The 57671-nt window shown below is 30.1% G+C and carries 49 protein-coding genes (1 of these 49 running past the window's edge); 15 read left to right on the plus strand and 34 right to left on the minus strand.

Annotated elements, in window-relative coordinates:
• Positions 1-308 precede the first annotated feature (308 nt).
• A complete protein-coding gene (locus tag MPF19_RS15230; protein ID WP_203393214.1) occupies positions 309-1178 on the plus strand; it encodes an AraC family transcriptional regulator in 870 nt (289 codons plus the stop codon).
• A 7-nt stretch (positions 1179-1185) separates the two neighbouring features.
• Here the strand turns inward: MPF19_RS15230 and MPF19_RS15235 are convergent, their stop codons facing one another.
• The 3 genes from MPF19_RS15235 to MPF19_RS15245 form a co-directional block, all read right to left on the minus strand.
• The gene (locus MPF19_RS15235; protein WP_249988967.1) at positions 1186-1845 is read right to left on the minus strand and encodes an HD domain-containing protein; all 660 of its coding nucleotides are present in this window, start codon (positions 1843-1845) and stop codon (positions 1186-1188) included.
• Position 1846: 1 nt separating this feature from the next.
• Complete coding sequence (locus MPF19_RS15240; protein WP_249988968.1) at positions 1847-2086, minus strand: hypothetical protein; 240 nt, start codon at positions 2084-2086, stop codon at positions 1847-1849.
• 94 nt (positions 2087-2180) lie between these two features.
• Positions 2181-2591, minus strand: coding sequence for a BrxA/BrxB family bacilliredoxin (locus tag MPF19_RS15245; protein ID WP_249988970.1), 411 nt, complete (start codon positions 2589-2591; stop codon positions 2181-2183).
• A 383-nt stretch (positions 2592-2974) separates the two neighbouring features.
• Between MPF19_RS15245 and MPF19_RS15250 the strand changes: the two genes are divergently transcribed.
• From MPF19_RS15250 to MPF19_RS15275, 6 genes are all read left to right on the plus strand, one after another.
• Positions 2975-3739, plus strand: a complete 765-nt coding sequence (locus MPF19_RS15250; protein WP_249988981.1) for a TerB family tellurite resistance protein — start codon at positions 2975-2977, stop codon at positions 3737-3739.
• Between the two features lie 181 nt (positions 3740-3920).
• Positions 3921-7328 carry an isoleucine--tRNA ligase gene (gene ileS, locus MPF19_RS15255; RefSeq protein WP_249988983.1) on the plus strand — a complete coding sequence of 1136 codons (3408 nt, stop codon included), beginning with the start codon at positions 3921-3923 and terminating at the stop codon, positions 7326-7328.
• Positions 7329-7333: 5 nt separating this feature from the next.
• On the plus strand, positions 7334-7711 hold the full coding sequence (locus MPF19_RS15260) for a TraR/DksA family transcriptional regulator (protein WP_203393206.1): 378 nt from the start codon (positions 7334-7336) through the stop codon (positions 7709-7711).
• A gap of 144 nt (positions 7712-7855) precedes the next feature.
• On the plus strand, positions 7856-8434 hold the full coding sequence (locus MPF19_RS15265) for a hypothetical protein (RefSeq protein WP_249988985.1): 579 nt from the start codon (positions 7856-7858) through the stop codon (positions 8432-8434).
• A gap of 43 nt (positions 8435-8477) precedes the next feature.
• The gene (locus MPF19_RS15270) at positions 8478-9083 is read left to right on the plus strand and encodes a lipoprotein signal peptidase (RefSeq protein ID WP_249988986.1); all 606 of its coding nucleotides are present in this window, start codon (positions 8478-8480) and stop codon (positions 9081-9083) included.
• 171 nt (positions 9084-9254) lie between these two features.
• Positions 9255-9794: a DUF4230 domain-containing protein gene (locus MPF19_RS15275; protein ID WP_249988993.1), complete on the plus strand. Its 540-nt coding sequence runs from the start codon at positions 9255-9257 to the stop codon at positions 9792-9794.
• On the opposite strand, the gene MPF19_RS15280 is transcribed toward MPF19_RS15275, so the two are convergent.
• The 12 genes from MPF19_RS15280 to MPF19_RS15335 form a co-directional block, all read right to left on the minus strand.
• On the minus strand, positions 9791-10552 hold the full coding sequence (locus MPF19_RS15280; RefSeq protein ID WP_218598143.1) for a phytanoyl-CoA dioxygenase family protein: 762 nt from the start codon (positions 10550-10552) through the stop codon (positions 9791-9793). The genes MPF19_RS15275 and MPF19_RS15280 overlap by 4 nt on opposite strands.
• 1 nt (position 10553) lies before the next feature.
• Entirely contained in the window at positions 10554-11168 is a 615-nt protein-coding gene (locus MPF19_RS15285) for a BUD32 family EKC/KEOPS complex subunit (protein WP_218598144.1), read from the minus strand.
• Entirely contained in the window at positions 11134-12009 is an 876-nt protein-coding gene (locus MPF19_RS15290; RefSeq protein ID WP_249988995.1) for a hypothetical protein, read from the minus strand. The genes MPF19_RS15285 and MPF19_RS15290 overlap by 35 nt, the downstream gene beginning before the upstream one ends.
• A gap of 2 nt (positions 12010-12011) precedes the next feature.
• Entirely contained in the window at positions 12012-12929 is a 918-nt protein-coding gene (locus MPF19_RS15295) for a DUF6895 family protein (protein ID WP_203393199.1), read from the minus strand.
• A gap of 50 nt (positions 12930-12979) precedes the next feature.
• Positions 12980-13150, minus strand: coding sequence for a hypothetical protein (locus MPF19_RS15300; RefSeq protein WP_203393198.1), 171 nt, complete (start codon positions 13148-13150; stop codon positions 12980-12982).
• 278 nt (positions 13151-13428) lie between these two features.
• Entirely contained in the window at positions 13429-13590 is a 162-nt protein-coding gene (locus tag MPF19_RS15305) for a hypothetical protein (RefSeq protein ID WP_203393197.1), read from the minus strand.
• Positions 13591-13614: 24 nt separating this feature from the next.
• Complete coding sequence (locus tag MPF19_RS15310) at positions 13615-17169, minus strand: beta strand repeat-containing protein (protein WP_249988997.1); 3555 nt, start codon at positions 17167-17169, stop codon at positions 13615-13617.
• 152 nt (positions 17170-17321) lie between these two features.
• The gene (locus MPF19_RS15315; protein WP_203393195.1) at positions 17322-17930 is read right to left on the minus strand and encodes a phage tail protein; all 609 of its coding nucleotides are present in this window, start codon (positions 17928-17930) and stop codon (positions 17322-17324) included.
• 163 nt (positions 17931-18093) lie between these two features.
• Positions 18094-18774 (minus strand): response regulator transcription factor, encoded by a 681-nt coding sequence (locus MPF19_RS15320; RefSeq protein WP_203393194.1) that lies wholly within the window; start codon positions 18772-18774, stop codon positions 18094-18096.
• The gene (locus tag MPF19_RS15325; RefSeq protein ID WP_203393193.1) at positions 18761-19576 is read right to left on the minus strand and encodes a sensor histidine kinase; all 816 of its coding nucleotides are present in this window, start codon (positions 19574-19576) and stop codon (positions 18761-18763) included. The genes MPF19_RS15320 and MPF19_RS15325 overlap by 14 nt, the downstream gene beginning before the upstream one ends.
• 103 nt (positions 19577-19679) lie before the next feature.
• Positions 19680-20333: a hypothetical protein gene (locus MPF19_RS15330; RefSeq protein WP_203393192.1), complete on the minus strand. Its 654-nt coding sequence runs from the start codon at positions 20331-20333 to the stop codon at positions 19680-19682.
• Positions 20334-20343: 10 nt separating this feature from the next.
• A complete protein-coding gene (locus MPF19_RS15335; protein ID WP_203393191.1) occupies positions 20344-20706 on the minus strand; it encodes a hypothetical protein in 363 nt (120 codons plus the stop codon).
• A gap of 173 nt (positions 20707-20879) precedes the next feature.
• Here MPF19_RS15335 and uvrC point away from each other — a divergent pair, with 173 nt between their 5' ends.
• Together uvrC and MPF19_RS15345 are read left to right on the plus strand one after the other, a co-directional pair.
• Complete coding sequence (gene uvrC / locus MPF19_RS15340; protein WP_203393190.1) at positions 20880-22676, plus strand: excinuclease ABC subunit UvrC; 1797 nt, start codon at positions 20880-20882, stop codon at positions 22674-22676.
• Positions 22673-24874 (plus strand): patatin-like phospholipase family protein, encoded by a 2202-nt coding sequence (locus MPF19_RS15345; RefSeq protein WP_249988999.1) that lies wholly within the window; start codon positions 22673-22675, stop codon positions 24872-24874. The genes uvrC and MPF19_RS15345 overlap by 4 nt, the downstream gene beginning before the upstream one ends.
• Before the next feature lie 213 nt (positions 24875-25087).
• Here the strand turns inward: MPF19_RS15345 and MPF19_RS15350 are convergent, their stop codons facing one another.
• Positions 25088-27343: an inorganic phosphate transporter gene (locus MPF19_RS15350; RefSeq protein WP_203393188.1), complete on the minus strand. Its 2256-nt coding sequence runs from the start codon at positions 27341-27343 to the stop codon at positions 25088-25090.
• A 74-nt stretch (positions 27344-27417) separates the two neighbouring features.
• Entirely contained in the window at positions 27418-28647 is a 1230-nt protein-coding gene (locus MPF19_RS15355; RefSeq protein WP_249989000.1) for a porin, read from the minus strand.
• A gap of 335 nt (positions 28648-28982) precedes the next feature.
• Between MPF19_RS15355 and MPF19_RS15360 the strand changes: the two genes are divergently transcribed.
• A complete protein-coding gene (locus MPF19_RS15360; RefSeq protein ID WP_249989002.1) occupies positions 28983-31784 on the plus strand; it encodes a TonB-dependent receptor in 2802 nt (933 codons plus the stop codon).
• 130 nt (positions 31785-31914) lie between these two features.
• Positions 31915-33879, plus strand: coding sequence for a beta-helix domain-containing protein (locus MPF19_RS15365; protein ID WP_249989004.1), 1965 nt, complete (start codon positions 31915-31917; stop codon positions 33877-33879).
• 614 nt (positions 33880-34493) lie between these two features.
• Here the strand turns inward: MPF19_RS15365 and MPF19_RS15370 are convergent.
• The 8 genes from MPF19_RS15370 to MPF19_RS15405 form a co-directional block, all read right to left on the minus strand.
• Positions 34494-34997: a DUF3575 domain-containing protein gene (locus MPF19_RS15370; RefSeq protein WP_249989005.1), complete on the minus strand. Its 504-nt coding sequence runs from the start codon at positions 34995-34997 to the stop codon at positions 34494-34496.
• A gap of 70 nt (positions 34998-35067) precedes the next feature.
• Entirely contained in the window at positions 35068-35631 is a 564-nt protein-coding gene (locus tag MPF19_RS15375) for a DUF3575 domain-containing protein (RefSeq protein WP_203393183.1), read from the minus strand.
• 112 nt (positions 35632-35743) lie between these two features.
• Positions 35744-36880, minus strand: coding sequence for an efflux RND transporter periplasmic adaptor subunit (locus MPF19_RS15380; protein WP_249989013.1), 1137 nt, complete (start codon positions 36878-36880; stop codon positions 35744-35746).
• Positions 36881-36919: 39 nt separating this feature from the next.
• Entirely contained in the window at positions 36920-41239 is a 4320-nt protein-coding gene (locus MPF19_RS15385; protein ID WP_249989020.1) for a CusA/CzcA family heavy metal efflux RND transporter, read from the minus strand.
• Between the two features lie 83 nt (positions 41240-41322).
• A complete protein-coding gene (locus tag MPF19_RS15390) occupies positions 41323-41709 on the minus strand; it encodes a hypothetical protein (RefSeq protein ID WP_203393180.1) in 387 nt (128 codons plus the stop codon).
• Positions 41710-42061: 352 nt separating this feature from the next.
• Positions 42062-45439, minus strand: coding sequence for a DUF8818 domain-containing protein (locus MPF19_RS15395; protein ID WP_249989022.1), 3378 nt, complete (start codon positions 45437-45439; stop codon positions 42062-42064).
• Positions 45440-45495: 56 nt separating this feature from the next.
• Complete coding sequence (locus MPF19_RS15400; RefSeq protein WP_203393178.1) at positions 45496-46017, minus strand: methylated-DNA--[protein]-cysteine S-methyltransferase; 522 nt, start codon at positions 46015-46017, stop codon at positions 45496-45498.
• Entirely contained in the window at positions 46018-46782 is a 765-nt protein-coding gene (locus MPF19_RS15405) for a TatD family hydrolase (protein WP_249989024.1), read from the minus strand.
• Between the two features lie 100 nt (positions 46783-46882).
• On the opposite strand from MPF19_RS15405, the gene MPF19_RS15410 reads away from it, so the two are divergent.
• Complete coding sequence (locus MPF19_RS15410; RefSeq protein WP_249989026.1) at positions 46883-48241, plus strand: DEAD/DEAH box helicase; 1359 nt, start codon at positions 46883-46885, stop codon at positions 48239-48241.
• Positions 48241-48606 carry a DUF8840 domain-containing protein gene (locus tag MPF19_RS15415; protein ID WP_166387593.1) on the plus strand — a complete coding sequence of 122 codons (366 nt, stop codon included), beginning with the start codon at positions 48241-48243 and terminating at the stop codon, positions 48604-48606. The genes MPF19_RS15410 and MPF19_RS15415 overlap by 1 nt, the downstream gene beginning before the upstream one ends.
• Positions 48607-48681: 75 nt before the next feature.
• Here MPF19_RS15415 and MPF19_RS15420 read toward each other — a convergent pair whose 3' ends face one another.
• From MPF19_RS15420 to MPF19_RS15430, 3 genes are all read right to left on the minus strand, one after another.
• Positions 48682-49569: a leucine-rich repeat domain-containing protein gene (locus MPF19_RS15420; protein WP_249989028.1), complete on the minus strand. Its 888-nt coding sequence runs from the start codon at positions 49567-49569 to the stop codon at positions 48682-48684.
• Positions 49570-49789: 220 nt separating this feature from the next.
• A complete protein-coding gene (locus tag MPF19_RS15425) occupies positions 49790-50509 on the minus strand; it encodes a 3-ketoacyl-ACP reductase (protein WP_203393174.1) in 720 nt (239 codons plus the stop codon).
• A gap of 82 nt (positions 50510-50591) precedes the next feature.
• Complete coding sequence (locus MPF19_RS15430; protein WP_203393173.1) at positions 50592-51440, minus strand: OmpA/MotB family protein; 849 nt, start codon at positions 51438-51440, stop codon at positions 50592-50594.
• Positions 51441-51582: 142 nt separating this feature from the next.
• Between MPF19_RS15430 and MPF19_RS15435 the strand changes: the two genes are divergently transcribed.
• Both MPF19_RS15435 and MPF19_RS15440 read left to right on the plus strand, forming a co-directional pair.
• Complete coding sequence (locus tag MPF19_RS15435) at positions 51583-52548, plus strand: FAD:protein FMN transferase (protein ID WP_249989030.1); 966 nt, start codon at positions 51583-51585, stop codon at positions 52546-52548.
• Positions 52549-52616: 68 nt separating this feature from the next.
• On the plus strand, positions 52617-53936 hold the full coding sequence (locus MPF19_RS15440; RefSeq protein WP_249989031.1) for a hypothetical protein: 1320 nt from the start codon (positions 52617-52619) through the stop codon (positions 53934-53936).
• On the opposite strand, the gene MPF19_RS15445 is transcribed toward MPF19_RS15440, so the two are convergent.
• The 6 genes in view from MPF19_RS15445 to gpmI are tightly spaced (at most 59 nt apart) and all read right to left on the minus strand, a layout consistent with a single transcriptional unit that may run on beyond the window.
• A complete protein-coding gene (locus tag MPF19_RS15445; RefSeq protein ID WP_203393171.1) occupies positions 53933-54703 on the minus strand; it encodes a class I SAM-dependent methyltransferase in 771 nt (256 codons plus the stop codon). The two genes, MPF19_RS15440 and MPF19_RS15445, sit on opposite strands and share 4 nt — an antisense overlap.
• A 28-nt stretch (positions 54704-54731) precedes the next feature.
• On the minus strand, positions 54732-55109 hold the full coding sequence (locus tag MPF19_RS15450) for a GxxExxY protein (protein WP_262501899.1): 378 nt from the start codon (positions 55107-55109) through the stop codon (positions 54732-54734).
• Positions 55110-55168: 59 nt separating this feature from the next.
• Complete coding sequence (map, locus tag MPF19_RS15455) at positions 55169-55972, minus strand: type I methionyl aminopeptidase (protein ID WP_203393170.1); 804 nt, start codon at positions 55970-55972, stop codon at positions 55169-55171.
• Positions 55973-56028: 56 nt separating this feature from the next.
• On the minus strand, positions 56029-56430 hold the full coding sequence (locus MPF19_RS15460; protein WP_249989033.1) for a BT0820 family HAD-type phosphatase: 402 nt from the start codon (positions 56428-56430) through the stop codon (positions 56029-56031).
• Positions 56431-56433: 3 nt separating this feature from the next.
• On the minus strand, positions 56434-56976 hold the full coding sequence (locus tag MPF19_RS15465) for a thioredoxin family protein (protein WP_249989035.1): 543 nt from the start codon (positions 56974-56976) through the stop codon (positions 56434-56436).
• 16 nt (positions 56977-56992) lie between these two features.
• Positions 56993-57671, minus strand: partial view of a 2,3-bisphosphoglycerate-independent phosphoglycerate mutase gene (gpmI, locus tag MPF19_RS15470; protein ID WP_249989037.1) — the 3' portion only. 839 nt of this gene lie beyond the right edge of the window; only the last 679 of its 1518 coding nucleotides appear in the window; its start codon lies beyond the right edge, outside the window; the stop codon is at positions 56993-56995.

The following is a 57671-nucleotide window of genomic DNA, read 5'->3' on the forward strand; positions in this document are numbered from 1 at the left end:
TCTCTTAGCTTCTTTAGAGTTGGTATTATCTTTGTCGTTTGCGTTAGTTATTAATGTTCCGAACATTAAAGCAACTAATATTATTTTCTTAATTTCCATTTTATTTGTCATTTATATGATTAATAACACTGCAAATTTATGGCAGAAGTTTTAGTCTAAAAACATCAAAATTGGTAAGTTTATATGCTAAATTATCTGTTATTTATATGTAAAAACAAAGTAAAGTTAATATAGCGTATAATTTTGTTAATTTTATACACGTTTTTAGGGTTTAGTGTCGTAAATTTGCAGCTCAATAGTACTATATTATGAATGTGAAACCCACTTTAGAGAAAATTAGTCCAGATTTTGGAAGCTCAATACTTGTAAAAAAACATACAGAGTTTTTAAAGCAAATAAAGGCATTCTGGCATTTTCACCCAGAAATCGAATTAGTTTATGTGAATAAAGGAAAGGGGAAAAGACATATTGGTAATCATTTATCTTACTTTAATAATAGTCAGTTATTATTAATAGGTTCTAATTTGCCACATAATGGTTTTACAGATAGGCTAACCACTAACGGATCTGAAACATTAGTACAGTTTAAACCAGATTTTTTAGGAGAAGATTTTTTTGAAGTACCAGAAATGAAACCGATTAGTATTTTGTTTGAAAAAGCAAAAAAAGGAATTCTTTTTGGTGTAAAAACAAAACAAAAACTAGGTCCAAGGATAGAGAGGTTATCAGAAAAAAAAGGATTCAAACAAATTTTAATTTTGTTAGAAATATTACATACTCTTTCTAAGTCTGAAGATTATGTTCTATTAAATGCAGATGGTTTTGCATTTGAAACACAACCACAAGACAGTAGTAAAATAGATGTTATCTTTAAACATATAAACGAGAATTTTAATCAACACATTAGTTTAGATGAAATTTCTGACCTAGTTAGTATGACGGTTCCTGCGTTTTGTAGATTTTTCAAGAAAACAACCGGTAAAACGTTTACAAAATTGGTAAATGAATACCGAGTTGTACATGCAACTAAATTACTATCAGAAAGTCAGACAAGTATAACAGATATTTGTTTTGAATGTGGTTTTAATAACTTTTCTCACTTTAATAAATTGTTTAAAGAATTTACAGGTAAATCAGCATCAAAATATAGAAGTGAAATGATTAGTTTGGTGCAATAAGAAAAATTTATTTACTACCGTTCCATTCATCATCAAATTGCTTTAAAAACGTTTCCATAAAAGAATGTCTATCTGCAGCGATTCGTTGGCCAGAAGAAGTGTTCATTTTATCTTTCAATAAAAGTAATTTTTCATAGAAATGATTAATGGTTGGTGCAGAAGAATTTTTATACTCTTCTTTTGTCATGTTTAAATTAGGTGCAATTTCCGGATCATAAAGTGGTCTGTTTTTAAAGCCACCATAATTAAAACAACGTGCAATACCTATTGCTCCAATAGCGTCTAATCTATCTGCGTCTTGCACAACTTCTAACTCCTTAGAAGTAAATTTCTTACCCGTTTTATCAAAAGAATTCTTAAAAGAAATATGTTTTATAATATTAATAACATGGTTAATAATTTCTTTATCTACCTGTTGTTGTTCTAGAAATTCAGTGGCTATTTTTGGTCCAACAGTTTCATCACCATTATAAAACTTAGGATCGGCAATATCGTGTAATAAAGCACCTAAAGAAACCAAAAAAGCATCTACATTTTCATCTTTAGAAATTAAAACAGCATTTTTATATACGCGTTCTATATGAAACCAATCGTGTCCGCCTTCGGCATTTTTTAATTCCTTTTTTACAAATTGAATGGTATTTTCAATAACTTTCTCTTGATTCATATTATTTTCTTAAAGCGATTTCTTGTTTTAGTTTTTTTACTTCATAAAGCATTACAAAAATCATTGGTGCAAAGAACAGTGGTATAAAGGTTTGAAAAGAAATACCTTTTTCAATCGTAGAAAATACAGCAAATACCAACATTAAAGCAACTACAATTATTTGAATGATAAGAATCATTTTTTGCTTTTTCAATTTCTTTAAAAGTTCTTCTGTGCTATAGGTAGAAAATAAGGATGCCATATTTAAAATTTTATATAAAAATAAAAAATCCACGTCAATAAACGTGGATTTAAAATTTGATTCTTCAATCAAAAAAAGTATTCTTTTTATTAGCTTAACAAAACTCTTCGTAAGCCTGTGCTAAATTTTGTGCAATCATTTGTGCAGATCTACCTTCAATATGATGACGTTCTAACATGTGTACTAAATTCCCGTCTTTAAACAATGCAATTGCTGGCGATGATGGAGGAAAAGGAACCATAAACTCACGTGCTTTTTGCGTAGATTCTTTTTCTACACCTGCAAAAACAGTAGTTAAGTTTGTTGGTACTTTATCTGCACCTAAAGAGGCAACTGCTCCTGGTCTTGCAGTACCTGCTGCACAACCACAAACTGAGTTTACCACAACTAAAGTTGTTCCTTCTTTAGCCATTGCGTTTACAACGTCTTCACTGGTATATAATGCTTCAAAACCTGCGTTAATTAACTCATCGCGCATTGGTTTTACTAATTCTTCTGGATACATATTTTCTAAATTTAAAATGCAAAGATAAGTATTTGTTTAACAAAATTCAATATCCTAAAAATGCTAGTTTCAATAGAAATATCAATAAAATTGATACTCTATAAATAGTACTTCTTTTTGGGCATGCCCATTTTTAAATAAAAGTTCCGTTTACACTACACTTTTATTTAAAAATCGTCAGGCTTTCCGCACTCGCTTTTTTTGAGAAAAACAAAAAAGAGCTCAAACAAATGCTTCAATCCTTCATGCGGATAAGTTGCAAAGAAAAAAAGCAATAAAGTTACAGTGCAAATACTTCTAAAAATCAAACAATCCAATTTTCAAAACTATAAGTTTATGTTTCTTTGAAACTTTGTAACTTTGCCACTTCAAAAAAATAAAAAATGGGAAGTTTTACAAAATGGTTAGGAGCAGGTTTAGGATTTACTTTTGGTGGTCCAATAGGTGCAGCCATTGGTTTTGCAGTAGGTAGTTTTGTAGATGGTTTTTCAGAAAAAGATTTAAATCAAGAACAAATAGATTACGAAAGAAGTAGACAATCAGGTACTCGTAGAAGTTCTGCAAACACACAATCTGGAGATTTTGAAATGAGTTTACTCGTTTTAGCATCTATCGTTATAAAATCTGACGGAAAAGTAGATCAACGAGAATTAGACTTTGTAAGATCTCAATTTGTTGGAATGTACGGTAAAGAAAGAGCCAATAATGCTTTTAAACTTTTTAGCGGAATTATAAAAAAGGAAGTTTCTGCACGCCAAGTTTGTATACAAATTAGACAAAATATGTCGCATGCATCTCGCTTGCAATTATTACACTTTTTGTTTGGTATTGCAAAAGCAGATGGAAATGTATCGGAGCCAGAGGTAGAAGAAATACGTAAAATGGCAGGTTATCTATACATTAACCAAGGCGATTTTGAATCTATAAAAGCTATGTTTTATGATGCTTCAGAGAATGCTTATAAAATTTTAGATCTAGAAAAAACAGCTACAGATGCAGAGGTGAAAAGTGGTTATAGAAAAATGGTAAAAAAATACCATCCAGATAAATTACAAGGTTTAGGAGAAGAGCATTTAAAAGGTGCCAATGAAAAATTTCAAAGCATACAAGCAGCGTATGAAAAGATAAAAAATGAACGTGGTCTGTAATAAGAGTAACAGATTAAAAGTAACATAGTCGCAGAGTTACAAAGTTGCAGAGTTTCTAAGTTTAGTCTTTTGTTTCTTTGCAACTTTGTAACTTTTTTTATGCTTTGTAACTTCTTCACAAACAAACTCAAAAATTAGAAGAAAATCCTTAATTTCGCAATCTTATTAGAAAAGACAGAAAATGAAAGCGAAATTTCCTGAGTATAAAGGACTTGACTTACCAAAAGTAGCAGAAGAAATCTTAAGCTATTGGCAAGAAAATAACATCTTCGAAAAGAGTGTATCTTCTAGAGAAAATGCAAAACCTTTTGTATTTTTTGAAGGACCTCCTTCTGCAAACGGACTTCCAGGAGTTCACCACGTTTTAGCAAGAGCTATTAAAGATATTTTTCCACGATATAAAACTATGAAAGGTTACCAAGTAAAGCGTAAAGCTGGTTGGGATACTCATGGTTTACCTATAGAATTGGGCGTAGAAAAAGAATTAGGAATTACCAAAGAAGATATTGGAAAAACCATTTCTGTAGAAGATTATAACGCAGCTTGTAGAAAAGCAGTAATGCGTTACACTGGTATATGGAATGACTTAACCAATAAAATGGGCTATTGGGTAGATATGGAAGATCCATATATTACGTATGAACCTAAATATATGGAGTCTGTTTGGTGGTTGCTAAAACAGATTTACAACAAAGAATTAATTTACAAGGGGTATACAATTCAGCCTTATTCGCCAAAAGCGGGTACAGGTTTAAGTTCTCATGAATTGAATCAACCTGGTACGTATCAAGATGTAACAGATACAACGGTTGTTGCGCAGTTTAAAGCTGTAGAAAATACATTACCAGACTTTTTGCAAAACGAAGGAACGGTTTATTTTATCGCTTGGACAACAACTCCTTGGACATTGCCATCTAATACTGCATTAACAGTTGGACCTAAAATTGAATATGTTTTAGTAGAAACTTTTAATCAATATACATTTGAACCTATCAAAGTAATTTTAGCTAAAAAATTAGTTGGAAAACAATTTGCAGGTAAAAATAATGTTGAGGTTGAAACTACTGAGGAATTATCAACATATAATTCTGGTGATAAAAAAATACCTTATCACGTTATAAAAGAATTTATTGGTAAAGATTTAGTTGATATTAAATACGAACCAGTTTTAGATTATTGTAGACCAAACGACAATCCGCAAGACGCTTTTAGAGTCATTGCTGGAGATTTTGTGACAACAGAAGACGGAACAGGAATAGTACATACAGCACCAACTTTTGGTCAAGATGATGCAATGGTTGCCAAACAAGCAGTACCACCAATTCCACCAATGTTGGTAAAAGATGAAAATGATAATTTAGTTCCTTTAGTAAATTTACAAGGTAAATTTAGACCAGAAATGGGCGAGTTTGCAGGTAAATATGTAAAGAACGAATATTATAATGATGGTGAAGCGCCAGAAAGATCTATTGATGTTGAACTAGCTATTAAGTTAAAAACAGAAAATAAAGCCTTTAAGGTTGAAAAATATAAACACAGTTACCCAAATTGTTGGCGTACAGATAAACCAATCTTATATTATCCATTAGATTCTTGGTTTATTAAAGTAACTGATGTAAAAGATAGAATGCACGAGCTAAATAAAACCATTAACTGGAAACCAGAATCTACAGGAACTGGACGTTTTGGTAATTGGTTGGCAAATGCAAACGATTGGAATTTATCTCGTTCTCGTTATTGGGGAATTCCATTACCAATCTGGAGATCAGAAGATGGTAAAGAAGAAATTTGTGTGGGTTCTGTAAAGGAATTAAAAGAAGAAATGGCAAAGGCTGTAGAAGCTGGTGTTTTAGCAAAAGATATTTTTGAAGATTTTGAAGTTGATAATAATTCCGAAGAAAACTACGCTAAAATAGATTTACATAAAAATATTGTAGATGAAATTGTTTTAGTTTCAGCATCGGGACAACCAATGAAACGTGAAAGCGATTTAATTGATGTGTGGTTCGATTCTGGTTCTATGCCTTATGCACAATGGCATTATCCATTCGAAAACAAACAAAAAATTGATGGAAACGAATCTTTCCCTGCAGATTTTATAGCAGAAGGAGTAGATCAAACCAGAGGTTGGTTTTATACATTGCATGCAATTGCAACGATGGTTTTTGATTCTGTAGCGTATAAAAACGTAGTTTCTAACGGGTTGGTTTTAGATAAAAACGGACATAAAATGTCTAAACGTTTAGGAAACGCAACAGATCCTTTTACAACATTATCTACGTATGGTGCAGATGCAACGCGTTGGTATATGATTGCAAACGCAAATCCTTGGGATAATTTAAAGTTTGATTTAGACGGAATAGAAGAGGTAAAACGTAAATTCTTCGGAACTTTATACAACACCTATTCGTTCTTTACTTTATATTCTAACCTTGATAACTTTTCTTATGAAGAAGCAGATATTCCTTTAGAAGAAAGACCAGAAATAGATCGTTGGGTTTTATCAGAATTACATACTTTAATTAATAAGGTTGATAAATTCTATGAACAATATGAGCCAACAAGAGCTGCAAGAGCAATATCAGATTTTACGCAAGATTACTTAAGTAACTGGTATGTGCGTTTAAGTAGAAGACGTTTTTGGAAAGGAACTTACGAAACAGATAAAATTTCTGCATATCAAACTTTATACACTTGTATGAATACGATTGCAAAATTAGCTTCACCAATTGCACCATTCTTTATGGACAGATTGTATCAAGATTTAAACTCTGTAACTGGTAAAGAAACATCAGAAAGTATTCACTTATCAGATTTCCCAGTGTACGATGCCAGTTTTGTAGATAAGAGCTTAGAGCGTAAAATGGAAAATGCACAAATTATATCTTCTTTAGTTTTATCACTAAGAGCAAAAGAAAAGATTAAAGTGCGTCAGCCATTACAAAAAATTATGATTCCTGTTGATAATGCACAACAGAAAGAAGAAATTTTAGCGGTTGCAGACCTTATTAAAAATGAAGTAAACATTAAAGAGATTCAAATTTTAGATGATGCTTCAGATATTTTAATCAAACAAATTAAACCTAATTTTAAAACATTAGGTCCAAAGTTTGGAAAAGACATGCGTTTTATTGCTGCTGAGGTGCAGAAATTTAACCAAGAAGATATTAACAAAATAGAGAAAGATAAAAACATTTCTCTAAACATTAATGGAAAAAGCATTATTTTAGAACTCTCAGATGTAGAGATATCATCTAAAGATATAGAAGGGTGGTTAGTTGCAAATGAAGGAGCGTTAACAGTAGCTTTAGATGTTACCATAACAGAAGAATTGCGTAAAGAAGGAGTTGCCAGAGAATTGGTAAACAGAATCCAAAATGCACGTAAAGACACAGGTTTAGAAGTAACAGATAGAATAAAATTAACGGTTTTAAATTTCGAGAACTTACAAAAATCTATCACGGATAATAAAGACTACATAATGAGTGAAACATTAACTAAGGAATTGGTTTTTGTTGATGAATTAAAAGATGGTACAGAAATTGAGTTTGATACCATAAAAAGTAGAATATTAATCGAAAAAATGTAGGATTTATGTCAGAAGTAAAACTAAAATATTCAGCTGAAGACTTACAAGAGTTTAAAGCAATTATAGAAAAAAAAATAGCGAGAGCACAAGAAGATTTAGCTTTGTTAAAAGCTGCTTATAAAAATGATTCAGATAACGGTACAAACGATACTTCTCATTCATTTAAGTCTTTTGATGAAGGTTCTGAAGTAATGAACAAAGAAGCAAATGTTCAGTTAGCTATAAGACAAGAAAAATTTATTAGAGACTTAAAAAACGCCTTATTACGTATAGAAAATAAAACGTACGGTGTTTGTAGAGTAACAGGTAAATTAATACAGAAAGAACGTTTAAGAATAGTGCCTCATGCAACGTTAAGTATAGAAGCGAAACGTAAACAATAATACTTAATTTATAGAATAATTTAAAAGCTTCTTTTTTAAGAAGCTTTTTTTTTAATTTTTTACGTAATGTTGGTTCGAGCGCAGTCGAAAATTTGTTTTTTCTTTTTATTGATTTCTACTGTGATTTTATCGCAGAAAAAAGTCATGAAAAATTTTGAAACCCAGTTAAAAGAAATAGAAATTTCTACACTAGGGTTAGATAATTTAGTGATAGAAAATTCGGATTCTAATTTTGTGGAAATTTATTTGATAGCAGAAAACGTAGCAGAACAACATATTCTGTATAAGGAAGAATATAATATGGTAAAGATTCAGTTTAACATACCCGAAATTATATTAGAAGAGAAAATTTTTAGAAAGTTTATTACAGAAAGATTGCATAGAGCAAGTGCCATTATAAAAATTCCAAATAATAAAGACCTTACTATTTTTGGTGATGAAATAAATATTGAAGCTAAAAGTTATAAAGGAGATTTAAAAATATTTATTGAAAAAGGGATTTTAAATTTACATAAAGTAAAGGCAGATTTACTTGTAAAAATGTATTCAGGAAACCTATACGCATCCATAAATAGTACAAATATTGATGTTGTTTCTAAAAAAGGTAAAATTAAAATTAACGATGTTTTTTTTGAAAAAAGCTATCAAAAATTAGTAGAAAAATCTGATAAAGAAATTAGTATAAATTCTATTAAAGCTAATATTTTCTTAACAGCCCAATAAACACAATAATATTGTTATTTTTGTGCGTACAAATTAAATAAAAATGTCAAAAAAGAGTCTTGCTATTCTAACTATTTTAATTGCTATTATTTTAGATCAAGTTATAAAAATATATGTAAAAACACACTTTATCTTAGGTGAGGAAGTGGTGGTTTTCGATTGGTTTAAAATCCATTTTACAGAAAATAACGGAATGGCAATGGGTTTTGAGTTTGGCGGTAGAGCAGGTAAACTTTTTTTAACCTTGTTTAGACTCGTTGCTGTAACTGGAATTATCTATTGGTTATGGCAAAATATAAAAAGAAGAGTACACAATGCCGTAATTATTGCGATTGCTTTAATTTTTTCTGGTGCAGTGGGTAATATCATTGATTCTGTTTTTTATGGAGTTGTTTTTGATGGATCTAATAATAAAGTAGCAACACTTTTTGCAGACCAACCTTATGGAGAATTATTTCATGGTAGAGTAGTAGATATGTTTTATTTTCCTTTATGGGAAGGTGTTTTACCAGATTGGATTCCTTTTATTGGAGGAGAAATGTATACCTTTTTTCAATATATTTTTAATCCTGCAGATGCTTTTATAAGTATTGGCGTTGTTTTATTGTTTCTTTTTAGCAAACAAGCTTTTCCAAAGGAAGTGGAGTAGTTGTTTCATGAAGATTACAGAGTTTTCGCAAAGATTTATTTGTATTTAAGGTTTCAAAGGTTTTAAAGTTGTCTGTTGATGATGTTTTTTTAATTTCTCAAAAAGTCTAAAATTATGCGTTATCTTAAATATCTTACTATTTTTCTTTTGGGATTTATATTTGCTAAATTTTTGTGCAATAAAAAGGAGGCAACACACGAAAAAGAGGAAATACAAGTTGTGGTAACCTCCATTAAGAATTTGAGTAAACTAGTTGTTTCTAAAGGTACTTTCTCTGAAGTTTATAATTATTCAGATTCTAAAAAATATTTTTACGACTATCTTTCTTTTGATAAAAAAGCTATTATTACGGTAAATGCCAATGTTGAGGTTGGATATGATTTATCTAAATTAGAAATTCAAATAGATTCTATTGGTAAAAGAATTATCATCAATAAGATACCAAAAGAAGAAGTTGTAATTTCTCCTGATGTAAAATATTTCGATTTACAACAAAGTCAGTTTAATACTTTTTCTAAGTATGATTTAAATAAAATCAACCAAAAAAGTATTGAGAAAATCAAACAAACAATTGAAGTAACTGATTTAAAAAAGAAAGCTAAAGAAAGGCTTTTTGAAGAATTATCTAAAATTTATCAACTCTCTGTAATTTACGATTGGCAAGTTGTAGATAATACGGGTTCTGGTTTTTCGAAACAATTTAAAGATTAAATTGACCAATCTCCCCACATAGATTTAAAAGTTTCTCTAGTTTCATTTTCTTTTAAATGTTTTCCAAACCGTCCAAATATTCCTATTCTAGGTGTTGCATTTGTATTCATAGAACCATTGTGTAGAAGCATAGAATGCCATAATAAAACAGTACCTGGTTTTGCTGTAAATTGTATTGGTTTTCCAGATACAATTTCTTGGTATTTTTCTTGAATTTTATCTGCAGTTAGGTTTGAAATATCAAAATAATAATTTGGATTCTCTTTTATAAACTTCCATATTTTTTTATGACTCTTTGGCCAAAAAATAAAACAACCTCCATTTTTTTTTGTTTCAGTTCCATAAGCGGTGTAACCAATCATGAAACGCCAATTAAAATTTTTAGGAGTTAAATCTATATGAGCTAAGTTAGGAAGTGCCCATTTTTTTTTAGGGTTAGGAGCGTGGATAATAAATTGTTCCATACCTCCATCTATTGCTTTACCTGCTAATTGTTGTACAGCCTTTTTAATTTTAGGATGATTGTTAATTGTAATTTTTTTATTAGAAAATTTCAAAAAATTAACACTTTTTCCATTTCCTTTCTCTTTTAAAGGATAAGAAGTTGGTTTTGAAATATCAAGTCCGAAATAGTTTTCAAAATCAGAAAGCCATGTATCAGTAATCTTTTTTTCAATAATATCTTCTAAAATTAAATATCCGTTTTCTTTAAAAAAAACTATTTGCTCTTTTGATAAAGGTAAATTTGATTTGTTCATTTTAATAAATTTTTAGAAGTTCTTCTTCTTTAGGGAAATCATTAAAAGTTGCTTTTAATTCTTGAAGTAGATTAGGGTGAATTCTTTTTAAAAAATGACACATACTAATCCATTCATAAAAAACGCCTTTTTCACTTCTTTGTTTAGCCCATTTAAAATCGAAAGCAATAAGTTGATTGTTTTTAATTGCTAAATTTCTAGGGTCCCCATTTCCTTTAAATAATCCTTTTTTTTGATACTCACCATACATTTCAACAAGTTGTTGTACTATATCTTTTGGCATTTTTTCTTTGTTTGCTAAAATGGTATATAAATCATTGTTAACAAACTCTTGAACAATACTCATTTCACTCTCATTATAATCAATTAATGTAGGAACATATTTACTGTTTTTAAGAATAGATAACCAATGCAGTTCATTAGCAAATAATTTTTGCATTTCTAAAACAGAATTTATTACTGGTTTTTTTCCAGAAACAGTTGTTCCATTTATATCATAAACACGTTTAAGTGTTTTTTTATCATTACTAATATAAATACTTAATAACGTGCCAACTGTAGCACCATTTTTAATATTAGTATTAGCTAATGGATGTTTGTATAAGTTCCATCTCATATTTTTTTTGTTTATCGTTTTTCCCTAAGGAAGTATAAAATCGAAACCCAGTTTTATAGGTTAGCATTGCAGAAATTGTTTGTAGGGTAGAAGATAATTGTATTCCTATTTTATTTACTTTTTGATTTTTTTCTAAAGAAGAAAACTCTTTTTCATAGTATCCAATAAAACCATTTGTGCTTTGGTTGTGTGTTAAAAAAGTTAAGGCGGTATTTATAGCTAATGAGTTTGGAGCATTAACGTAGGATAAAGCATTTAATATTCTACTTACTTGTTGTAAATTATAATCGCTACAAGCTGTTATTAAAAAAGCTTCTAAAATTGTAATTAATTTAAAAGGGTGGTTTGTAATAGAAACTAAACCATGATATGTTTTTTGTTCTATTTCATTTAAAAGAAAACCAATTTCTTTTTTTGTCATAGTAGTAAAATTAGATGCTATTTTTAAAGAGAATGGTACGTGTTTACTACTAATATGTTGTTTGTTTGCAGTTGTTAAAAGTAAAAAAGAGGGAAGTAACTCTTTTGTGATTTTTTCAGAAGAAAGAACCTTATAATAGTCAATTATTAAATTTTTTAATCCTTTAGGATATTCTTCATTAACTTCAAAATAGACAATTGCATATTGTAATAATAATTGTAGGTTTTTTAGATTAACTTTTTCAGTTCTTTTTTTTTCAAACTCTTTTATTAAATGTTTAAATTCTTTTTGAATTTTTGTGTCTTTATAACTACAAATTGAAGCTAAAATAATTGCTGTTAAAGCGGTTTCTTTATCCGTATTATTTGTGTTTTTTATTGCAAAATAGAATCCTTTTTTAAGTACTTTTTGAAACGCCATAATTAATTTATTAAATATTCGTGTTCTAATAAACATGCAAATAAGCCAACTAGAGTTGGATGGTAGTTTACGTCAAAGACATCTTTATCATTTACCATTTCTCCTTTTTTCAATTTTTCTTGTATATACCTACTTGTAAAATCACCTTTCTTATTTTGTGCATTTAATAATTTTTGCCAACATTCTATAAACAAAGGATGGTTTCTGTAATTAAGATTATGACAGCAGATTAAAAGTTCTGCTAGTAAATCCCAATCTTCCTTTAATGCATATTTTATCATTAAATTACCAATATGTTCGGCTGTTTTATCTTTTTTATCTTCTAAAAGATGATCTATATTTTTATTTCCAAAATCAGTTAAATGAAATAAAATATGCGTTAAAGCATATACATCAATATCTCTTATGTGAATTAAATTTGGAAGGTGATACAAACTAGAAGTTTTGTACATCTGATCATAAGAAGCCATATTATGTTTAAAACCTCCAAAGTCTAATTGATATTTAAAATCTATTTGGTTCCAAGCAGTTCGTTCAATGCAATCCATAAAGTTTGCATCTATAATGTTTTGTAATAATTGTTTATAGTCTTTAAATTCTATTTTCATACTATACAAACCATTGTATAACATTAAATAGAAAGGGAAAAGATTAAGATCTCTTGTAATACCTCTGTAAAAATCTTTAGAATTACAAATTTCTTTTATAAAGGAGATGATTTTTTTTGCTCGATAGTCTTCTTTATAAGAAGTATTTCTGCTAAGAATTAACAATGTTATTGCAAGTTCTCCTAAACGTTTTCTTTGCATATCTAAATTCGGATTTTTTTCTACATCATTACTATTTATATTAAAGTAATGCAGATTATTATTTATCCAAGTAAGACTTTTATCAATCGATATTTCTAATTGTTGTTTCATGTTTTATAATAAAGAAGAGTATTCTTATTGAATACTCTTCTTTATAAGAATTAGTGAGATACAAAAAATCCTGGAGAAATAATTGCTGTCATAACAATTGGATTTCCTTTTTGGTCTCCTTTACTAGCTAGGTTAGAAGCAAAATCTGCAAATTGCTCTAAGTTTGTCACTCCTTCTTTTTTTAATGCATCTAAAACTGCTTGTTTTGAATTTGTGCTCATAATATATAATTTAAAATATTTCCTACTCTATATAGCTTTTCGGATTCGGCTATTCTTAAAAGGTATTAAGAACACTGTAAAATTACCGAGAAAGTATCCTTTATTTTAGAGCACAAATACTGATTTATCTAAAAGGGTGAAAGTACCCATATAAAAAAAGGCTATCAAAAATTAATTTGACAGCCTTTATAAAAAGTAGTTTAAAATAAAAAAGGTTGCCAAATTTGACAACCTTTTTAGAATTAGTATTACAATTCCTCAACTGTAATACTTTATTTTTAGAACCCAGCACCTGGAGCCTCAGGACTAGAAGCTTGCGCTTTCTGTGGGTTTAAAATTAGATAAGTACCTAATGCTGTTAAAGCAGCGTATTTACCGTAATTCCCAATTTTTTTAATTGCTTGCTTACGAGTAATTTCATTTTTATTATTTGTTTTCATAATATATTGTTTTAAAAGTAAGTGTTAGTTTAAAGTTATTTTTTTAGTAATTTCTCCGTTTACAGAGTTTACTTTAACAATATAAACACCAGTACTTAAACTTGGTAAACTTACTTTGTTAACAGTACTAGCTTTAATAGAAGATTTCAGTACTTGTTTACCTAATAAAGAGAATATACTAACGGTAGCTTCTGAATTTAAACCTGAAATTGTAACTTGGTTACTAGAAGATTTATAAATATTTACATTAGCTATCGTTGCATTTATATTGTCTGTACTTAAACTTTTAGCACTTGTTTGTATGTAAAATTGACCAATACCATTTGCATCCGTTTTTAAAGTAGTTTTATAATCTCCTTCAGATAAATTAACAAACGCACCACTAACTTTATCTTCTAAATATAATTCTGTTCCTTCTGGTAAGTTTAGGCTTTCAGCAGAAAACGTAATTTCTTCACCAGCATTTGCTATTAAACCTACAGAAATTGCAGCAGTATTATCAATTGGTAAAGTTTGTATTGCTAATTTATTACCTACACTTTCTGTAACTAAGTCTGTATAAATAGCAAATTCTGTTGTTGCTTCTCCAAACATTTTAGAGTCATACCCATTATCAAAACCAGTAGTTTTTCCTTCTATATAAAATACTTTAGTAGAAGCAGTAGCATCATTATTTGCTATAGATAATTCAAAATTACTCTTAGGAGTCTGTCTCATAAAAGTATCACTATTTTGGTGGCTTCTATTACTTGTTTGATATAAAACATTATTATTAGTACTCGCTTCTACAAAGAAACCTTGTGCAGGTGCAATTTCTATAGGACTAACTGCATTATAAGTTACGTAACTAGTTCCGTTCCATAACCAAACTGTTTCTTCTGTAAGTAATGCTGTATTTGTAGTAGCAAATGTAGCTGAATTCATATATGCAGTATATGGATTACCTAATAAATTAAAATTAGTTCTAGTTCCTTGTGAAATAGGATATGCAATATTATTTGGAATCACATCACCAGTAAAAGATACATCGCCAGGAGCAGCTAATTTCATAGATATACCAACACCAATAGGTATAAAACCAGTTGATGCAGCAGTAGAATAATTCCAGGCTGGTCCAGTAGTATTCGAATACCCTCCAAGACCAATATTAGAAACAGAACCTGTAGCAAAGGTATGATTTGCAATTACATCTTGTTGTGTTTCTCCATTTACAGGTGAAGCTACTAAATACCAATTGGTTGTCGGTAAGTTTCTCTTATAAGTTACAGATCCTGAAACGGTACTATTAGGTATAAAAGTAGCTCCAGAATTAATAACCATACTGTTAAATACCAGAGAAACATTAGCTGTAGGATAATTTGTTAAACCATTTGGAATTGTAATATCTGCATTTGTAGAAGGTACAGTAGTAGGGCTCCAGTTTCCAGGAGTGTTCCAATCGTTGTCGGTACTTCCTGTCCAAGTATATGTTGGAGGTGTGTTGTCTACAACAAATGTATTGTTATTCGTTCCTGTTGGAGTTAAATTAGATAAGACATTACCTGAAGCATCTTGAATATCCTGTCCACCGGCGAACCCTAAAGTTACAGTAGCATTCAATGCTGCTAAATTTCCGCCAGATACCGTTACTCTATATACGTTTCCACTAGGATTTGTTACACTCGTTGTAGTTGCTGTAGTTGCTGTTGCTGTAAAATCTGCTATGCTCACATTGCTTACTACGCCATCAAAAGTCACATCCCATACCAATGCATCTGCATCTGTTGGGCTTGTTGTTGGACTTTGACGAACGATACTACTGATACGTGGTGCAAGGTTGTCTAAAGTATATGTTTCATCAATAGCTGGTTCTGTACTCGGTAAAGAATTACCTGCAAGGTCTGTAATCGAAACTCCACCACTAAAATTTAAACCTACATTACTATTTAATGTTGATAAGTTTCCACCAGATACAGTTACATCATAAGTAGAAGCTGTTACTTGAATTACACCAATACTAGATCCAGAAGGACCTGAAACCGCAAAATCCGCTGCTCCAACTCCTGTAACATCTGAATCAAAAGTTACTAAAAATGTTAAGACATCTGCATTAGTAGTTTGAGTAGTTGGTGTTTTTCTTGTGAAGCTTGTTGTAGAAGGTGCATTACCATCAATAACAATTGCTTTGTTTGCACCTAAAGAATTTGCTGCTCCTGGTGTAGGTAATGTTAATGTAGCATTACTACCACCAGCATCTTGAATACTTGTTCCTGCAGTAAGTGAGTTTGTTGCTAGATAATCTAAATCTGCACTTATATCTCCTGCTTGTAGAGTATATGTAAATTGTAAAGTTGAAGTTCCACTACCTGTACCATTATAGTTTATGGTTCTATTTGTTGTACCAGTTTCTAATGTAATTTGTGGTGTACCAGTTACAGTAACATTTTCATTAAAAGTTACGGTTACAATAACATTGTCGCCTGCTTTATAAGTTCCGTTTGCAGTTGTTGCACTTACGCTAGTTACTGTTGGTGCTACTGCACTTGAAATAACAGTAGTTCCATTGTTTGTATCTGTGTCTGTGCCATCATTAATAACAACTGTAAAAGTTGTAGTTTCTGATGTTGAACTTCTATTATCTGTAGGGTTAAAACTTAACGCTCTTAATTTTGCTTGTAAGTCTGCAGTTGTAGTACTTGCAAGAGCATAAGGTCCTGTACCTGTTAAACCTGTACCAGATAAAACACCTTTAGCATTGTTGTCTAAAGTAATAGTTGCAGAAACATTATCTCCATCTGCATCTGATGTTGTTATTGAAGAAAAAGGATTTAATGTAGCAGTATCATTTACATTTTGTCCTGCAGATGTGGCACCAATTACTGGGGCTGTATTATTTACAAAAGCACTTCCAGTAAGATCTCCTATTACTTGAGTTGAAAATGTAAAAGGTCCAAAAGTCCAGTTAGAAAGATTGGTTAATGTTGCAGAAACTGCAGCAATAGATACTCCACCAAAATTAGTTGGACCTGTATACCTACCTATATAATTACTATCATCTATAGCAAGTGCGTTAGTACCATTGGTTAACCCTGTTCCAGAAAGTGTTGGCATACCATATGTTGTTAAAGCTAAAGCTCCTGCAAAAGTTAAAAAAGTTCCAGGATTAGAACGTAGTGTACCTGTGTAAGCATATACCTGGTCATTCGTGGTTCCTAATAAAAACCCACTCTCAACTTCAGCAATACTTCCTATGTTTACAGAAATACCATCACCATCTGCATTCGTTATTTTTATAAATTTACCCGCAGCAATGGTAGAACCGGTGTTATTTTCCCATCTTAATTGTCCTTCACCATTTGGAGTATTAAAAACAGTAGTATTCCACTCATCATCATCAAATGTAATGGTTGTTCCAGCTGGAGCATCATCTAGTAAAACAAAAGCCAAACCATCATCATTTGTACTATCTAAAGCAACAATAATAATGTCTCCCTTAGCATCTATAGCTCCGTTTTGGTTTTGTGAAAAGGTAAAATTATAAGTAAGTAAGAAAAATAAAAAGTAAATAGTTTTCTGTTTAAAAAAGGTCGTTTTTTTCATAATAGTTGGTTTTAGCGGTTAGTACAAATATATTTTTAATGATTAAATAATTTATAGGTGTTTATACGTGTTTTTTGATGAATTTGTATTGAACAAAGAAAAACCCTGATGATTTCATCAGAGTTTTTAAGATAATTTGTGTTTTTTATTATTTAACTTCTTGAAGGAAAAATACCTTCTAAAGCAATAATATAATTAATACCTAGAAAAGGCTGCATATTATTAACTGGTTGTTGACCTCCAGTATTTCCTACTGTTATATTTCCACCTGTAATAGCAACATCTCCAGTAACAGCAACATTTGCTCCATAAACAGCATTTGCAGCTTCTGAAGTATATATATCAGCTTCTGCATTATTTAAAACACCTCCAGCAGGATTTTTTTCATCTGCCAAACCCTCTTCACTATTTACAGGAATAGTACCTACTCCATTAGAAAAAGCAGCAGTCATTCCAGTTACAGAAGCAGTATGATTATGGTTAGGCAATGTAGTAATGGTTAAAGTATTTGTTTCTGTTCCTCCTCTTTCCCCTAATTTTACAGGACTTAAACCAGGACCATGTCTTGGGCCTATTGGAACTCTACCTCTTAAATCTGGTAAAGCAAAAGAAGTTCTTCCATCTCCACCATAAGTGGTTCCTAATAAAGAAAATAAAGCTGTGTTTTGGCTAATAGGTAATAATTGTCCGTCGCAAAAAGCCCATCCTCTTGGTGCAAAGTTTCCGCCAAACATTATAATTTGTGCAATAAATGGTTCCATAATAATAAATTTTTAAGTTAATAAGTTTAGTTTGTACGCTTTGTACAATTCAAAATTACTCGTAAGATTTCATTGATTTTAGAGAACAACTTTCTGAAAAACAAAAAGGGTATAAATACTTGTTTTATAAGTATTTATACCCTTAAAGTAAAAATGAAGATTGTTATAAGTTGAAATCTGGTGTAATTTCTATTAACTTTTTTTGAATACCGTAAATAACCAAACCTGCAACATTTTTAGACTGTGTCTTTAAAAGTAGGTTGTTTCTATGACCTTCTACAGTTCTTGGGCTTATAAAAAGTTTTTCGGCAATTTCTGTAGTGGTCTTTTGAGCGCAAATCAACTCTAAAACATCAATTTCTCTTTTAGAAAGTAATTTTTTGTCTAAATCGCTTTTTATACGTTTTCCACTAGATGAAATAATGTTTTCATGAATAATAGTCAATACTTTTTCATCATAATAAAAACCTTTTTCATACACCTCATTAATTGTATGAACTACCATTTTTGGACTTGTATTTTTAAGTAGGTAAGAAGAGGCGCCAACATCGATCATGTTGGTAATAAAAGATTTACCATCAAAACTGGTTAATGCAATTATTTTTATGTCTGGGTGTGTTTTATGAATAACTTTAGTAGCTTCAACACCATTCATTTCTGGCATTTTTAAATCCATCAAAATAATATCTGGAAATCCTTCTGTAGTTCTTATAAAATCTACTAATTTTTTACCATTTTCTGCTTCAAAAGAAATATTAAAGTTAGGTTCTCTTTCTAATAAAAAACGAATTCCTTTTCTAAAAAGCTCTTCATCATCGGCAATTATAATATTAATTTTTTGCATATTCTGGGGGTTGTATTACAATTAAAATGTTAAATCCTTTACCTACTTCACTTCCAATATTATATTTTCCGTTTAATAAAGAAACCCTACTTTCTATATTTTTCATTCCAAGACCTTTTTTATTATTTTTATCATCAGAATTAAAACCGATGCCATTATCTGTATAGCTAAAAATTAGTCGATTGTCTTTTTGAGAAATATTTATAGTACTATTATTAGCTTTACCATGTCTTACAGAGTTATTAATTAATTCTTGAGTAATTCTAAATAAATGTAATTCGTTTTGTGGGTTTAAAAGTTTGTTGGTGTAATTTATATTGTATTTAATACTAATTTTTTTACTGTTATTAAAGGAGTCTGCTAGTTCTTCTACTGCGTCTTTAAAGCCAAATTCTTCTAGTATTGGTGGTAAAAGATTGTGTGCAATTTTACGAGCACTTTCTAAGGTTTTATCTGTAGCTTCTAAAATACCGTTGTTAACAGTTATGTACTCTTCTGGCGTTAAACCTCCATCTTTTAAAAGGTTTGCATTTAAGTTAATTACATTTAGTTTAGAGCTAATATCATCATGTAAATCTTGTGCAATGCGTTTGCGTTCCTCTTCTTGAGTTATAATAATAGACTGTATAATTTCTTTTTGATGGTTTACTTCTAGGTTTCTTTTCTCTAGTTCTTTATCCACTATTTTTTTTCTAGAGAAGAAGAAAAATAACAGGAATGCAACTCCCATTAGAAGAAGTAATAAAACACCTATTAAAACGATAACTATCACTTGGTTTTCTTTAGTAAGCAATTCTTCCATAAAGGGGTTTTGAAAAGTAAAACCAAAATTACGGAAAAATAAGTTTACGGTAAAAATAGTAGTTTATCTTAAGTTTTTAAGATGTTTATGGAAAAACAGGGGTTTATACTTGTTTTTTAAAATGGATAAAACTTGGTTTTTTTATCGGTTTTCTAAAGTTTTTGTACCATTCCACAAAAACCATAATCTGAAAAATAAGGTATAAAAAAGCATTAAACTGCCAGACATAAAATTTTAATTCTCTAGACCCTATGTTTCCTAACGTAAAAATAAGTGTGCTGCATAGGGTGTATACAAAGAAACCAGAGTTAAAGTAAATATATTTTTTGTCTATATTGTTGTCTATTTTTTTTACAAAAAAGAAAAAACTATAAACTAATAAAGGTATGGATGTAATTGCAATTTCTAAAACATTCCATTTTTTTAGTGTTTCTGGAAAGTTGTATAAATATGTAATAAAAGAGAATGCTATTAAGAAGGTTAAAAGCCTAATTAACTTTTTAAAGTTATATAAAGTAGAAAAGAAGAAACTTAAAAAAATAAACTGACCAATAAAGAAATAATGACTTAGAAAGAGGTTGTTTATTCTTAAGGAACTTAAAAAACTAGAATAAATTTGAACAAAAACGCATAGCATTAAATACATAATAAAGTATTTTAATGCTTTGTGTTTTTTATTATAACTTATAATAAATGCTAGGGTATTTATTATTAAAAAAAAGTACCCAGCATTTACAATAAAATCATCTAAACTCATAATAATCAGTTTAGTTTAAAGGGCTCTCATTATCGCATTTGTCTGGACAAGGAGATGTTAAATCATAAATATCACCACTATCTTTATCTAAATTTTTGCCATCTTTAGAAGAAATCATATCTTTTCCGTTAGCATCTACACCAACAATAATTAATTTTTCTTCAAAAACAATTTCTCCTTCTATTTTCTGTTTATGAACGCCTAAATAAGCCCTTACTGTTACGGCTCCTTCTGCAATAGCTTCTTTTAAATCTTCTAATGGAATGTTAAAAGCTCTACAGTCTTGGTGGGCATTATAAGTACCTTCCATTTTGCGCCATCTATTAGTCCATCTTTTAGCGGTTTGTAAAGAAATTGTATTTTTTTTAGTCATGTAATAGGTATTAGTTATTTATAAATAATGTTAGTTAGGCTTTAAAAGTATAGAAAAATATAGAAAGAGCAATCTTATTATATCATTTTAAATATAAAATACCTTTTTAGATTTTGTTTTTAGAAGTGATTTCTCATCACTATATCTTTAAAAAAAATACGTAATTTTGCGCGATGTCTACACCTTTAGAACTTCAAGTAAAAACCTTACCAAATGAACCCGGAGTTTATCAATATTTTGATAAGGAAGATGTAATTATCTATGTTGGTAAAGCCAAAAATCTAAAGAAAAGAGTTGCTTCTTATTTCAATAAAAACCATGAAAATGGTAAAACACGGGTATTAGTAAAAAAGATTGTTCGTATAAAACATATTGTAGTTAATACAGAAACGGATGCTTTATTATTAGAGAATAATTTAATTAAAAAATACAAGCCTCGTTACAATGTTTTATTGAAGGATGATAAATCTTACCCTTGGCTTTGTATAAAAAAAGAACGTTTTCCAAGAGTTTTTATGACGCGTAGAGTTATAAAAGATGGGTCGGAATATTTTGGTCCTTATACGTCTATTAAGACGGTGCGAGTTTTATTAGATCTTATTAAAGAATTGTATCCGTTAAGAACGTGTAAATACGATTTAAGTCCGCAGAATGTAAATGAAGGTAAATATAAAGTCTGTTTAGAATATCACCTAAAAAACTGTAAAGGTGCTTGTGAAGGTTTAGAAACAGAGAGCCATTACAATAATTCTATTGCAGAAATTAGAAATATTATTAAAGGGAATTTTAAAGAAAGCTTAGATAAGTTTCAAGAAATGATGTTGGGCTTTGCAGAAAAAATGGAGTTTGAAGAAGCACAGAAAATTAAAGAGAAGCTTAATTTGTTGGGCAATTATCAATCTAAAAGTACTATTATAAATCCATCTATAAATAATGTAGATGTTTTTTCTATTATTTCTGATGAAACACACGGGTATGCAAATTTTTTAAAGATTTCTAACGGATCTATTATTCAATCTCATACCACCGAAATTAAGAAAAAGTTAGACGAAACAGATAAAGAATTATTAGAGTTATTTATTGTAGAAATTAGACAACGTTTCGATTCTCAATCACCAGAAATCTATGTGCCATTTAAAGTGAATTTGGGAGAAAATATAAAAGTAACTATCCCTAAATTAGGTGATAAAAAACGTATTGTAGAACTCTCTGAAAGAAACGCAAAATATTATAGAATGGAGCAATTTAAGCAGGTACAAATTGTGGATCCGGATAGACATGTAAAAAGAATTATGGCGCAAATGAAAAAAGATTTACGTTTGCATGTAGAGCCACGTCATATAGAATGTTTCGATAACTCTAATATTCAAGGAACCAACCCAGTTGCAGCTTGTGTGGTTTTTAAAGATGGAAAACCAAGTAAAAAAGATTACAGACATTACAATATAAAAACAGTGGAAGGTCCAGATGATTTTGCTTCTATGGAAGAGGTTGTTTATAGAAGGTACAAACGTTTGTTAGAAGAAGAGCAACCTTTGCCACAATTAATTATTGTGGATGGTGGTAAAGGACAACTATCATCTGGTTTAAAAGCTTTAGAAAATTTAGGTTTAAGAGGTAAAATAGCCATTATAGGAATTGCAAAACGTTTAGAAGAAATTTATTATCCAGGAGATCCAATACCTTTATATCTAGATAAAAAATCTGAAACGTTAAAGATAACACAGTACTTAAGAAATGAAGCCCATAGATTCGGAATTACATTTCACAGAAATAAACGGAGTAAAAGTGCTATAAAATCTGAATTGGAACAAATACCGGATGTAGGTGAACAGACCATTACAACTTTATTACGTAAATTTAAGTCGGCAAAGCGCGTTAAAGAAGCTTCTTTAGAAGAGTTAAAAGAAGTTATAGGAAATGCAAGAGCCATAAAGGTATACGAATATTTTCAACCGAATAAAGAATGAAAAAGTTATTAGTAGTATTTTATTTAGTTTTTTCTGTTACTTTTTATAGCCAAGAAAAGCAACCAAAAGTTGGTTTGGTTTTAAGTGGAGGTGGTGCAAAAGGGTTTGCTCATATTGGCGTTCTAAAAGAAATAGACAAAGCAGGTTTACAGATAGATTATGTGGGTGGTACTAGTATGGGGGCAATTGTTGGTGGTTTGTATGCTATTGGTTATTCTGGAGAACAAATAGAACAAATTGTTTTAAAAACCGATTTTGTTTCTCTGTTACAAGATAAATTGCCTAGAAATTCTGAACCATTTTTTGAAAAAGAATTTGGCGAAAAGACCTTTATTACTTTACCTGTTCATAAAGGTGCTGTAGGATTTCCTAAAGCAGTTTCTAAAGGTCAGAATGTCTTAAATTTTTTAATGGAATTATTAGCTTCAGTAGAAGGTATTTCTGATTTTAAAAAATTGCCTATTCCCTTTTTTTGTATTGCTACAGATGTAGAAGACGGAAACGCTGTATTGTTAGAAAAAGGTTCTTTGCCCTTGGCTTTAAGGGCTAGTGGCTCATTTCCTACTTTGTTAAACCCAGTTGTTTTAGATAATAAATTGTTGGTTGATGGAGGTATTGCAAATAATTTTCCTATAAGTGTTATGAAATCTAAAGGAATGGATATTGTAATTGGGGTAGATGTTGAGGGGAGTTTAAATCAAAAAGAAAAACTAAATACTGTTGTAGATCTAATGAACCAGATTGTTAGTTACCAGATGTATCGTAAAACAGATAAAGAAAAAGAAATATTGGATGTTTATATTCATCCAGAAATTAAGGGATATAATGTTGTTAGTTTTGATAAAAAAGTAGAAATTTTACAAAAAGGAATTGAAGAAGGACAAAAGTTTAATAAAGTTTTTAAGGAATTAGCATTAAAACAAACCCATAAAACTGCCCGTAAAAAGTTACATTTTAATAAAGAGAAGTTCTTAATTTCTGATATTGATATATCTGGCTCTAAGTTATATACAAGAGCGTTTGTTTTGGGTAAAGTAAAAGTAAAGGTAGGAGATCGTTTGTCTAGAAAAGAAATTACAAAAAGAATTCACCTTTTATCATCAACAAAAAATTACGAAAGAATAGCGTATCACCTAACTAAAAAGAAAGACAATACGTATAGTTTAAAATTGCAGTTAAATGAAACAAATGAAAATGCAAATCTTAAATTAGGCGTTCATTACGATTTTTTATATAAATCTGGGTTTTTAGTAAACTATAATCAAAAACACTTATTATTAGATAATGATTTGTTTTCTTTAGATATGGTTTTAGGAGACAATTTAAGATATAGCTTAGATTATTTTGTAGATAACGGTTTCTATATAAGTTATGGTTTTAGATCTAGATATAATCATTTTAGAACAAATTCTAAGTTTAATTCAATAATCTCTCAATATCCTTCCATTAGTAGTATTAATTTAAAATACACAGATATTACTAGTCAGTTTTTTCTTCAAACTGCATTTAATAGAAGATTTACTTTAGGGTTAGGTCTAGAGCATAAATATGTAAAGGCAACTACAGAGACTATTGCTTCTGCTAGCAATGGAGTAACCATTTTTGATAATAGTAATTATTTAAATAGTTTTGGTTATTTAAAGTTAGATACTTATGATAAAAAGTATTTTCCTACAAAAGGATATTTTGGAGATTTAAACTTTAAGTGGTACATGGTTTCATCCGATCATAATAATGATTTTTCACCTTTTGCTCAAACAAAAGGAACCTTAGGCTTTGCCACTACTTTTTGGGATAAACTTACTTTTCAAATGACAAATGAAGCAGGTTTTACTTTAAATGATGTAAATTCTGATGTTTTTGATTTTTATCTTGGTGGCTATAACAAAAATTATATTAACACGTTTGTTTCTTTTTATGGCTATGATTTTGCAGAGCTTTCTGATAATACTTTTTTAAAGTCAGAGTTTAATTTTAGATATGCTATTGCAGACAAACATTATCTGTCTCTAATAGCTAATTACGGAAGATTAGAAGACAATGTTTTTAAGAACATAGACCTGTTTGAAAATATTAAAACAGGTTATGCTATTGGTTACAGTTATAATTCTCTTATAGGGCCTTTAGAAATAAAATATAGTTGGTCTCCAGATAATAAAGAAAATTATTGGTTGTTTAATTTGGGTTTTTGGTTTTAATACTAATTTAACCACATTATACCACTATTAATCATTTCTTTTCTACTTAATATTTTAATATAAAAGAGGCATATAACTAAGGCTACGATAAGATTTTTTATTTGATATTAAGAAACCTTTATGCCTTCAGATAGTAAATAATTCAAGTTTATTGTAACATAAAAAAAGCCATGAAGTTTATTTCATGGCTTTTTTTATGTGTATAGAAAACTGTTATAATTTTACTTGTTTTGTACTTACGTGAAACTCTTCATAAGTTTCTAATAAACTCATTAAAGCTTTAATTAAATCTTTTGTTTCTAACAGTACGCTAAAGTATAAAGTGGTGTTTTTAGGGCTTGTTTCATCAGTTCTAATTCTAGCAACTTGTTTTTCAATAGAAGATCTTACACTTTGTAACAATTCTGTCTTTTCTATTAATAGGCTGTTTAAATTGTCTAATTCTCTGTTTTCAAAAATAGCCGCTTCTTTAGTTAACAAAATAGATAAAGCAACATCAATTGTTTTTAAATCTTTTATTTGCCCTTTCTTTAAGTTTTTATGATTGTTATTTACGTGTTTGTAACTAGCTCTAGAAATATAACTAATAGATTGTGCTATGTCTTGTAAATACCCTAAAACCATAATGTAAAATCTACTTGCTTCTACAGAGGTTTCGTCTAAAGATTTAATAAAATAGAAAACACCATCTTTTAAACCATCTATTTCTTCATTAAGTTTTGCAACGTGTTTATCTGTTTTACGTAATTTATTTAAATCATGATTGGCTAAATCATTTACAACATTGGTATACAATTTATTTACACGATGTATTACTTCAGAAATATGGTCTGCACTTTCTTCAATTACACCATTAATAGTAATTAATTCTGATCTTTCTATATATACTTGTTTTTTTATTTCTTTAGATCTTCTTCTGTGAATTAAGGTGTTTCTTCCAATTAAAAATGCAACTAGTGCTAATAAAATAGGAATCATAACCATATCCCAACTAATTAAATAAGCAACAAGAGCGGCTGCTAAAAAAGCAGTAATTGCGGTTAAAAACCATCCGCCAACAACGTTTATTACTCCTGCAACTCTGTAAACAGCACTTTCACGTCCCCAAGCTCTATCTGCTAAAGAAGTACCCATTGCTACCATAAAAGTTACATACGTGGTAGATAAAGGTAATTTCATAGAAGTTGCTACAGATATTAAAATACCAGCAACAATTAAGTTTACAGATGCTCTTACTAAATCGAAAGCAGGTAATTCATAGGTTTTATCTTTTGGCAATTCTATAACTGGTTTTTGAAACTTAGTATCTACATAAGACAACATTTTTTTAGGAAAAATTTTACTAATTCCAAAATTAAGACCCATTGCAAATCTTACCACAACTCTAGATAAAGGGTTTGGTTGAAATTTTTCATGACCTTCTCCTTGTCTAGATAAATCGATACCTGTTTTTATTACATTTTGTGCTTTACTAGAAGTCCATAAAGTAACTACCATAATAGCACCTGCTAATAATAATAACCAAATGTTAGAAGGTACTTTCTTCGCTAAAATACCCATAGAAAAGGCATCTGGAGCAACACCAGAAAGGTTCCAAGATTGGTAAGAGTTCCAGGCAGCAATTGGTACCCCTACAAAGTTTACCAAATCATTTCCAGAAAAAGCCATGGCTAAAGAAAAAGTACCAACTCCAATAATTAATTTTAGAATATTAATTTTAAAGAAATGGATTAAAATTTGAGAAATGATAGACCAAACAACAAAACTTCCAACGATAATTAGAAATGTATTTCCTTCTATTATATGTGCTATATCTTTATACCAAGGTGTTCCTTTCATCCCTTTTATAATAATAAAGTACGTAATTGCTGTAATAGCAAATCCTCCAAAAAGGGCGCTAATATAGGTAGGTCTCTTTTCGAAATTGAAAGAAAAAATCATCCTTGAAAAAAATTGGACAATAGCCCCTACAGAAAAAGCGACTACTACCGAGAGTAGAATACCAAAAATAATGGTAGTGGCTGTTTCATGGTTAATGTAACTCCAAATATCATTAAAAGACTGTGCGTCATTAGCAGATATTTTTATCAAAGAAATACAAACAGCAGCTCCCAAAAGTTCAAAAACTATAGAAACAGTAGTAGATGTAGGCATTCCAAGGGTATTAAAGATGTCTAGTAATAAGATATCTGTAATCATTACTGCCATAAAAATGAACATAATGTCTTGGAACATAAACATATTAGGATTAAAAATTCCTTTACGAGCAACTTCCATCATTCCGCTAGAGGTAACTGCTCCAAAAAACACACCTAAGCTTGCAATAATCATAATATTTTTTACAGATATTGCTTTTGAGCCGATGGCTGAATTTAAAAAGTTAACGGCATCATTACTAACACCTATAACTAAATCTACTATAGCTAATACAGCTAGAGCTACTAACATTAAAATATATGGATCTCCCATTTTGTTTGATTAATTTTTTTGCAAATTTATAGACTTAAAAGAATGCCTATGTTAGGTTTATGTTATCTTTTTTATTAAAAATGAATATCTACTTGTAGTCTAAATAATAGTTGGTTTGTATTAAAACCAATGTCTGTGTAACTTAAATCTGTTTGTACTTTTAATTTATGTTCAGCAATGTATTTAGACAATCCTAAAGTATATTGGTTTTCGGCACCTTTACCTGTTATATCCTTATCTAAAGAAATGTTTGTGTATCGACCAGAAACTTCTATCGTTTTAGAAAGCATATAACCAGATTGTAAATTTAATCCGTTACCTACTTGTACTTCATCTCCTGTTAAAGTACCATCAGAATTTTTTGCTAAAGGATCTTTTGCATCTCTATTTGCATATTCTGCCATAAAAGAAAATCCATTATGCTTATACATGGCATCTAAATAAAGTGTAGATATGTTAGTTTGATAAAACTCTGCACTAGAACCTTCTAAAGTACCATCTATATACATATAAGAACCTTGATTACTTTTTGTTTTAGAAGCATTGTTATTAAAATCATAGGCAACACCAAGAGATAATTTCGGTTTTTGTTCAAATTTTAAATCACTTCCTTTATAATCTCCTTTGCTTGCAAATTCTCCAAAAGGAAATAATTCTACTCTTGTAGTGTATTGGTAACCGCCCTGGTTGCCTCTGGTTATATTTCTCCCTTCACCTTGGGCAATAGAGAAAATTTCTTTTACTACAAATTTATCCGTTAGATTAAAATGATGTCTTAATTGAATTCCGATATCTCTATCAATAGTAAATCTACTATTTAATAAAGAACGATCTACCATTTGCAAATTTGCAGAAGAAATTACACGTTCTCTGTTTCCTGGTAGTTTCGTTTGTCCAAACCATAAAACAAAGTTTCCAGAGAAATTCCATTTTAAAACAGCATCTAAAATATATCTAGGAGACTCATGTGTATAATATGAAGCACCAGATTGATCTCTATTAGATAAACCTAATTCTACTTTGTATTTTAATTTAGGTGAAAAGGCAAAACCATCAAATTTTAATCGAGACCTTCTAATTAACATAGAACTTTCTGGGTTAGAAAGCCCATTACTTACATCCCATTGAGAAGTCGCAAGGGTTTGAAATCTCAATCCAACCTTCATTGTAAAAGTACTGTCTTTACCAACGAGGTTAAAAAGTCCTTTTCCAAATTTTGGCGCATTCGTTTCTTGTGCATGTACACTTAAAAAGGTACATACAATAATGAAGGTTACTACTTTACGTAGTATGGAGAATTGCATAATTATTAGTTTTTGTCACTGCAAAGAACCGTTAATTATGTTAAATTAATGTTAATAAAGTGTTATTAAAACAAAAAAACTGCCTTGGCCAAAGGCAGTCGTTCATAAATTGTAGTCGACAAAAACTAATTAAATTTATGCGAATCTTTATCTCTAAAGAATGGTCAAATATCTAATCAAAAATTAAAATGAATGTTATATCAAAATTAATAAAAGGTTAACTATTTTTATTTACTTAACATTTAGTTAATGTTTTTGTGATGCAAGCATAATTTACAACTAACATAGAGTTTACAAATGCAGTAGACTTTTGCGGGAGTAAATTATACGAAAAAATGAAGAAATTTTTATTTATTGCCTTATTAGCTTTCAGTCAATTAATAGTTGCACAAAGCAAAGGAACGTTAAAAGGTGTGTTAACGGACAAAGAAACAAATAATGAGCCGTTACCGTTCGCTAACGTACTTATTAAAGGAACCGCAATTGGTACAACTACAGATTTTGACGGAAATTACATTTTAAATGTATCCGCAGGAAAGCATACTGTAGAATTTAGTTTCTTAGGATATAAGACCGTTGAGAAATCAGTTACAATTGTAGATGGAGAATCTGTAACCCTTAATCAAATACTATCTGCAGAAGAAGGCGTTTCTTTACAAGAGGTGGTTATTAAGGCTGCTACAGCTAGAGAATCTGTTTCTGCTTTACTGCTAGACCAAAAGAAAGCAACTGTAATTAAAGAAAGTATTGGAGCGCAAACTTTAGCTAAAACCGGAGTTTCTAATGCTGCAAATGCAACTACTAAAATTTCTGGTGTTACTAAAAGTGAAGGTTCTGGAAATATTTATATAAGAGGTTTGGGAGATAGATATTTATCTACTACCATGAATGGTTTACCTATTCCTTCGGATGATGTAGAAAATAAGAATGTAAATTTAGATTTGTTTTCTACAAACATTATTCAAAATGTAGGTATTAGTAAAACCTACTCAACAACTAGTTATGCAGATCAAGGATCTGGTAATGTAGATGTAATTTCTAAAGAGTATTCTAAAAAAGGATATTCGGTTTCTGTTTCTGGTGGAACAAATACAAATGTTTTAGATGTTTCAGATTCATTTAGAAAGACAGTTATTAATAATGATGTATCTCTAGGTTTTCATAAAAAACAATATGCATTACAGAATTTAATAACACTACAAGGTTGGGATACAGAAAAAGTAACAACTCCAATAAACTACAGTGGTTCTTTTTCTGCAGGAAGAAAATTTGAAATCTTCGGAAAAGAAGTTGCTATTTTTCTTACAGGTTCTCATTCTAAATCTTTTGAATATCAAGAAGGAATTTTTAGAGCGTATAGATCTAATGTTTTAAATAAAGCGTTTCCAGATATTTCTAATGGAAGTGTTGCTGCTACAAATGATGTAGAAAGCTTTATTTCTAAAACAAATACTACAGGGTATGTAAATGTTGGAGTAAGATTAAATGATAATAACAAAATTAGATACAATACTTTATTTGTAAATAAATCTACAGATAATTTATACGAACAAGGAAGAAAAGGTTTAGGATATGTTTTTGATCAAGATCCGCAAGAAGAAGGCGCTTTTGTAAGAGACCAAAATTTTAGACAAACTACCATGTTTGTTAATCAACTTTTAGGTGAGCATAAATGGAATGAAAACAATACTTTAAATTGGGCTGGAGGTTACAATTTTGTGTTGGCAGAAGAACCAAATAGAATTAGAAATGAAGTAAATATTTTAGATATTACTACTTCTCCAGAGGTACAGTTTTCTCATGTTGGAGATTTTCAACAAAGAAAATCGAGTCAGAAAATTCAAGATACAGAGTACAATGGTTTTATAGAAAACAAATGGGCTTTGGGTGTTAAGGATGAAAATGATGATAAACCATACTCTTTAAACTATGGAGTAAATTATAGATATAAAGAAAGAACTTTTAAATCTTTATTTGTGGGTGTAAAAGCAAAAGGATATACGGCGCCATCTATAGATGAGTTATCTTCAGTATTTACTGCTACAGGGTTTAATAATGGTTTAAGTTTAAGAACTTCTCCTGCCGATAGGTTTGAAGCAGATTTAACTATTATGGCTGGTTTTGTAAACTTCGATTTTGCTTTAGATAATAAATTGTCTGGTAATTTAGGTTTCCGTTTCGAAAGAGATGAAATAAATGCTATTTGGGATGTTGCTAACTACTACGACTTAGAAAATAGTCGTGAAAGAATAGGTACTTTAAATAGAGTATACCAAAGTTTATACCCAAGTGTAAACCTAAAACTAGAATTATCAGAAAACAAATATTTGCGTTTTGCATCTAGTATTACACAAACTTTACCAGAATTTAAAGAATTATCTCCGTTTGAATATGTTTCTCCAACTGGTCGTGTTACAAAAGGAAATCCTGATTTAGAAAAATCAGAAATTTATAATTTCGATTTAAAATATGAAATGTTTCCTCAAAGAGGACAACTTTTTTCTGCAACAGCATTTTACAAACAAATTAATGATCCAATAAACTTAGCTCAAACAAGAGGTTCATCAGGATATTTTTATTACGCAAATACAGGAGAAAAAGCAACTGTTTATGGTTTAGAATTAGAAGCAAAAACAGATGTACTAAAAAATGATGATGACGAAAGTGTTTTAAACATTACTGGTAACATTACCAAAATGTGGTTAGAGCAAGATTTATTAAAAGATTTTCAATACAAAGATGTTACTACATCTAGTTTACAAGGAGCATCAGACTTTATTGCAAATGGTTCTTTAAGTTATTCTGATAATAAAGAAAAAGAATTGGTGGCAACTTTAAGTGGTAATTATTCTTCGGATAAAATTTATGTTTTGGGTTCTCCAGAAGATTTTTCTAATAGCGCATCCTTATATAATGATGAAATTATAGAAAAAGGGTTTGTTACACTAGATTTTGTAGTTAGTAAAAAATTAAGCAAAAATTTATTATTAAAATTAGTCGGTAGAAACTTGTTGAATCCAGAAATTAAACAAACACAGTTCGTTAAGGATATAAATACAGATGTAGAAACCAATAAAACTGTATTGTCTTATAAAAAAGGAAGTCAGTTAACATTAAGTGTTAAATATACTTTTTAGTCAATTAACGATTACTTAACAAAGCTATCAAAATTATAATAAATCCTAACATACTATTAATATTTAGGTAAAGAAAAGGAAAGAATAAGACCATTTCTTTGTATAAAATAACAAACATATTAAACTAAAAATGAAAAAATCAATTTTTAAAATTTTAAACATAGTAGCATTTTCTGTTGTTACTTTAACACTAACAAATTGTGGTAGTGAAGAGCCTTCTATTTTCATAGAAGAACCAACTTCAGAAGTTATCGGAAATTTAGCTTCTGGTGTAATGAATGGTAGTTTAGACGAAGATTTTACCTTAAACGCTAGTACAGTTTATAATTTAAATGCATCATTTATAGTACAATCAGGTGCAACATTAACAATTCCTGCAGGAACAAGAATACAAGCTTTAAATGGAGGAACAAGTGTATTTATTGCAGTTTTAAAAGGTGGTAAAATAGATATTCAAGGTACTGAGTCTAACCCAGTATTTATGTCTTCTGCTTCTGGTAATCCTGGAGATTGGGGAGGTTTAACAATTTGTGGAGATGCAACAACTACAGCAGGAGCTGATGCAAAAGCAGAGGTTGGTGATTTTATTTACGGAGGAACAAATGATGCAGATAATTCTGGATCTATCAATTACTTAGTAATAAAAGGAACAGGTGCTCAAATTAATGCAGATTCTCAATATAACGGAGTGTCTTTATATGCAGTAGGATCTGGAACTAAAATTAGTAATGTAGCTGTAATTAATGGTTCTGATGATGGTTTTGAGTTTTTTGGAGGTACCGTTTCTGTAAGTAATTTATACTTAGAAAATAACGAAGACGATGCTATAGATTGGACAGAAGGATGGAATGGTACTGTAGATAATGCTTATATTTCTCATACTATTGCAGGTTTTTCTACCGTTTTTGAAGGAGATAAAGCCAATAACAATCCTAAATTCAATAATATTACGGCTGTTTCTACAGTTGGTGGTACAGCTTTACAATTTAAATTACAATCTGGAGGTACAATTACAGGTTTATCATTGTCTGGTTACGATGTTTCTATAGATATGAAGGATGATGGACCTTTAGCAAATGTTCTAATTGATGGTGTTGCTGCAAACCCATTATTATCTTATACAAATACGCCAGTAACTACTGCTGCAAGTTTTACTTGGGTAAACTCAAGTGTTTCTATACCAACTTCAATTTTACAGGGAACAGTAACAAATAAAGTAACTTTAGATGCTTCTATAGTATATAGTTTAAACTCTTCTTACATCGTTCAAGATGGTGGAGAATTAGTAATTCCTGCAGGAACTAAGATAATCGCTAGAGATGGTGGAACAGGTGTTTATATAGCTGTTTTAAAAGGTGGTAAAATAGATATTCAAGGTACAGCAACAAATCCTGTTGTTATTTCTTCTTCATCAGCAACAGCTGGAGATTGGGGAGGTTTAACTATCTGTGGAGATGCAACTACTTCTGGAGGTGTTAATGCGGATGCTGAAGTAGGTGGTTTTATCTACGGAGGTACAAACGATGCAGATAGCTCTGGTTCTATTAAATATTTAGTAATTAAAGGAACTGGTGCTCAAATTAATGCAGATTCTCAATACAACGGAATTTCTTTTTACGCTGTTGGATCTGGAACTACCATAGAGAATATCTCTGTAATTAATGGAGCAGATGACGGAGTTGAGTTTTTTGGAGGAACAGTTTCTGCAAAAAATGTGTATTTAGAAAACAATGAAGATGATTCTGTAGACTGGACAGAAGGATGGAACGGAACTATAACTAATACGTATATTTCTCATACAGTTACTGGTTTTTCTACTGCATTTGAAGGAGATAAAGTAAACGGAAATCCAAAATTTGTAAACCTAACAGCTATTTCTAGTGTAGATGGTACTGCTTTGCAATTTAAGTTACAATCTGGAGCTACAATTACTAACATTTGGTTAGAAGGATATGCAAAAAATATCGACATGAAAAATGATGGTCCTTTAGCAAATGTAATTATAGATGGTTCTACAGCTTCTACAACAGCAGATTATAAAACAGGAACTAAGGTTGATGTTAGTACTTGGTCTTGGAAAAGTGCAAGCTTATAATAAAATTCAGTAATTGTAAAATTACTTAGCTATATATTTTGTAACCTCTTGAAGCCATTCGCTTCAAGAGGTTTTTTTATTTAATGTTTAACGAATACCAAATGAATTTTAATGTGATTGATGATAAAGTTGAATTGTTTTTTCTTAATATGAAATAGAAAATGGAATCATAGTCTTAGTTATGATTCTATTATATATATTAAAATATTAAGGAAAAAGAAACGAATTTAATCGATCTTTTTGATGTTTGTTTGGTATAATATGACCCTGAACACCATTATTAAATGTTTGGTAAATAAATGAAATGATTATGTTTTCCTGCAAGGTTTTAAAACCTTGTAGGTGTAAAAGCAAAAAATAAATTTGGAAAGAGTATAAATACGTGTTTAAAATGACGAGGTTATAAGTTTTATCTTAAAGTAGAGAAGATCTGAAGTCTATAATAATCATCTGCTGAGGTGTAATTATAATCCAAAAAAAACGCACTCTAAAGTGCGTTTTTTTGTCAATCTGAATTTATTTCAGATTCTTATGGTATTTACTTTTAGTAAGTTGAGATACTGAAACAAGTTTAGTATTACAAGATGTAATACTTTTGTAAAGTAAAAAAGTAATTAGAATCTCCAACCAACATTTACACCTAATCTAGGTACTAACGTAGGTGAATCTGACCCAAATAAGTTTCTACCAAGACCAGCGTGTATATCAATAGTTAAACCACTTTCTGTAATATACTTGGTACCAACAGCAACTCCTAAAGCGCCATCTGTGTATTTGTCATAAGAAACACCACTACCACCATTGTCAGGCTTTTCTTCTTTTCCAGCATTAATTCCTAGAAAAGCTTCACCAAAAAAGTTCCATTGGTCATTTTTAGAAAAATAATTACGATAATATGGTGTAATCATAGTATTTTCATTATACCTAAAATTAGCGTCCTGTTTTGCTAAGTTAAATAAAGCAGAAACACCAAAAGAAGAAGTCTCTGTGATATAGTTTTCATAAGAAAACTCTAAACTCTTTATAACCAATGCGTCTCCAATGTCTAATTTAATTTCTTGTTGTGCGTAACTTAAAGAACTGATTAACAGTCCGAAAGCCAAAAGTAATTTTTTCATGTTTTTAATTTTATGAATAACGTTTTTTTTAAACTTTAATTATGTTGCAAACTTAGTAAATAAGATTGATTTAGAATCTATATCCTAAAGAGATTCCACCTCTACCCACGGCCTCTAAAGAACTGTTATCTCCTCCTAAATTACGACCTACTCCTAAATATATTTCTGTAGTAAACCCTTTTTTAGAAATAAATTTCCCTCCAACAGAAATACCAACAGCAAATTCTGTTTTGGTGTCTCCGTTATAAGAACTATTATAATTTCCATAACCATCAAGATAATAGTCGTAATTATTATTCTTATAAGAGTGTAACATTCCAAAACCTTCCACAAAAAAACCTCTAGCAAATTTGTTAGAAAAATATCTTCTGTAATACGGTGTTAAAGAAAACTTTCTGTACTCATCTATATCTTCATTATTGTCAAAACCTACTAATACTCCAACACCAAAAGAGGATTCATCATTAATTAAATATTCATAAGAAACATCTAACCATTCAAATGCTAAAAGGCCAAAAGCATTTAATTTTACTTCGTGCTTTTTATTGATGTCTTGTGGGTATTTTTCTTCTTTTTCTTGTGCTATTGAAATAGCAGAAATAAATAATAGCACTAATAGCGTAATGTTTTTCATTTTCATTTTTTTTGGTTGATAATGCAAACGTATCAAAAAACGATCCGAAAATCTAAAAAATAACACAAATTAAAAACCTGAAATTATCTTGTATTTAATGTATTAAAAATGTTTACGCTCCATTAAAATCATTAGATAACATAAACCCTCCTTGAATAAGTATTTTCTTTCCTTTTAAAATATCTGGATTTAATATTTGTGCGTTGTTTTCATCTTGCACACCAATCTTTAATTTTACTTTTTCAAAGATATAATTAGCATCCTTTTGTTGTTTTAAAACCAATGCAAAATAGAGGTCTCCACTTTTTTTAAGTGCACTTTTTGGTAATGATATTTCTTTTTTAGAATCACAAATTATATCAGCTTCAATATACATGCCTGAAATAAAATTAGTAGCTTTTTCATCATTAATATGACCATGCACCTTAATAGTTCTGTCTTTATTTATAGATGTACCCACCAAATGCACTTCTGCATCAAATATTTCATTAGAAGATTCTGGTATTTTAAATTTTATTTTTTGGTCTTTTTTTATTTTTAAAATATCTTTTTCAAAAACAGCTAATTCTAAATGAATATGATCTGTATTTATAATTTCTAACAATTCGCTTGCTGAAGAAACAAAAGAGCCACTACTTACATTCACTTTTGTAATATATCCGCCAATTGGTGCGTATAAATTGATGGTTGCTGTTATTTGTCCTTTATCTACTGCATTCGGATTGATATTCATCATTTGTAATTTTTGACGCAATCCGTTATAACTTGCTAAACTAACTTTGTACGTACTTTCTGCTTGTAAGTAATTTTTTTTGGAAGTAATATTTTCATCAAACAAAGTTTTTTGTCTGTTGAATTCATTTTTCAGAAAATTCAATTGTGCAGAAATTTCTAAATATTGCTGCTGAATTTCTATAAACTCGGTGTTTTTTAAACTGGCTATTAATTGTCCTTTTTTGACTTTATCGCCCACTAAAAGTGGAATTTTAGTTACATAACCCCCCACAAAAGTACTTACACTCGATTTATTCTCTGGCGGAACATCGATGGTGCCATTTGCTTTTATTACGGTATTAAAAGCTTGTTCTGAAAGCGAACCTAATTGCATGTTTTCGCTTTTGAATTGTTGCTCGCTTATTTCAATTAAATTGTTGTTTACTACAATTTCTTCACTGTTTTCTGTTGCTTTTTCTTTATTTCCGCAGGCTAAAAAAAGCACCGAAAATAAAAGGATATATGTGTATTTCATTTTTTTATAAATTTGTAATTATTATTTATTGAATCAACTTTAAAAAGTATTTAAAATAAGATAGTTTATCTTGATAACCGTTTGGTTGTACGCATTTAAATTGTCTAGATACGAAAGCTCAATATCTTTGGCCGTTTCTAAACTTTGTATGTATTGAAAAAAATCAATTTCACCCTCTTTAAATGTTCTGTTAGCGGTTTTAATAATCTCATCTTTCAAATTTCTTCCTTGTAAATCGTAATAATTAATGGCTTCTTTATATTGCTGTAAAGTTGCTAAAAGAGCGTTGTGCTCAGATTCTAGTTTCACTTTATAATCTTGTTGTTGCTCTAAAACAATTTCTTCAGAAATTTTTGAAGCTTTTATTTTGGAAGCATTTCCAGAAAAGAACAACGGAATTTTTAATCCTATTTGATAGCCTTTAATAGGGCTTTTTAAGAGATTATTTGTGCCTTGAAAATATTCTAAACTAATATCTGGCAACAGGTTTTGTTTTTCCTTTTGAGACAAAGCATTTTGATAGTTTTTAACGTCATTAAAATATTGAATGCCTAAATTATCTTTGGTTGATATTTGTTGTACTTCTAATTTCTGAAGCGGCTGATTCAAAATATTTAAAGTATCAATCTGTACAATACTTTTTAATTGATTGGTTGCTAATACAATTTCTTGCAAAGACTGTTTGTAGACGGTTTCTAACTGTTTTTGTTTCGATTTAGCAGTAATCATTTCTAAATAATTGGTTTCACCCAACTCAAACCTACGTGCTGCTTTTTTTGCAAAATCTTGATACAAGCTATCTAAAAATCGATAGGTTTCAGCCTTATTTTTAGCATAACTGAGTTGATAATAATTTGCATACACCGCTTTTTTAATTTGCTGAACTTGAATGTTATAATTTGTTTCTTCAATTAAAACTTTTCTTTTGTTTATTTTTTTATCAGCAAAATAAACTGTCGGAAATTTAAAGTCTTGTGCAACTCCAACTATTTTTAAAGGTTGATTGTTTGTTGCTAAATTATTTTCATCATAATTATAGTAAACAGCAGTTTTATCAAAACTAAAAGCACTTCCCACCAAAGCCTTGCTTTCGTCTATTTTTAAATTAGAAGCTTTTAAACTGGTATTATTTTTTAAAGCCAAGTTTAATGTTTCTTCCACCGTTAATTTAGATTGCGCATTTGCACTTATCATCAAAAACAAACCAATTACAGTTAAAGCTCCTTTTTTATTGAGTTTGATCGATTTTTTCTCTTCAAACCAAGCGTATAAAACGGGTAAAACAATTAAGGTTAAAATAGTAGCTGTTACCAAACCACCAATTACTACAGTTGCTAAAGGACGTTGTACTTCTGCGCCTGCATTGGTAGAAATGGCCATCGGTAAAAAACCTAGTGCAGCGGCTGCAGCAGTTAGTAAAACAGGTCTTAATCGTTCTGCGGTTCCGCGTTTTATACGTTCTTCAATATCGTCCATTCCTTCTTCTTTTAGCTCTTTAAAATGCTCTATCAATACAATACCATTTAATACGGCAATACCAAATAAGGCAATAAAACCAACACCAGCAGAAATACTAAAAGGCAAACCACGCAGCCATAATAATAAAACGCCTCCTACGGCGGATAACGGAATGGCAGAATAGACCAATAAAGCTTCTTTTATAGAGCCAAATGCAAAATAGAGTAGTAGAAATATTAAGGTTAGTGCAATAGGTACTGCAACTTTTAAACGAGCTTTGGCGCTTTGTAAATTTTCAAATTGTCCGCCATACGTAACGCTATAGCCAACGGGTAATTTCAAATTTTTGTCAATAATAGCTCTAACATCGTCTACTACAGATTGTAAATCTCTGTTTCTTACGTTTACACCCACTACAATTCTACGTTTTGTGTCATCTCTAGATATTTTTGCTGGTCCTGTGGTGTATTTAATATCAGCCAATTCACTTAAAGGAATTTTATTTCCATCGGGTGTGTCTACATATAAATGCGCTAGACTTGATAAGTCTTTTCTATTATTTTCATCTAAACGAAGCACCAAATCAAAACGTTTTTCGCCTTCAAAAACATTACCCACGGTACCGCCTGCAAAACCCATAGAAATTAATTGATTTACATCAGAAATATTTAAACCATAACGTGCAATTTTACTTCTGTTAAAAGTGACACTCATTTGCGGCAAGCCTTCTACTTTTTCAATAATAATATCAGAAGCGCCTTCTACGTTTTTAATCAATTCTTTTATTTCATCTGCTTTGGTAGCTAAAACAGATAAATCGTCTCCAAATACTTTAATAGCAACATCTGCTCTAACACCTGTAATTAATTCGTTAAAACGCATTTCTATAGGTTGAGTAAACTCAACTTCCATATCAGGAATTATGGCTAAGGCTTCTTTAAATTTATCTGCTAATTCGTCTTTACTATTTGCAGAAACCCATTCGCCTTTAGGCTTAAGTTTTATAATAACATCACTTTCTTCCATAGACATTGGGTCTGTAGGTACTTCTGCAGCACCAATTCTACTCACCACTTGGTCTACTTCTGGGAAATTATCTAAAAGAATTTGCTCTATTTTTGTGGTGATTTCAATGGTTTTTCCTAACGAAGTTCCCGTTTTTAATACAGGTTGAATTACAAAATCACCTTCATCTAAGGTTGGTACAAATTCGCCTCCCATGGTTGTAAACAAGAAAATACTCGATGTTAAAAGAAATCCCGCTAAACTAAGTACTATTTTTTTATGCTGTAAAGCCCAATGAATAGAAGGTTTGTACCATGAATTTAAGATCTTCATTAAACGTACTGAAATATTTTTATCACTAGGTTTACTCGGTTTTAAAAATAAGGAAGAGACAACGGGTACGTAGGTTAAACATAATAACATAGCACCAATTAATGCAAAACTAAAGGTTAATGCCATTGGTTTAAACATTTTTCCTTCCACACCACTTAATGACAAAATAGGGATGAAAACAATCAAAATAATTAATTGTCCAAAAATGGCCGAATTCATCATTTTTGAAGCGCTTTTTAAGGTAATTGCATCGATTTCATCTTGTTTGGCTCTTTTGCCTAAAGATTTTAATTTGTCGCTTTCTGTAATAATTCTAAAAGCAATAAACTCTACAATTATGACGGCTCCGTCAATAATAATTCCAAAATCGATGGCACCAAGACTCATTAAATTGGCATCTACACCAAAAAGATTCATCAATGAAATAGTAAATAATAAACTTAAAGGAATAACGGATGCTACCACCAATCCAGAACGAAGGTTTCCTAATAATAAGACCACTACAAAGATGACAATCAGCGACCCTAAAATTAAGTTTTCGGAAACGGTAAAAGTTGTTTTGTCTATTAATTCGCTACGTTCTAAAAATCCGTTGATAAAAACGCCTTCTGGCAAACTACCTTGTATGGAAGCTACACGTTCTTTTACGGCGTCAATAATTGCTTTGGAGTTGCCGTCTTTCAGCATCATAACTTGTCCGAGTACTTTTTCTCCTTGTCCGTTTCCGGTAATGGCACCAAAACGGGTAGCGCTTCCAAAACCTACTTTGGCTATGTCTTTTATGTAAATAGGAGTGCCTTCATTTTTAACCACAATATTGCCAACATCTTCAAGCGATTTTATCAAACCTTCTCCTCTAATAAAAAAGGTTTCGTTGGTTTTTTCAATATATCCACCACCTGCAACACTATTATTTTTTTCTAATGCCTCATAAATTTCGGATACAGAAATATCCATTGCATTTAACTTATTCGGATTAATGGCAACTTCATATTGTTTTAAAAAACCTCCCCAAGTATTAATTTCAACAACACCTGGAATTCCCGATAACTGTCGTTTTACAATCCAATCTTGGATAGTTCTTAATTCTGTGGGAGAATATTGGTTTTCATACCCTGGTTTAACATCTAATATATATTGATAAATTTCTCCTAAACCTGTGGTAATGGGCCCCATTTCTGGTGTTCCGAATCCTTGTGGAATTTTTTCTGAAGCCGATTTTATTTTTTCGGCAATTAATTGTCGTGGTAAATAAGTACCCATATCATCGCTAAAAACAATGGTTACAACAGATAAACCAAATTTAGAAACAGAACGAATTTCTTCTACTCCCGGTAAATTCGCCATTTCTAACTCTACCGGATAGGTAATAAATTGCTCTACATCTTGGGTAGATAAATTACGAGATGTGGTAATAACTTGTACTTGATTGTTGGTAATGTCCGGCACAGCACCAATAGGAATTCTCGTTAAAGAGAAAATTCCGAAACCAATAATAAATGCCGTGAAAAGGAAAGTAATTAGCTTATGTTTTAAGCTGATTTTTATAATGTTTTCTAACATAATTCATAAAAATTAAGAAATAAATAAATTCCTGGTTTCCGTTTATGTGTTAAACGAATCCAGAATTAAAAATCTAAAATGAATTATGCGTGTTTGGGTGGTTGAAAAACAGAAGGTTTATCAACTAAAGAATAAGATTCTTTGTAAAAATAATTTTGTTGAATTTGAATTGTTGGGGTTTGTTTCAATTCAAAAATTTGCGTGTTTAAAGTAAAAACAGACGGTAAATGGTTGTGATTTACACAATCTTGTTTAAAAGGTAAATCGCCATGTTCTTTGTGTTTTTTTGATATAGATTCTTTATCTCCATAATGTTCTATTAAAAAATCTGTAAAAGTGTCCCCGTATGTTTCTTGATGAAATTGGGCGTGTTCTATCAATACATTGATTTTAGAAAAAGTTTCTAAACCAATATTAAAACTCTGCAAGAGAATTAAATTTGATAATAAAAGTGCTGTAAGTTTCATCATTACGATGCAAATTAACCATTTTTTTTAAACTTTTAATGAAATAATTGTTACATAAGAAGAAAATTAACAATATTAAATGTTAATTAGATAGCAGCATTATTTATTGTTTAAAAAAAGTGATTTGTCTGGTTGAGCGCAGTTGAAGAACCAATCAAGGTTTATAACAGTTATTTCACAAAACGGAGCCACAACAGTTGTCATTTCGAAGTATTGAGAAATCTCATAGCAGTGAGAACATAACGAGAACCAAACTTTATGTGATTTCTCCCAAAAGGTCGAAATGACAAAACTGCACGTTATCATTTTTGCTCAATATTTTTTTCTAGTTTCGAACTGATATTATAACAACATTTTAAAAAATAGCTCTCAACTGCACAGTTCCGGTATGAATGGTTTTTGAGTTCTCACTTTTTCTACCTAAATAAGATAAGTTCAGATTTAAAAAAGCATTTAATTTCTGATTGAATAAAAGATTCCAAGTATAATTTTTTCCATCCTGTAAACCTTCTAACATTTGGTAGGCAACGGGCGAGTTGGTATCACCAGTAAAATCATTTAAAAATACGTTTGCATTGGCAGAAATTTGATTCTTTTTACTGTTGATGTAGAAGTATTCAATTCCGAATTTTTGTTGCTTCAACTGTTCGAAATCTGCGAGTTGGTTTTCTTTATTTTTAAAGTGATAAAAAGCAGTTAAACGATTGCTTTCATTGTATAAGAAACTAATTTTTGGCTGAAACTCATTGGCATTAATGGTGTAGTTTCTATTGTTGAAATTGGCTGTTTTTAAATCATTTTCAGCGGTTTTACCCATCAACTCAAGCAACCAAAAAGTTGCAAATTTATGTGCAAAATCTAGCTGATGTAACTCAATGTTATTTTCTTGATTTCCGATAAAATATTGTTGCTTATTTCTGTTTTTTCCGTAAGTATATGTTGTACTATATTTTTGAAGGTTTCTGTTGAAATATAGACTATTTCTAAGACTGAAATTTAAACCAATCAGTTTACTTTCATCAAAATCAAAAGGATTAAAATTAAACGAATTCCCTATTCTTTGCTGTTCATTTTCTACACTTAAAAAACTCTGGTTATAAAACTTAGAAAGTACTTTTTTAACCCCATTTTTAGCTGTCCAAATTCTTGGGTTTAATGTTATAGACTGCGTAAATTTTGCTCTTTGAGTGGCAATAAATTGTAAATTTGGTTTTGGTAAACGTAAATATTCCGCTTGATCTTGAAATTCTGCAACTTCAAATTCATCAAAATCCTTAACGCCATCGCTGTTATAGTCTATCCAAGTATAATACCCCAAACCAGGTTCTGTTTTTACATAAATATATTCTTGTTGGGCAACGTTACCCGATGAAGTTTCATAAACGGTTCCTAAATTGATGAAACTATTAAATAATGCTTGATTAAAAACAACTTTAGAGTTTAACGATTTTTCATTGTCTGTAAACTTGTTTTCTGTAAGTCTGTAATTCGCAAAAACACTTAAATTGGTTTGTTTGTTTTGTATGATTTTACTGTTGATGTAAAATGTTTTTCTATTATTAATTTCTGTAAAACTATTCGACTTTATACTGTCGTTATTTCTGTAATTAAATCCGAATTTGGCAAATACATTGGTAGAATCTCCAATTCCGAAATAGGTTTCATATTCTTTAAATTTATGGCTTGTATTGATAAATTCTTGTGTGGTAAGGTCTTTTCTGCTATTGGTTTCAAAGTTGATAAATGCTCCCAACCATTTTTTATTAAAATCATGTTCTACTTTAGCTTTCGCTCTAAAAAACGAGTTGTCTTCGGTTGTTGAAGTGTTTTGTAAAAAACTACCATTTACATAAAAGGAAGTGTTTTTTAACTTCATCTTAGATTGTAATTCATGCTTGTTTCCAGAAAAAATATCTTTGTACGTTAAGTTGTTATATCGGTATAAAATAAAATCTTCCTTTTTATTTTGTAAGCTAAATTCAGACTGAAAATAGCTTTTGGTGGCGTCATTTGTTAGAATATTCCAATCTCTGTTAAATTCTACCGTTTCCCAACGTTGTACTGTTCTAAAATTATTCTGCACAAATTCATGACTTACATTACTCTGTAATTTCCATTTTTTATCAATTAAAGTCTGTTGCCAATTTACTTTTGTAGCGATGGCTTTATTTTGGGCATCATCTATAGTAGAAAACAAATTGGCATCATTATTACTCAATGCAACTTCGGTATTAATTATTGTTTTTCCAGAAGGATTGTATGCAGATTGAACAATAAATAATTGCGATTTTGTAGGTGGAGTTAAACGAATAATAGGGTTGAAATTCCCTTGATTTGTGCCAACAAATAAAAAGATATTTCCGATTGCTGTGGTTTGGTCCAATACATAATCTCCTAAATTACTGCCAACGTTAGAAAAAGTTACCGTGTACAATTCATCAGCTGGATTGCTAGAATATTCAAAAATTTCTTTGCTACCGTTTATAACTTTTTTGTAGAGAATTTTATTTTCATTAAAAGCATCTACGTAAGCACTTTCTGCAATCATTAAATCTGTATTGTTACCAGCACTTTGTAAGATTTCTTTTTGTTCTGCAGTTAAATTTTGCTGAATGGGTTGGTTTTTAGCATCATTTTCCGAATAAAAATAACCAGCAATACTAAATTTTTCACCTTCGTAAGAAGCTTCATCATAGGTTATAAAACGAGTATAGTTTCTTTCTGAATATTGAAAATCAATTTTAATTCTCATATCATTAGTAATTGGATATGTGGTATTGAATTCTATTTCAGCTAAATTATAATCAATAGTATAATCGTTTTCTTCTCCGCGTTTAATAGGAATTCCATTGATAAAAACCTGTTCGCTGCCTTCTATAATTAAAATGGCAGTTTCATTATTAGTCCCTAAAATTTTATACGGACCTTGATTGCCTTCTACACCATTAATGTTATATGAGCTAAATCTACCTCTCACCACAGCGCCAGAAGCGGCAACTTTAAGGTTGTCATTTAAATTAGCTTCTACCAGTAAGCCTGAAACTTGTTTGGTAAACGGTAAAAAATAACTTTTGGTGTTTTTTAGAGAAATATCTCCCGCTTTTACACGCCAATTATCAGTAAACATTTCAATAAAAATACGGTCGAAATCGGTGATGTTTTGCGAATATCCGTTTTCTTGAATGGGAATATTCGTGTCAAAAATATTGGCTCTTAAGGTTACGTCTTTAGATAGTTTTCCAGAAATTTCTAAATCTAAAGCAGAACTTGTAACTGCGTTCTGGTTATTTCCAGAGGTAATTCCTCTAGAGATAAAACCTTTGGTTTGTAAACCATCAAACAATTTGATATCTGAAGCTTTTTTGTTGGTGGTTAAACTGTATAACTTGCCGGTATTTGTGCCGTTTGGCAGGATGAATTTTTCATCAAAAGGAGTGTATATTTTGGTGATAAAATCTGGTAGGCGAAAATATTCTACCGTAATTTCTGTATATTTTTTTGAGTTGATACTTAAAATAGCATTACTAAAATCGATTGTAAATTCTGAAGTAGGAATTTCTTTAGAAAAAGCATCTAAGACTTTAAATTTCTCTGGATTTAAAGCTACAGAATCTAATTGAACGGTATCTTTTTCAATCAAATATTTCTGTATTCTAAAATCTTTAGATTCAGTTTGAGCTTGGATTGAGAATCCAATAAAAAGTAAAAAGAAAAAGAGAATTCTTTGAATCATAAAAAACTATACGTTTTAAACGTAAAAATATGTTTTTTAATGTTTGAATAATAAAATTAGAACAGCGATTGCTGTTTTACTGGGTTTTCGTGCGCCAATAACCATTTTTTACGCCAAATTCCGCCTGCATAACCCGTTAAAGAACCATCCGAACCAATAACTCTATGACACGGAATAATAATCCAAATTGGGTTTTTGCCATTTGCAGAAGCAACCGCTCTTATCGCTTTTACATCTCCTAAAGCTTTGCTTTGTTCTAAATAGGTTCTTGTTTTATTAAAAGGAATGTTTAATAATTCGTCCCATACTTTTTTCTGAAAATCGGTTCCTTGAGGATTTAATTTTAAATCGAAATTACTTCTTTCTCCAGAAAAGTATTGCTCTAATTGAGCGACACATTCTTGTAAATATTCAGGGATTTCAGAATTTGTCACTTCGAGTCTTTCGTCTTCGCTCAAGATAAACTCAGACAAGGGATCATCATCTAAAACCGAAACAGATTGAATTCCGTTTTCGTCTCCTACAATTTTTGCGGTACCTAATGGTGTTTTGTAGTATGTGGTTTGTGGTTCTAACATTTAAATCCCAAAAACATCTTTAGAATTCTGGGTTGTAATTGCTGCAATTTCATCAAAAGGAAGACCATAAATATCTACTAATTTATCTACTACGTTGGTTAAATAAGCACTTTCATTTCTTTTTCCTCTATATGGAGTTGGTGCTAAATAAGGCGCATCGGTCTCTAAAACAATGTGTTTTATGTCAATTTCATTTAAAAACTTATCGATTTTACCATTTTTAAAAGTAGCAACTCCACCAATTCCTAATTTCATATTGTAAGAAATAGCTTGTTTTGCTTGTTCTAAAGTTCCTGTAAAACAATGAAAAATCCCTCTTAAATCATCACCTTTTTCAGATTCTAAGACTTCAAAAACTTCATCAAAAGCATTTCTACAGTGTATGTTAATTGGAATTTTTCTTTCTTTTGCCCACTGAATTTGTGTTCTAAAAGCATCTTGCTGTTGTGTTAAAAAAGTTGTATCCCAATATAAATCCATTCCGATTTCACCTATGGCGTAAAATTTTCTTTGATCAATCCATTCTTTAACCAATGCCAATTCTTCTAAATAGTTTTCTTTTACAGAAGTAGGATGTAAGCCCATCATTAAAAAAACATCATTTGGATAATTTTTTTCTAATTGTAACATCTTTTCTGTGTACGTAGAATCTATGGCAGGAATAAAAAAACGAGTAACGCCTGCGTCTTTAGCGCGTTGCATCATTTCTGCTTGATCTTCTTTAAACTGACTAGAATATAAATGGGTATGCGTATCTGTAATCATTTAGTGTAAATTTTCAATTGCAAAATTACTAAATATTCTTAGTGAAAAGAGCTATTGTTTAGCGTTTTATAAAACGTACCTTTGCAGAAAAATATTAAGAATGACTTTTCAAGATTTAGGAATCTCTAATCAATTACAATATGCTGTTGACGATTTAGGCTTTGTAAGCCCGACGCCAATACAAGAACAAGCATTTTCTGTGGTTAGATCAGGGAAAGATGTTGTGGGAATTGCGCAAACAGGAACCGGAAAAACCTTTGCGTACATGTTGCCTATTTTGCAAGATTTAAAGTTTTCTAAACAACTACACCCAAGAGTTTTGGTGTTAGTACCAACGCGTGAGCTAGTTTTACAGGTGGTTGAGCAGATAGAACAATTATCTAAATATATTAATACGCGTGTTTTAGGCGTGTATGGTGGTACAAACATCAACACCCAAAAACAAGCTATTTTACAAGGGCAAGATATTATTGTGGCAACTCCTGGTCGTTTATATGACTTGGCGTTGAGCAATGCTTTAAAGTTAAAATCTATTCAGAAATTAGTAATTGATGAGGTAGATGTAATGTTAGATTTAGGGTTCCGTTTTCAGTTGATGAATATCTTTGACGTGATCCCAGAAAGAAGACAAAATGTATTGTTTTCTGCGACGATGACGGAGGATGTAGATGCGTTAATTTACGATTTCTTTAAAAATCCAGAGAAAATATCTGTTGCGGTAAGTGGAACGCCACTAGATAATATTGAGCAAGTTTCTTATAATATTCCTAACTTTTTTACCAAAGTTAATTTGTTACACGAGCTTTTATCCGATAAAGAAACCTATAATAAAGTATTAATTTTTGTTGGTTTTAAAAGAACAGCAGATTTGTTATTTAAGCACTTACAAGAAGCGTTTAATGATGAAATGTGTTTAATACACTCTAATAAAACTCAGAATTACAGAATTCGTTCTATAAAACAGTTTGATGAAGGTAAAAATCGAATTTTACTAGCTACAGATGTAATGGCGCGTGGTTTAGATTTTGATAATGTTTCTCATGTTATCAATTTTGATACACCAGAATTTCCTGAAAACTATATGCACAGAATTGGTAGAACAGGTCGTGCAGAAAGAGCAGGAAAAACCATTCTTTTTTCTACGCCAAAAGAGCAAGAAACAAAGAAAAGTATAGAGGAGTTAATGAATTATGAAATTCCGGTTTTAGACTTACCAGAAGATGTTGAAATTTCTAAATTATTAACAGAAGATGAACGTCCGAAAGAAGATCAAGGGATTTCTAAGAACAGAACTTCTTTAGAGTATGTTCCAGGACCTGCATTTCACGAAAAGAGCGAGAAAAATAGTCAAGTAAATTTAGGTGGTTCTTATAGAAGAGAAATCGCTGCAAAATATAAGAAGCCTAAAACTAGAGGAGATAAAAACTACAACAAGCATAACAAGAAAAAGAAAAAATAATGCAGATTTTAACAGCACAAGAATTGCATAATTTGGCAATGAACATTGTTGGTAAGAAGCTTACAAAAATGGGGTATGAATTTCAGGCTATAAATAGTCAATTAAAAAGACATCCTCAGTTTGTATTATTTAAAAAAGGAGAGCCAACAATTTTTGTGTTGGTAAAAGCGAGTAATAATATTCAAAATCCGAATGAATATGATACCATTTGGATGGAGACTTTTAAAAACCATGCTAAAAAACAGAATGCCAAAGTTTGGTTTGCTGGCGTAGGAATTGCCAACGCAGAAAGTGTGGAAAGTCCAGTTTTCAAAGATCAGCCTTATTACGAGGCTTTTGATGATTTTATAAAAATATTAGAATAGTATTTACCTTAAAAAAATGTACGAGAGTAATTAGTTTTCTAATTTTCTCTCGTACATTTATATATATACTTCTAGCTAGAATAATATGTTAGCTTTTGGTAAACAACTTTTTACATCATTAACAGCTGCTTCATTTAATGTTCTATTACCTGTTAAATTAATTGATCCACTAAAAGAAGAATCTATATCACATAAAGATTTAATATCGTTTAAATTATTTAGAGATAAATTAACTTCTTCTATTGAGTTTAAATTCGAAAAAGTATTTACAGTGGTTAAATCACAGTTAATTAAGTTTAATTTTTTAAGATTAGTTAACGTATTTAAAAAATCAAAATTATTTTTTAAATCATTAGATGTTAAGCTTAATGAGGTTAAATTAGTTAAGTCTTTAATGTCTGAGAAATCTTCGATTAAGCTTTCTTCTAAATCTAAATCGATAAGTTGTTTTAAGCCTTTAATTATAGAAAGATCGGTTATTTGAGAACGTTGTATTTTTAATGTTTTTAAATTAGTAAGACCAACTAACGGAGTTAAATCATCAATACTAGAATAATTTAATTCAAGAGATTCTAATTTAGAAAGAGTAGCTAATGGTGTTAAATCTGTAACACTAAGTTTAATGTCGCAAGGGTTTGTAATTTTTAAATAAGTAAGATTTGTGAAATTCTCTATACCAGATAAAGTTGTTACGTCTCCATCGTTATTAAAATCATTACAGACTACTAAATCTAAAGAATCTATAGCTTTTATATCACTGTAAGATATATCTTCCTTAGTTATTGTTAAAGCTTCCTTTATACTTTTTTTTAAGTTATTATCTTTAAATTGGATAATAAAATTATCTTCAGTAACATTAGGGGTATTTGGAGTGTCTATGGTTGTTTCATTTTCTGCACATGACATAAATAGCATTATAAGTGCTAGTGGTAAAAAGGTTGTTGCTTTTTTTAATTGAATCATATTTTATATTTTAAAGTGTTAAGTGGGTATAATAACGACCTTGTTTATAATTTATTCTGTAAGTTTTAAATAAAAGAAATGTTTTTTTAATCCCTAAGAGTGTCTTGTTCAACTATACTCTCTCTAAAATTAAAAACCACTCAACAGAGTGGTTTTTAAATAGTATAAAAACTATTTTAAATTAAAATACAATCATTTTTTAATGATGTTTTTTTGTTTGTTATGGATTTGTAGACCACAAAGAAGCGCCTTTAAGCATGGCTCTTCTTGGTAATTTTAATCCAGCTACAATTAACTCAGCAAAATCTTCTGGCTGTAAAACAGAGTCTTCAGAATCTTTGTTTGCAATACCTAGTTCTATAGACATATCAGAAGCAATTGTACTTGGTGTTAGTGTACAAACTCTAATGTTGTTTTTACGAACTTCTTTCATTAAAGATTCCGACATACCGATAACTGCAAATTTAGAGGCAGAATATGCAGATGTAGTTGCGTTTCCAGATAGTCCTGCAGTAGACGCTACATTAAAAATATCACCTTCATTTTTATCAATTAAATAAGGTAAAACTTCTTTTGTTACATGATACATTCCCATAACATTGGTTTGTATAATTTGAGTCCATTTGCTAACTTCCATGTCGTTTAAAGAACCAAAAGCAGCAATTCCAGCATTGTTTACTAAAATATCTACAGTACCTAAAGCATCTATAATGTTTTTGATTCCTGTTTTAACTTCTTCGTAAACACCAACATCAAATACTTCATAAATAGCATTTACGCCAAATGCTTTTAGTTCAGAAACAGTTTCTTTTAAAACGGTTTCATTTCTACCTGTTATTGCTACCTCTATTCCTTCTTTTGCAAAGGCTATTGCGGTTGCTTTTCCTAATCCTCTTCCACCACCTGTTATAATGGCTTTTTTGTTTTTTAAATTTTCCATTTTATAAATTTTTAATAAAGATTTTTTTAAACAAAAAACCATCTGAATTTCAGATGGTTTTTAACTATTTTTTCAAAAAGAATTATTTATCAGAATCTTGCTCTAATAAATCAAAGAATTGATTTAATTTAGGCATAATAATAATTTTTGTTCTTCTGTTTTTCGCTTTATTAGCACTAGAGTTGTTAGGCACTAATGGTATGTATTGGCTTCTACCTGCAGCAATTAATCTAGCTGGAACTACTCCAAATTTATATTGTAAAACTCTTGTAATAGAAGTTGCTCTTAACACAGATAAATCCCAGTTATCTTGAATTAAATTTCTTTTTATTGGTGTAGTATCTGTATGACCTTCAATCATAACTTCCATTTCTGGTTGGTCATTAATTACTTTTGCAATTTTTTCTAAAACAGAGTATGCGCTAGTATTTACATTATAACTTCCGCTTTTAAACAATAGTTTATCCGAAATAGAAATAAATACTACTGTTTTTTCTACGTTTACTTCGATGTCTTTATCTTGAATTCCGTTTGTTAAGTTTTTAGTTAAATGATACTTAATAGCAAGATTTAATGAATCTTTTTGAGTCATTGCTTTTCTAACACCATTAATGTATTTGTCTTTTTCACTTAACTGTGAAATAACATTTTTAATATTATCAGAAGAAGATTGCGTTAAAACAGTTAAGTTTTCTACTTGTTTTAAAGCTCCTTTTTTATCTTCTTTTAGCGTTTTTACTTGTTCTGATAACGAGAATGCCTTAGTAGATTCTTTTTCGTTTTCAATTAAACACTTTTGTAAATTAGCTTTTACATTTACTAATTCTGTTTTAGTTTTGTCATGTTCTGTTTGTAGCGTAACAAATTCTTTTTTAGAAACACAAGAACTCACTACGATAGCAGTTAATAATAAGAATGATATTTTTTTCATTGATAAGATATTTAATTCAGTTAACAAATTTAACAAATTGTAGCTACAAAAAGTACTATTAATGATATTTTATGAAAACTTTATGTTCTACTTTTGTATAAAGATTCTAAAGGTTATGATGTCAAAATATAAAATTATTCTTATGTTGTTTATAATGGTTTTTTTTTCTTGTTCTAAAGAAGATAAGACTAAAGACTTTACATTAAAGGGATATGTTTTTGGAACATCCTATAAAATAACGTATTTAAATGGTGCTAAGAACTATCAAAAATCTATTGATAGTTTGTTTTTTTTAATGAACAAATCCTTATCAACTTATATCTCTAGCTCAGATATTTCTAGAATTAATAGAGGAGATTCTACGGTTGTTGTGGACGATTTATTTTTAGAAGTTTTTATGAAATCTAAAAGAATTTATAAAGAAACCGATGGTTATTTTGATCCAACTGTTGGAAATCTTGTAAATGCTTGGGGTTTTGGTCCTAAAAAAGAAAAAATAAATTTAACTAAAGATCAGGTAAAAGAAGAAATGCAATATGTTGGTTTAGATAAAGTAACTATTGTTGATGGTAAGGTTAAAAAACAAGATGCTCATATTTATTTAGATTTTAATTCTATAGCCAAAGGATTTGGGATTGATGAGGTAGCTCGTTTTTTTAATAGTAAAAATATTTCTAATTATTTAATAGAAATCGGTGGCGAAATACGTGCTAAAGGCATAAAAAAAGAAAACCACCCTTGGGTTATAAAGTTAGTCAATCCTATTAAAAAAGATAGTATAAAAGGGTATAGAAATATAAACTTATCTAATAAATCGATGGCTACTTCTGGTAATTATAGAAAATTTAGAGTTACCAAAGATGGACAAAAATATGTACATACAGTAAATCCTAAAACAGGTTATGCAATAGAAAGTAATTTGTTAAGTGCGTCCGTAATAGCTAGTTTAGATTGTGCTGATACAGATGCTTATGCTACCTCTTTTATGGCAATGGGGCTTAATAAGGCAAAAGAATTTTTAAACAACCATAAAAATATAGATGCTATTTTATTGTATATGGATAAGAATGGTGTTTTAAAGGAATATAAGACAAATGCTTACTGGTAGTTAGGCTTTTACCTTCTGTTTTTGTTATATTGCATTTTAATTTATAACTTAGAATAATTGGTATTGCTATGAAAAAATTACTTCTTATACTTTTATGCTTAATTTCTTTTGCACTTACTAATGCTCAGTCTAATAAAGACATTGCTGGTGTGTATATAAAAAGAGCAAAGGAAGCTATAGAAACAAGTATTAATTACAAAGGGGCTTTGGTTCAATTTGAAAAAGCATTGAAGTATGTTGATACTATAACAGAAAGTGATTTAGCCACTCTAGCTTCATTAATCTATTATGAAAATCATTTATATCAGGAGACTGATAAAGAAAAACTAGATTTTTTAAAAAAGTCAGAAACTTACAATAAACAATACTTTTTACTTACTACAAATAAAGCTTCAGAAGAATATACGAATAACTTAGAGAATCTTATTTTAATTCAGGAAACAATTGAAGAGTTAGAAGCAAAGATGAAAAAGGAAGAAGATGAGCGTATCAAGAAAGAAAAGGAGCACCAAAAAATAGACTCATTAAAAATGTTTTGGAAGAAAAAGTCTGAATCGTTGTCTTTAAAAGTAGATAGTATTTATCGTTTTAATGCGAATAATGTTGCGTTATATTCAAAAGATGGAAGTTTTGGAGTTGTAGATGATATGGGGAGAATTATTGTAGAAGCTACAGATTTTAAAGATGCAATTAGTTCTGAGGGTTTTATCCTTTTAAAAAATAAAAAAGAGGAAGCTAGTAAAATTTACTGTTTTAATACAAATGATAAAAAAGGTTTTCTTTTGCCAAATGTGTCAGAGTTTAATTCCCTTGCCACACATTATGGTCAGGTAATGTTGCCTAGAGGAAATGGAAGATTGGTTACTTACCCAAATAACTCTTTTGAACCAATGGTTTATGACTTAAATGTGAAAAAAATTGTTAGAATTTCTAATGAAACGGAACTCTTAAAAACCTTAAAAAGGGAAGATGTAATAGATAAATATAATAAAGATGGAGAAGTTAAAATAAACAAAGAATGGTATGATTTTGGAGGTCATTTAGGAGGGCGAATGCATCCATTATATTTTGATGGGAACCATAATGTACATTCTTTTTTATGTTCTACTAATAAAAAAATATTAAGTTCAGATGTTGGTTATGAGTATGTTGGTGCTTTTTATGAAGAGAAGTTTCAGGCAATTAAAAAAGGTAAAGTTATTTGGATAAACCAAGAAGGAGCTAAAGTAAGTGTTGCTAAAGATGCTTATGAGAAATATGTAAGAGATTCTAAAGTAGTGAAATTAGAGGGAGGAAAATACCAAATTTCTAGAAATAATGTAATTGTTATGGGGGATGAAGAATTAGAGAAGTTGGGTGAGTTTTTAAGAAAAAATAAAGACAATTAATCTTTATAGCATACGGGGAGAATTTCTCCTTTCATTAAACAAAATCGTTCTAGTTTTTCTGGAGCGATTTTTTTTGTGTAATCAATTTCCTCAACTTTAAAACCTATAGAACGTAACTTGTTAAAATAATCTCTACCGTACACTCTTACATGATCATATTGTCCAAAAATCTCAGCACGCTTTTTTTTGTCTGTGATAGAATCATCTTCAAACGTTTTTTCTCTTGATAAATCTTGCGGAATCTGAAATATACCAAATCCACCTTTTTTCATTACTCTAAAAAGTTCTTGCATTGCCTTGGTGTCGTCTGTAATGTGTTCTAAGACATGATTACAGAAAACAACATCAAACGAGTTGTCATCAAAAGGTAAGTCGCAAATATCTGCTTTAACATCTGCAATTGGAGATTCTAAATCTGAAGTGGTATAAGTTAAGTTTTTTTGTTTTCTAAAAATATCTAAAAAACATTGTTCTGGCGCAATGTGTAAGGTTTTTAGTTTTTTGGTTGATGTAAAAAAGTCTGTCTCATCTCTTAAAAATAACCACATTAATCGATGTCTTTCTAAAGATAGGGTAGAAGGAGAAAGTGCGTTTTCTCGTTGCTTACCGTATCCGTAAGGTAAAAACTTACGAAAACTCTTACCATCTATAGGATCCGTAAATTTATCGCCCTTTAAAGAAAAAGCAATAATTGGCCTTACTAGATAACTAGCTTTTATTAACCAAGGTCTTGGGATGGTATTTAGAATGGATTTAAAAATAGACACGAATTACACGGATTACACAAAATGAGAGTTATAAAATTACTCTTTTGTAGGTTAAACTATCTTCACCAAAATTAACTAATAAGCCTAGTTTTATTTTTGATGCAGCTAAATAATTAAGAGTTTGTTTTATATGGCTGTTTGTTAAACATTCAATTGCTTTAATTTCAAGTATTATTTTATTATCGATAACAAAATCAGCAAAATAATAATGAGACAATTTTTCTCCTTTATATAATATTTGAAATTTTACTTCCCTTTGATATAAAATTCCACGTCTTTTAAATTCAATTTCTAAAGCATCACCATAAATAATTTCACTAAAACCTTTTCCTAACTCTTTATGAACTTCCATGCAGGAACCAATAATGTTATATGATTCCTGTTTATGTAGAAGTTCAGATTTCAATTTTTTTGGTGAAATTAAAGTTTATTTTTTAGTGACAATTAGTGAAATTAGTGTCTGTTTTATTGTCTGAATTCGTCTTCCTCATCGGTAACAATCCCTAATACGTCATGTACATATTTAAATGTAGAAAGAAGTTCTGGTTTTCCGTTAACAATAGCAACATCATGCTCAAAGTGGGCAGAAGGTTTGTTGTCTAAAGTTGTAATTGTCCAGCCATCAGAATGTTGTCTAATTTTATGAGTACCTAAGTTTGTCATTGGTTCTATGGCAACTACCATTCCTTCTGCAAACTTTTTACCTCTACCTCTTTTTCCGTAGTTAGGCATTTCTGGATCTTCGTGCATTTCTCTTCCTAAACCATGTCCTACTAGTTCTCTTACAACTCCATAGCCATGATCTTCAGAAAATTTTTGAATAGCATAACCTACATCACCAACTCTGTTACCTGCTTTAAATTCACGAATACCTACATATAAACTAGCTCTTGTTACATCTAGTAGTTTTCTTGTAGCCGGTTCAATCTCTCCAACGGCAAAAGTATAGGCATGATCTCCGTGAAAACCATTTTTATATGCGCCACAATCTATAGAAATAATATCGCCTTCTATTAGTGGGTTTTTATTTGGAATACCGTGTACTACTTGAGAATTAGGACTCATACAAAGTGAATTTGGAAAATCATATAAGCCTAAGAAACCAGGTACAGCACCTTCAGATCTAATAAAGTCTTCTGCAAGTTTGTCTAAATATAAAGTAGAAACTCCAGGTTTTACTTCTTTTGCAAGCATACCTAATGTTTTAGAAACGATTAGGGCACTTTCGCGCAACAATTCTATCTCTTCTCTTGTTTTTATCTTAATCATTTTAAATAAATTGAAAGACAAATTTACTACATTTTAGGTAAAATAGGAGGGTTTGTCTATTTGAAAAAAGAGAAAAATCCTTTTTTCTTTTTTTCGGGTGGCTCGTAGTTAAAAATAGCTTTGTGTATTTCTGTCCACCCTAAAAAACCACCAACATTTCTATCATCTATAAATAAATCGGCATGAATTTTACGGCTGTGTTTTTCATCATATTCCTCTTCTGGGAAATTCTTATTTATGGCATAAAATTCAATATTATTTTCTTTGCAGAAAGCAACAGCTTCATCTAATCTTTTACCATGTCTGTAGGTCCATAAAATTAATCTATGACCTTGAGATTGTAGTTTTTTTAAGGTTTGAAAAGCAAAAATTATTTCTTCACCAATTTTAGGATACGCATCTTCTACAATGGTACCATCAAAATCTACAGCAATAATTAAAGGGTTTGTTGGTAGCATTTATTATTTTTGGTATGAATGTTTGTATGCTTTTCCTGAAACAATTTTTAGCATGTCTTTTTCTAAAGATTCTCGAGCATATTCAACAAATCTACCAATTTCTTTTCCTTCTTTATAAAAGATAAAAGTTGGTACTCTTTTTATGTCTAAACCTTCTTGTAAGTTATCTGGTGTTTTTTTACTTCTGTTTACAGTAACTAATTCAAAATTATTTAAATTAAAATCTGCTTGTTCTAAAATTTTGTATAAATGCGGGGTTTCTCTTTTACTATCTCCACACCAAGTACCCATAAAACCTTTAATTTTAACTCCTTTTAATTCCTTTTTAAGGGATGTAATAGTGGTTGCATCTGGAGTATATGTATCAAACTTTTGATTAAACCAACTACTGTATGGGGTTTGTTGAAAAGACTCTTTATTAGCTAATCCAATTAAGTCGCCACTTAGATTCTTTGTTGCGGTTACTTTTTGAGTTTTAATTACTTTCTGTTGTACGTTACAAGATGATAGTATTACTACAAAAGCTAATATAAAAAGTCTTTTCATTTTTTTTAAAATAGGATTATAATAAAGAATGTTGTGTCATTTCTTTTGGTTGTGCTACATCCATTAAATCTAAGATTGTAGGAGCAATATCACCTAAAACACCACTCTTTACAGACTTAATTTCTTTATCAATTAAAATAAAAGGAACTGGGTTTGTAGTGTGTGCTGTATGAGGAGATCCATCAGGATTCATCATGGTTTCACAGTTACCGTGATCTGCAATTAATAAAATAGAATATCCATTATCTAAACCAGTTTCTATAACTTCTTTAGCACAAATATCTACAGCTTCACAAGCTTTAATAGCAGCGTCCATCATTCCGGTATGACCAACCATATCTCCATTAGCAAAGTTTAAGCAAACAAAATCTGCTTCACCTTTCTTTAAATCTATACACAAAGCATCTTTTAATTCGTATGCAGACATTTCTGGTTGTAGATCATAGGTAGCTACTTTTGGCGAATTTCTTAAAATTCTAGATTCTCCTTCAAACGGAGCTTCTTGCCCTCCTGAAAAGAAAAATGTTACGTGTGGATATTTTTCTGTCTCTGCAATTCGAATCTGTTTTTTACCTGCATTAGATAAAACTTCACCTAACGTATTTTTAATATTATCGGTATTATAGATCACGTTAATTCCTTTAAAACTTGCATCATATAAAGTGATGGTTGTGTAATAAAGGTCTAATTTTTTC

Source organism: Polaribacter sp. Z014 (assembly GCF_023555435.1).
Lineage (GTDB): Bacteria > Bacteroidota > Bacteroidia > Flavobacteriales > Flavobacteriaceae > Polaribacter.

What these genes read in the sequence shown, in the direction of transcription:
- MPF19_RS15230 (WP_203393214.1), top strand. Translation starts at nt 309, where the DNA reads ATGAATGTGAAACCCACTTTAGAGAAAATTAGTCCAGATTTTGGAAGC.
- MPF19_RS15235 (WP_249988967.1), bottom strand. Translation starts at nt 1,845, where the DNA reads ATGAATCAAGAGAAAGTTATTGAAAATACCATTCAATTTGTAAAAAAG.
- MPF19_RS15240 (WP_249988968.1), bottom strand. Translation starts at nt 2,086, where the DNA reads ATGGCATCCTTATTTTCTACCTATAGCACAGAAGAACTTTTAAAGAAA.
- MPF19_RS15245 (WP_249988970.1), bottom strand. Translation starts at nt 2,591, where the DNA reads ATGTATCCAGAAGAATTAGTAAAACCAATGCGCGATGAGTTAATTAAC.
- MPF19_RS15250 (WP_249988981.1), top strand. Translation starts at nt 2,975, where the DNA reads ATGGGAAGTTTTACAAAATGGTTAGGAGCAGGTTTAGGATTTACTTTT.
- ileS (WP_249988983.1), top strand. Translation starts at nt 3,921, where the DNA reads ATGAAAGCGAAATTTCCTGAGTATAAAGGACTTGACTTACCAAAAGTA.
- MPF19_RS15260 (WP_203393206.1), top strand. Translation starts at nt 7,334, where the DNA reads ATGTCAGAAGTAAAACTAAAATATTCAGCTGAAGACTTACAAGAGTTT.
- MPF19_RS15265 (WP_249988985.1), top strand. Translation starts at nt 7,856, where the DNA reads ATGAAAAATTTTGAAACCCAGTTAAAAGAAATAGAAATTTCTACACTA.
- MPF19_RS15270 (WP_249988986.1), top strand. Translation starts at nt 8,478, where the DNA reads ATGTCAAAAAAGAGTCTTGCTATTCTAACTATTTTAATTGCTATTATT.
- MPF19_RS15280 (WP_218598143.1), bottom strand. Translation starts at nt 10,552, where the DNA reads ATGAACAAATCAAATTTACCTTTATCAAAAGAGCAAATAGTTTTTTTT.
- MPF19_RS15285 (WP_218598144.1), bottom strand. Translation starts at nt 11,168, where the DNA reads ATGAGATGGAACTTATACAAACATCCATTAGCTAATACTAATATTAAA.
- MPF19_RS15290 (WP_249988995.1), bottom strand. Translation starts at nt 12,009, where the DNA reads ATGGCGTTTCAAAAAGTACTTAAAAAAGGATTCTATTTTGCAATAAAA.
- MPF19_RS15295 (WP_203393199.1), bottom strand. Translation starts at nt 12,929, where the DNA reads ATGAAACAACAATTAGAAATATCGATTGATAAAAGTCTTACTTGGATA.
- MPF19_RS15300 (WP_203393198.1), bottom strand. Translation starts at nt 13,150, where the DNA reads ATGAGCACAAATTCAAAACAAGCAGTTTTAGATGCATTAAAAAAAGAA.
- MPF19_RS15305 (WP_203393197.1), bottom strand. Translation starts at nt 13,590, where the DNA reads ATGAAAACAAATAATAAAAATGAAATTACTCGTAAGCAAGCAATTAAA.
- MPF19_RS15310 (WP_249988997.1), bottom strand. Translation starts at nt 17,169, where the DNA reads ATGAAAAAAACGACCTTTTTTAAACAGAAAACTATTTACTTTTTATTT.
- MPF19_RS15315 (WP_203393195.1), bottom strand. Translation starts at nt 17,930, where the DNA reads ATGGAACCATTTATTGCACAAATTATAATGTTTGGCGGAAACTTTGCA.
- MPF19_RS15320 (WP_203393194.1), bottom strand. Translation starts at nt 18,774, where the DNA reads ATGCAAAAAATTAATATTATAATTGCCGATGATGAAGAGCTTTTTAGA.
- MPF19_RS15325 (WP_203393193.1), bottom strand. Translation starts at nt 19,576, where the DNA reads ATGGAAGAATTGCTTACTAAAGAAAACCAAGTGATAGTTATCGTTTTA.
- MPF19_RS15330 (WP_203393192.1), bottom strand. Translation starts at nt 20,333, where the DNA reads ATGAGTTTAGATGATTTTATTGTAAATGCTGGGTACTTTTTTTTAATA.
- MPF19_RS15335 (WP_203393191.1), bottom strand. Translation starts at nt 20,706, where the DNA reads ATGACTAAAAAAAATACAATTTCTTTACAAACCGCTAAAAGATGGACT.
- uvrC (WP_203393190.1), top strand. Translation starts at nt 20,880, where the DNA reads ATGTCTACACCTTTAGAACTTCAAGTAAAAACCTTACCAAATGAACCC.
- MPF19_RS15345 (WP_249988999.1), top strand. Translation starts at nt 22,673, where the DNA reads ATGAAAAAGTTATTAGTAGTATTTTATTTAGTTTTTTCTGTTACTTTT.
- MPF19_RS15350 (WP_203393188.1), bottom strand. Translation starts at nt 27,343, where the DNA reads ATGGGAGATCCATATATTTTAATGTTAGTAGCTCTAGCTGTATTAGCT.
- MPF19_RS15355 (WP_249989000.1), bottom strand. Translation starts at nt 28,647, where the DNA reads ATGCAATTCTCCATACTACGTAAAGTAGTAACCTTCATTATTGTATGT.
- MPF19_RS15360 (WP_249989002.1), top strand. Translation starts at nt 28,983, where the DNA reads ATGAAGAAATTTTTATTTATTGCCTTATTAGCTTTCAGTCAATTAATA.
- MPF19_RS15365 (WP_249989004.1), top strand. Translation starts at nt 31,915, where the DNA reads ATGAAAAAATCAATTTTTAAAATTTTAAACATAGTAGCATTTTCTGTT.
- MPF19_RS15370 (WP_249989005.1), bottom strand. Translation starts at nt 34,997, where the DNA reads ATGAAAAAATTACTTTTGGCTTTCGGACTGTTAATCAGTTCTTTAAGT.
- MPF19_RS15375 (WP_203393183.1), bottom strand. Translation starts at nt 35,631, where the DNA reads ATGAAAAACATTACGCTATTAGTGCTATTATTTATTTCTGCTATTTCA.
- MPF19_RS15380 (WP_249989013.1), bottom strand. Translation starts at nt 36,880, where the DNA reads ATGAAATACACATATATCCTTTTATTTTCGGTGCTTTTTTTAGCCTGC.
- MPF19_RS15385 (WP_249989020.1), bottom strand. Translation starts at nt 41,239, where the DNA reads ATGTTAGAAAACATTATAAAAATCAGCTTAAAACATAAGCTAATTACT.
- MPF19_RS15390 (WP_203393180.1), bottom strand. Translation starts at nt 41,709, where the DNA reads ATGATGAAACTTACAGCACTTTTATTATCAAATTTAATTCTCTTGCAG.
- MPF19_RS15395 (WP_249989022.1), bottom strand. Translation starts at nt 45,439, where the DNA reads ATGATTCAAAGAATTCTCTTTTTCTTTTTACTTTTTATTGGATTCTCA.
- MPF19_RS15400 (WP_203393178.1), bottom strand. Translation starts at nt 46,017, where the DNA reads ATGTTAGAACCACAAACCACATACTACAAAACACCATTAGGTACCGCA.
- MPF19_RS15405 (WP_249989024.1), bottom strand. Translation starts at nt 46,782, where the DNA reads ATGATTACAGATACGCATACCCATTTATATTCTAGTCAGTTTAAAGAA.
- MPF19_RS15410 (WP_249989026.1), top strand. Translation starts at nt 46,883, where the DNA reads ATGACTTTTCAAGATTTAGGAATCTCTAATCAATTACAATATGCTGTT.
- MPF19_RS15415 (WP_166387593.1), top strand. Translation starts at nt 48,241, where the DNA reads ATGCAGATTTTAACAGCACAAGAATTGCATAATTTGGCAATGAACATT.
- MPF19_RS15420 (WP_249989028.1), bottom strand. Translation starts at nt 49,569, where the DNA reads ATGATTCAATTAAAAAAAGCAACAACCTTTTTACCACTAGCACTTATA.
- MPF19_RS15425 (WP_203393174.1), bottom strand. Translation starts at nt 50,509, where the DNA reads ATGGAAAATTTAAAAAACAAAAAAGCCATTATAACAGGTGGTGGAAGA.
- MPF19_RS15430 (WP_203393173.1), bottom strand. Translation starts at nt 51,440, where the DNA reads ATGAAAAAAATATCATTCTTATTATTAACTGCTATCGTAGTGAGTTCT.
- MPF19_RS15435 (WP_249989030.1), top strand. Translation starts at nt 51,583, where the DNA reads ATGTTGTTTATAATGGTTTTTTTTTCTTGTTCTAAAGAAGATAAGACT.
- MPF19_RS15440 (WP_249989031.1), top strand. Translation starts at nt 52,617, where the DNA reads ATGAAAAAATTACTTCTTATACTTTTATGCTTAATTTCTTTTGCACTT.
- map (WP_203393170.1), bottom strand. Translation starts at nt 55,972, where the DNA reads ATGATTAAGATAAAAACAAGAGAAGAGATAGAATTGTTGCGCGAAAGT.
- MPF19_RS15460 (WP_249989033.1), bottom strand. Translation starts at nt 56,430, where the DNA reads ATGCTACCAACAAACCCTTTAATTATTGCTGTAGATTTTGATGGTACC.
- MPF19_RS15465 (WP_249989035.1), bottom strand. Translation starts at nt 56,976, where the DNA reads ATGAAAAGACTTTTTATATTAGCTTTTGTAGTAATACTATCATCTTGT.